The sequence below is a fragment of the Novosphingobium sp. genome, from assembly GCF_965229225.1.
Lineage (GTDB): Bacteria > Pseudomonadota > Alphaproteobacteria > Sphingomonadales > Sphingomonadaceae > Novosphingobium.
Window position 1 is genome coordinate 1,418,568 of record NZ_OZ245867.1, and the last position, 54,027, is coordinate 1,472,594.

At 64.8% G+C, this 54,027-nt stretch carries 63 protein-coding genes (2 of these 63 running past the window's edge); 11 read left to right on the plus strand and 52 right to left on the minus strand.

Annotated features, from left to right (window positions below; translation table 11 throughout):
* A protein-coding gene (locus ACO06X_RS06300; protein ID WP_421839101.1) for a methyl-accepting chemotaxis protein crosses the window boundary here: on the plus strand, positions 1 to 377 show its 3' portion. 1,450 nt of this gene lie to the left of the window's left edge; 377 of the gene's 1,827 nt are visible here — the last part of the coding sequence; its start codon lies off the left edge, out of view; the stop codon is at positions 375 to 377.
* A 55-nt stretch (positions 378 to 432) separates the two neighbouring features.
* On the opposite strand, the gene ACO06X_RS06305 is transcribed toward ACO06X_RS06300, so the two are convergent.
* Positions 433 to 1,188, minus strand: coding sequence for an IclR family transcriptional regulator (locus tag ACO06X_RS06305; RefSeq protein WP_421839102.1), 756 nt, complete (start codon positions 1,186 to 1,188; stop codon positions 433 to 435).
* A gap of 88 nt (positions 1,189 to 1,276) precedes the next feature.
* Here ACO06X_RS06305 and ACO06X_RS06310 point away from each other — a divergent pair, with 88 nt between their 5' ends.
* From ACO06X_RS06310 to ACO06X_RS06330, 5 genes are all read left to right on the plus strand, one after another.
* On the plus strand, positions 1,277 to 2,062 hold the full coding sequence (locus ACO06X_RS06310) for a 2-keto-4-pentenoate hydratase (RefSeq protein ID WP_421839103.1): 786 nt from the start codon (positions 1,277 to 1,279) through the stop codon (positions 2,060 to 2,062).
* A 5-nt stretch (positions 2,063 to 2,067) separates the two neighbouring features.
* Positions 2,068 to 2,997 carry an acetaldehyde dehydrogenase (acetylating) gene (locus ACO06X_RS06315; RefSeq protein WP_421839104.1) on the plus strand — a complete coding sequence of 310 codons (930 nt, stop codon included), beginning with the start codon at positions 2,068 to 2,070 and terminating at the stop codon, positions 2,995 to 2,997.
* On the plus strand, positions 2,994 to 4,028 hold the full coding sequence (gene dmpG / locus ACO06X_RS06320; RefSeq protein WP_421839105.1) for a 4-hydroxy-2-oxovalerate aldolase: 1,035 nt from the start codon (positions 2,994 to 2,996) through the stop codon (positions 4,026 to 4,028). Before ACO06X_RS06315 ends, dmpG begins: the two co-directional genes overlap by 4 nt.
* A 202-nt stretch (positions 4,029 to 4,230) precedes the next feature.
* Positions 4,231 to 6,723, plus strand: a complete 2,493-nt coding sequence (locus ACO06X_RS06325) for a TonB-dependent receptor domain-containing protein (protein WP_421839106.1) — start codon at positions 4,231 to 4,233, stop codon at positions 6,721 to 6,723.
* A 364-nt stretch (positions 6,724 to 7,087) separates the two neighbouring features.
* Positions 7,088 to 7,489, plus strand: a complete 402-nt coding sequence (locus ACO06X_RS06330; RefSeq protein WP_421839107.1) for an OsmC family protein — start codon at positions 7,088 to 7,090, stop codon at positions 7,487 to 7,489.
* On the opposite strand, the gene ACO06X_RS06335 is transcribed toward ACO06X_RS06330, so the two are convergent.
* The 7 genes from ACO06X_RS06335 to ACO06X_RS06365 all read right to left on the minus strand — a co-directional run bounded on the left by ACO06X_RS06335 (position 7,486) and on the right by ACO06X_RS06365 (position 15,325).
* The gene (locus ACO06X_RS06335) at positions 7,486 to 8,496 is read right to left on the minus strand and encodes a hypothetical protein (protein ID WP_421839108.1); all 1,011 of its coding nucleotides are present in this window, start codon (positions 8,494 to 8,496) and stop codon (positions 7,486 to 7,488) included. The genes ACO06X_RS06330 and ACO06X_RS06335 overlap by 4 nt on opposite strands.
* 66 nt (positions 8,497 to 8,562) lie before the next feature.
* Positions 8,563 to 9,144 (minus strand): GbsR/MarR family transcriptional regulator, encoded by a 582-nt coding sequence (locus ACO06X_RS06340; protein WP_421839109.1) that lies wholly within the window; start codon positions 9,142 to 9,144, stop codon positions 8,563 to 8,565.
* A gap of 58 nt (positions 9,145 to 9,202) precedes the next feature.
* The gene (locus tag ACO06X_RS06345) at positions 9,203 to 11,218 is read right to left on the minus strand and encodes a TonB-dependent receptor (protein ID WP_421839110.1); all 2,016 of its coding nucleotides are present in this window, start codon (positions 11,216 to 11,218) and stop codon (positions 9,203 to 9,205) included.
* Positions 11,219 to 11,248: 30 nt separating this feature from the next.
* The gene (locus tag ACO06X_RS06350; protein ID WP_421839111.1) at positions 11,249 to 11,830 is read right to left on the minus strand and encodes a twin-arginine translocation pathway signal protein; all 582 of its coding nucleotides are present in this window, start codon (positions 11,828 to 11,830) and stop codon (positions 11,249 to 11,251) included.
* Positions 11,831 to 11,901: 71 nt separating this feature from the next.
* Complete coding sequence (locus ACO06X_RS06355) at positions 11,902 to 13,380, minus strand: oligosaccharide flippase family protein (protein ID WP_421839112.1); 1,479 nt, start codon at positions 13,378 to 13,380, stop codon at positions 11,902 to 11,904.
* Positions 13,377 to 14,450 carry a glycosyltransferase family 4 protein gene (locus ACO06X_RS06360; protein ID WP_421839113.1) on the minus strand — a complete coding sequence of 358 codons (1,074 nt, stop codon included), beginning with the start codon at positions 14,448 to 14,450 and terminating at the stop codon, positions 13,377 to 13,379. The genes ACO06X_RS06355 and ACO06X_RS06360 overlap by 4 nt, the downstream gene beginning before the upstream one ends.
* Positions 14,451 to 14,455: 5 nt before the next feature.
* Complete coding sequence (locus ACO06X_RS06365) at positions 14,456 to 15,325, minus strand: glycosyltransferase family 2 protein (protein ID WP_421839114.1); 870 nt, start codon at positions 15,323 to 15,325, stop codon at positions 14,456 to 14,458.
* 176 nt (positions 15,326 to 15,501) lie between these two features.
* Here ACO06X_RS06365 and ACO06X_RS06370 point away from each other — a divergent pair, with 176 nt between their 5' ends.
* Positions 15,502 to 16,836, plus strand: coding sequence for a glycosyltransferase family 4 protein (locus ACO06X_RS06370; protein ID WP_421839115.1), 1,335 nt, complete (start codon positions 15,502 to 15,504; stop codon positions 16,834 to 16,836).
* Here the strand turns inward: ACO06X_RS06370 and ACO06X_RS06375 are convergent.
* From ACO06X_RS06375 to rpsM, 11 genes are all read right to left on the minus strand, one after another.
* The gene (locus ACO06X_RS06375; RefSeq protein WP_421839116.1) at positions 16,749 to 17,522 is read right to left on the minus strand and encodes a sugar transferase; all 774 of its coding nucleotides are present in this window, start codon (positions 17,520 to 17,522) and stop codon (positions 16,749 to 16,751) included. The two genes, ACO06X_RS06370 and ACO06X_RS06375, sit on opposite strands and share 88 nt — an antisense overlap.
* A 141-nt stretch (positions 17,523 to 17,663) precedes the next feature.
* Positions 17,664 to 17,864 (minus strand): hypothetical protein, encoded by a 201-nt coding sequence (locus ACO06X_RS06380; protein ID WP_421839117.1) that lies wholly within the window; start codon positions 17,862 to 17,864, stop codon positions 17,664 to 17,666.
* Between the two features lie 240 nt (positions 17,865 to 18,104).
* Complete coding sequence (locus ACO06X_RS06385) at positions 18,105 to 18,911, minus strand: NUDIX hydrolase (protein WP_421839118.1); 807 nt, start codon at positions 18,909 to 18,911, stop codon at positions 18,105 to 18,107.
* 401 nt (positions 18,912 to 19,312) lie between these two features.
* A complete protein-coding gene (gene grxD, locus ACO06X_RS06390; protein WP_421839119.1) occupies positions 19,313 to 19,651 on the minus strand; it encodes a Grx4 family monothiol glutaredoxin in 339 nt (112 codons plus the stop codon).
* Between the two features lie 37 nt (positions 19,652 to 19,688).
* Positions 19,689 to 19,922, minus strand: a complete 234-nt coding sequence (locus ACO06X_RS06395; protein ID WP_421839120.1) for a BolA/IbaG family iron-sulfur metabolism protein — start codon at positions 19,920 to 19,922, stop codon at positions 19,689 to 19,691.
* Positions 19,922 to 20,245 carry a DUF1476 domain-containing protein gene (locus ACO06X_RS06400; RefSeq protein WP_298164081.1) on the minus strand — a complete coding sequence of 108 codons (324 nt, stop codon included), beginning with the start codon at positions 20,243 to 20,245 and terminating at the stop codon, positions 19,922 to 19,924. Before ACO06X_RS06400 ends, ACO06X_RS06395 begins: the two co-directional genes overlap by 1 nt.
* Positions 20,246 to 20,355: 110 nt before the next feature.
* On the minus strand, positions 20,356 to 22,581 hold the full coding sequence (locus ACO06X_RS06405) for a prolyl oligopeptidase family serine peptidase (protein WP_421839121.1): 2,226 nt from the start codon (positions 22,579 to 22,581) through the stop codon (positions 20,356 to 20,358).
* A gap of 314 nt (positions 22,582 to 22,895) precedes the next feature.
* The gene (gene rplQ, locus ACO06X_RS06410; RefSeq protein ID WP_298164085.1) at positions 22,896 to 23,321 is read right to left on the minus strand and encodes a 50S ribosomal protein L17; all 426 of its coding nucleotides are present in this window, start codon (positions 23,319 to 23,321) and stop codon (positions 22,896 to 22,898) included.
* A gap of 116 nt (positions 23,322 to 23,437) precedes the next feature.
* Positions 23,438 to 24,502 (minus strand): DNA-directed RNA polymerase subunit alpha, encoded by a 1,065-nt coding sequence (locus ACO06X_RS06415; protein WP_421839122.1) that lies wholly within the window; start codon positions 24,500 to 24,502, stop codon positions 23,438 to 23,440.
* Between the two features lie 121 nt (positions 24,503 to 24,623).
* Positions 24,624 to 25,013 (minus strand): 30S ribosomal protein S11, encoded by a 390-nt coding sequence (gene rpsK, locus ACO06X_RS06420; protein ID WP_008065643.1) that lies wholly within the window; start codon positions 25,011 to 25,013, stop codon positions 24,624 to 24,626.
* Positions 25,014 to 25,067: 54 nt separating this feature from the next.
* A complete protein-coding gene (gene rpsM / locus ACO06X_RS06425) occupies positions 25,068 to 25,436 on the minus strand; it encodes a 30S ribosomal protein S13 (RefSeq protein WP_421839123.1) in 369 nt (122 codons plus the stop codon).
* A 394-nt stretch (positions 25,437 to 25,830) separates the two neighbouring features.
* On the opposite strand from rpsM, the gene ACO06X_RS06430 reads away from it, so the two are divergent.
* Positions 25,831 to 27,114, plus strand: a complete 1,284-nt coding sequence (locus ACO06X_RS06430) for an MFS transporter (RefSeq protein ID WP_421839124.1) — start codon at positions 25,831 to 25,833, stop codon at positions 27,112 to 27,114.
* A 28-nt stretch (positions 27,115 to 27,142) separates the two neighbouring features.
* On the opposite strand, the gene ACO06X_RS06435 is transcribed toward ACO06X_RS06430, so the two are convergent.
* The 4 genes from ACO06X_RS06435 to rplO all read right to left on the minus strand — a co-directional run bounded on the left by ACO06X_RS06435 (position 27,143) and on the right by rplO (position 31,007).
* Positions 27,143 to 28,165: an SRPBCC family protein gene (locus tag ACO06X_RS06435; RefSeq protein WP_421839125.1), complete on the minus strand. Its 1,023-nt coding sequence runs from the start codon at positions 28,163 to 28,165 to the stop codon at positions 27,143 to 27,145.
* A gap of 49 nt (positions 28,166 to 28,214) precedes the next feature.
* Entirely contained in the window at positions 28,215 to 28,859 is a 645-nt protein-coding gene (locus ACO06X_RS06440; protein WP_421839126.1) for an adenylate kinase, read from the minus strand.
* Positions 28,860 to 28,929: 70 nt separating this feature from the next.
* Entirely contained in the window at positions 28,930 to 30,297 is a 1,368-nt protein-coding gene (gene secY, locus ACO06X_RS06445) for a preprotein translocase subunit SecY (protein WP_421839127.1), read from the minus strand.
* Positions 30,298 to 30,476: 179 nt separating this feature from the next.
* A complete protein-coding gene (rplO, locus tag ACO06X_RS06450) occupies positions 30,477 to 31,007 on the minus strand; it encodes a 50S ribosomal protein L15 (RefSeq protein ID WP_421839128.1) in 531 nt (176 codons plus the stop codon).
* Between the two features lie 167 nt (positions 31,008 to 31,174).
* Here rplO and ACO06X_RS06455 point away from each other — a divergent pair, with 167 nt between their 5' ends.
* Together ACO06X_RS06455 and ACO06X_RS06460 are read left to right on the plus strand one after the other, a co-directional pair.
* A complete protein-coding gene (locus ACO06X_RS06455; protein ID WP_421839129.1) occupies positions 31,175 to 32,695 on the plus strand; it encodes a DUF4139 domain-containing protein in 1,521 nt (506 codons plus the stop codon).
* 71 nt (positions 32,696 to 32,766) lie between these two features.
* The gene (locus ACO06X_RS06460; RefSeq protein WP_421839130.1) at positions 32,767 to 34,260 is read left to right on the plus strand and encodes a DUF4139 domain-containing protein; all 1,494 of its coding nucleotides are present in this window, start codon (positions 32,767 to 32,769) and stop codon (positions 34,258 to 34,260) included.
* Between the two features lie 60 nt (positions 34,261 to 34,320).
* On the opposite strand, the gene ACO06X_RS06465 is transcribed toward ACO06X_RS06460, so the two are convergent.
* From ACO06X_RS06465 to ACO06X_RS06605, 29 genes are all read right to left on the minus strand, one after another.
* Complete coding sequence (locus tag ACO06X_RS06465; protein ID WP_421839131.1) at positions 34,321 to 36,837, minus strand: TonB-dependent receptor; 2,517 nt, start codon at positions 36,835 to 36,837, stop codon at positions 34,321 to 34,323.
* A gap of 291 nt (positions 36,838 to 37,128) precedes the next feature.
* Positions 37,129 to 37,305, minus strand: coding sequence for a 50S ribosomal protein L30 (gene rpmD, locus ACO06X_RS06470; RefSeq protein ID WP_298164281.1), 177 nt, complete (start codon positions 37,303 to 37,305; stop codon positions 37,129 to 37,131).
* A gap of 5 nt (positions 37,306 to 37,310) precedes the next feature.
* Complete coding sequence (gene rpsE, locus ACO06X_RS06475; protein WP_298164279.1) at positions 37,311 to 38,042, minus strand: 30S ribosomal protein S5; 732 nt, start codon at positions 38,040 to 38,042, stop codon at positions 37,311 to 37,313.
* A gap of 1 nt (position 38,043) precedes the next feature.
* Complete coding sequence (rplR, locus tag ACO06X_RS06480) at positions 38,044 to 38,394, minus strand: 50S ribosomal protein L18 (RefSeq protein ID WP_421839132.1); 351 nt, start codon at positions 38,392 to 38,394, stop codon at positions 38,044 to 38,046.
* Positions 38,394 to 38,927, minus strand: a complete 534-nt coding sequence (rplF, locus tag ACO06X_RS06485; RefSeq protein ID WP_421839133.1) for a 50S ribosomal protein L6 — start codon at positions 38,925 to 38,927, stop codon at positions 38,394 to 38,396. Before rplF ends, rplR begins: the two co-directional genes overlap by 1 nt.
* Complete coding sequence (rpsH, locus tag ACO06X_RS06490; protein WP_421839134.1) at positions 38,927 to 39,322, minus strand: 30S ribosomal protein S8; 396 nt, start codon at positions 39,320 to 39,322, stop codon at positions 38,927 to 38,929. The genes rplF and rpsH overlap by 1 nt, the downstream gene beginning before the upstream one ends.
* Positions 39,323 to 39,332: 10 nt before the next feature.
* Positions 39,333 to 39,638 (minus strand): 30S ribosomal protein S14, encoded by a 306-nt coding sequence (gene rpsN, locus ACO06X_RS06495; RefSeq protein ID WP_421839135.1) that lies wholly within the window; start codon positions 39,636 to 39,638, stop codon positions 39,333 to 39,335.
* Positions 39,639 to 39,711: 73 nt separating this feature from the next.
* A complete protein-coding gene (gene rplE, locus ACO06X_RS06500) occupies positions 39,712 to 40,293 on the minus strand; it encodes a 50S ribosomal protein L5 (protein ID WP_421839136.1) in 582 nt (193 codons plus the stop codon).
* On the minus strand, positions 40,286 to 40,603 hold the full coding sequence (rplX, locus tag ACO06X_RS06505) for a 50S ribosomal protein L24 (protein ID WP_421839137.1): 318 nt from the start codon (positions 40,601 to 40,603) through the stop codon (positions 40,286 to 40,288). The genes rplE and rplX overlap by 8 nt, the downstream gene beginning before the upstream one ends.
* Positions 40,603 to 40,971: a 50S ribosomal protein L14 gene (gene rplN / locus ACO06X_RS06510; protein WP_054121079.1), complete on the minus strand. Its 369-nt coding sequence runs from the start codon at positions 40,969 to 40,971 to the stop codon at positions 40,603 to 40,605. Before rplN ends, rplX begins: the two co-directional genes overlap by 1 nt.
* A gap of 63 nt (positions 40,972 to 41,034) precedes the next feature.
* On the minus strand, positions 41,035 to 41,304 hold the full coding sequence (gene rpsQ, locus ACO06X_RS06515; protein WP_072379290.1) for a 30S ribosomal protein S17: 270 nt from the start codon (positions 41,302 to 41,304) through the stop codon (positions 41,035 to 41,037).
* Positions 41,305 to 41,314: 10 nt separating this feature from the next.
* On the minus strand, positions 41,315 to 41,530 hold the full coding sequence (gene rpmC, locus ACO06X_RS06520) for a 50S ribosomal protein L29 (RefSeq protein ID WP_421839138.1): 216 nt from the start codon (positions 41,528 to 41,530) through the stop codon (positions 41,315 to 41,317).
* Positions 41,530 to 41,964 carry a 50S ribosomal protein L16 gene (rplP, locus tag ACO06X_RS06525; protein ID WP_421839139.1) on the minus strand — a complete coding sequence of 145 codons (435 nt, stop codon included), beginning with the start codon at positions 41,962 to 41,964 and terminating at the stop codon, positions 41,530 to 41,532. The genes rpmC and rplP overlap by 1 nt, the downstream gene beginning before the upstream one ends.
* A 15-nt stretch (positions 41,965 to 41,979) precedes the next feature.
* Positions 41,980 to 42,675 carry a 30S ribosomal protein S3 gene (gene rpsC, locus ACO06X_RS06530; protein WP_067913290.1) on the minus strand — a complete coding sequence of 232 codons (696 nt, stop codon included), beginning with the start codon at positions 42,673 to 42,675 and terminating at the stop codon, positions 41,980 to 41,982.
* A 2-nt stretch (positions 42,676 to 42,677) separates the two neighbouring features.
* Positions 42,678 to 43,067: a 50S ribosomal protein L22 gene (gene rplV / locus ACO06X_RS06535; protein WP_421839140.1), complete on the minus strand. Its 390-nt coding sequence runs from the start codon at positions 43,065 to 43,067 to the stop codon at positions 42,678 to 42,680.
* Positions 43,067 to 43,345, minus strand: a complete 279-nt coding sequence (gene rpsS / locus ACO06X_RS06540) for a 30S ribosomal protein S19 (RefSeq protein ID WP_067913284.1) — start codon at positions 43,343 to 43,345, stop codon at positions 43,067 to 43,069. The genes rplV and rpsS overlap by 1 nt, the downstream gene beginning before the upstream one ends.
* A 6-nt stretch (positions 43,346 to 43,351) precedes the next feature.
* Positions 43,352 to 44,188, minus strand: a complete 837-nt coding sequence (rplB, locus tag ACO06X_RS06545; RefSeq protein ID WP_421839141.1) for a 50S ribosomal protein L2 — start codon at positions 44,186 to 44,188, stop codon at positions 43,352 to 43,354.
* A gap of 10 nt (positions 44,189 to 44,198) precedes the next feature.
* Positions 44,199 to 44,504, minus strand: coding sequence for a 50S ribosomal protein L23 (locus ACO06X_RS06550; protein ID WP_336896647.1), 306 nt, complete (start codon positions 44,502 to 44,504; stop codon positions 44,199 to 44,201).
* Positions 44,497 to 45,126 (minus strand): 50S ribosomal protein L4, encoded by a 630-nt coding sequence (rplD, locus tag ACO06X_RS06555; RefSeq protein WP_421839142.1) that lies wholly within the window; start codon positions 45,124 to 45,126, stop codon positions 44,497 to 44,499. Before rplD ends, ACO06X_RS06550 begins: the two co-directional genes overlap by 8 nt.
* A gap of 3 nt (positions 45,127 to 45,129) precedes the next feature.
* Positions 45,130 to 45,891, minus strand: coding sequence for a 50S ribosomal protein L3 (rplC, locus tag ACO06X_RS06560; protein ID WP_421839143.1), 762 nt, complete (start codon positions 45,889 to 45,891; stop codon positions 45,130 to 45,132).
* Positions 45,892 to 46,122: 231 nt separating this feature from the next.
* A complete protein-coding gene (gene rpsJ, locus ACO06X_RS06565; protein WP_028639306.1) occupies positions 46,123 to 46,434 on the minus strand; it encodes a 30S ribosomal protein S10 in 312 nt (103 codons plus the stop codon).
* Positions 46,435 to 46,587: 153 nt separating this feature from the next.
* The gene (gene tuf / locus ACO06X_RS06570) at positions 46,588 to 47,778 is read right to left on the minus strand and encodes an elongation factor Tu (RefSeq protein WP_421839144.1); all 1,191 of its coding nucleotides are present in this window, start codon (positions 47,776 to 47,778) and stop codon (positions 46,588 to 46,590) included.
* 152 nt (positions 47,779 to 47,930) lie between these two features.
* Entirely contained in the window at positions 47,931 to 50,003 is a 2,073-nt protein-coding gene (gene fusA / locus ACO06X_RS06575) for an elongation factor G (protein ID WP_421839145.1), read from the minus strand.
* A gap of 142 nt (positions 50,004 to 50,145) precedes the next feature.
* Complete coding sequence (gene rpsG / locus ACO06X_RS06580; protein ID WP_292929480.1) at positions 50,146 to 50,616, minus strand: 30S ribosomal protein S7; 471 nt, start codon at positions 50,614 to 50,616, stop codon at positions 50,146 to 50,148.
* 69 nt (positions 50,617 to 50,685) lie between these two features.
* A complete protein-coding gene (gene rpsL, locus ACO06X_RS06585) occupies positions 50,686 to 51,057 on the minus strand; it encodes a 30S ribosomal protein S12 (RefSeq protein WP_054121067.1) in 372 nt (123 codons plus the stop codon).
* 387 nt (positions 51,058 to 51,444) lie between these two features.
* Positions 51,445 to 52,029, minus strand: a complete 585-nt coding sequence (locus ACO06X_RS06590) for a winged helix DNA-binding protein (RefSeq protein WP_421839146.1) — start codon at positions 52,027 to 52,029, stop codon at positions 51,445 to 51,447.
* Positions 52,026 to 52,472 carry a hypothetical protein gene (locus ACO06X_RS06595; RefSeq protein ID WP_421839147.1) on the minus strand — a complete coding sequence of 149 codons (447 nt, stop codon included), beginning with the start codon at positions 52,470 to 52,472 and terminating at the stop codon, positions 52,026 to 52,028. The genes ACO06X_RS06590 and ACO06X_RS06595 overlap by 4 nt, the downstream gene beginning before the upstream one ends.
* Positions 52,473 to 52,511: 39 nt before the next feature.
* The gene (locus ACO06X_RS06600; protein ID WP_421839148.1) at positions 52,512 to 52,877 is read right to left on the minus strand and encodes a hypothetical protein; all 366 of its coding nucleotides are present in this window, start codon (positions 52,875 to 52,877) and stop codon (positions 52,512 to 52,514) included.
* 72 nt (positions 52,878 to 52,949) lie between these two features.
* Complete coding sequence (locus tag ACO06X_RS06605; protein WP_421839149.1) at positions 52,950 to 53,618, minus strand: helix-turn-helix domain-containing protein; 669 nt, start codon at positions 53,616 to 53,618, stop codon at positions 52,950 to 52,952.
* Positions 53,619 to 53,874: 256 nt separating this feature from the next.
* Between ACO06X_RS06605 and ACO06X_RS06610 the strand changes: the two genes are divergently transcribed.
* Positions 53,875 to 54,027, plus strand: partial view of a sensor histidine kinase gene (locus ACO06X_RS06610; RefSeq protein WP_421839150.1) — the 5' end (the start) only. The gene runs 1,428 nt beyond the window's last position; the window shows 153 of its 1,581 coding nt (coding positions 1–153); the start codon lies at positions 53,875 to 53,877; its stop codon lies off the right edge, out of view.

Sequence of the window (54,027 nt, forward strand, 5' to 3'; positions counted from 1 at the left end):
AAACGGGCACCGCACTTCAGACGATCATCGACCGCGTGAGCACGGTCACCGCCTCGGTCTCGACAATCGCCGAAACAGCGGGCGAGCAGAGCCTGGCGCTGCGCAAGATCAGCAAGGCGATCGGCGCGATGGACCAGATGACCCAGCAGAACGCGGCGATGGTCGAGGAAACCAATGCCGCGACCAAGAACCTCACGCAGGAGGCAACCCAGCTCAGCACGGCTTTTGCCAGCTTCCGGATCGGAAACGAGCCCAAGCGCCAGTTCGCGCCCGCCCCGATGAAGCGAGCACCGATGGGGGCACCCACCCGGCCGGTGCATGCGGTGCCAGCCATCAGCGGGAACCTTGCCATCGAGACCGACTGGGCCGAGTTCTAGCGGTCGAAGCCTGCGAAGAAGCCCTTGCGTGGGCTCGGTCCTATCGAGAATGCGATCACCCGCCAAATGCGGTGCGCTCGATGTCCCTGGCCGCCGCGCGCAGGGCGGGCAGGAGTTCTTCGGGCGGCCGCACCTGCTCGCCGAATTGCGAGCTTGAAATCGCCGCCAGCACGCGGCCATCGGGCCAACTCACAGGCACCGCAGCGCAGACCAGCCCGTCCGCCACTTCCTGCGCGTCAAAGGCAAAGCCTTGCGCGCGCACGCGCTCAAGCTCGTCGGCAATCGCGGCTGGATCCGTGATCGTGCGCGCGGTGAGCGCCGGAAACGGTCCGGTTGCGAGATAGGCGCGCCGGTGATCGTCAGGCAGGTTGGCCAGCAGCACCTTGCCGATGCCCGAGCAATAGGCTTCGAGCTGCATGCCGACCCGGCTGAACAGCGCCCCTGCCCCCTGCCCGGTCTTTACGCGGTAGGTCACCATATCGTTTTCGAACGTGCCGAGCTGGACGACAGTGCCGCTTTCCGCCGCCAGCCGGTGCAGCACCGGCGCAGCGCAAGCGGCAACAATCTGCTTCTCGTCAAGCCGGTGGAGCATGCCGATCAGGCGCGGCCCGGCGATATGCCGCCGCGCCTGATCGCGCGCGAGATAGCCCTCTTCCACCAGCGTCGCGACTTGCCGGTGCGCGGTCGCCACCGGCATGCCGATCCCCCGCGCGATCGCGGCGATGCCTGATTGTCCGCCATCCGCCAGCACGGCATCGAGCATCGCCAGCATGCGGCGGAAGGCCGCGACCTTGGGAGTCCCGTTTCTCATATGGTGAGATACTAGGCCTGCCCCGCTCTAGGCACAACCACGCGCGGCCCCTATCGAAGGGGCATCGAACCGCAGCAGAGGACCCGCCATGAAGTGCCCGACCCATGCCGCGCTCGCAGAGCGTCTGCGCGGCGCCTACACCACCGGCACCGTACCGCCCTTGCGCGACGGGCTGGCCCCTACAGATGCCGTCGGGGCCTATGCCGTGCAGGAAACCAACACGCGGTTCTGGGAAGCACAGGGCCGCCGCATCGTCGGCCGCAAGGCGGGGCTGACCGCCAAGGCAGTGCAGGCCCAGCTCGGCGTCGATCAGCCCGATTTCGGCGTGCTGTTCGATGACATGCGCATAGCCGATGGCGCCACGCTCGATCCAGCCCGCTGCATCCAGCCCAAGGCCGAGGCGGAGATTGCCTTCGTCCTGGCTGCGGATCTGCCGGACGTGGACACGAGCGCCGAGCAGGTCGCCGCCGCCGTCGCCACGGTCCACGCCGCGATCGAGATCGTCGACAGCCGCATCGCCGACTGGAAGATCACCTTCGCCGATACCGTGGCCGACAATGGCTCCTCCGCCTTCTTCGTGCTGGCAGAGCAAGGCCTTCCGCTCGCCGGGCTCGATCTGGAGGGCGCCGCGATGGAAATGACCATCGATGGCGCGGTGGCCTCCACCGGCATCGGCGCTGCCGCGCTCGGCAATCCGCTGAATGCCGCCGCTTGGCTCGCGCAGACGCTGGCTGCGCGCGGCGAGCCGCTGCGGGCTGGTGACGTGCTGCTGGCAGGCGCGCTCGGCCCGATGGTCGCGCTCGTGCCCGGCAACCGCGTCGAGGCCAAGGTCGCCGGCATCGGCACTTGTTCCTTCACTTACGCAAAGGCTTGATCCTCATGGCGAAAACCAAAGTCGCGATCATCGGCTCGGGCAATATCGGCACCGATCTGATGATCAAGGTGATGCGCCTCTCCAAAGTGCTGGAAATGGGCGTGATGGTCGGCATCGACCCCGCGTCCGACGGCCTCGCCCGCGCCGCGCGGATGGGGGTTGCCACCACTGCCGAAGGGATCGACGGCCTCCTCGCCATGCCCGAATTCGCCGATGTCGGCATCGTCTTCGATGCAACCAGCGCCGGCGCGCACCAGCGCAACAGCGAACTGGTGCTCGCCGCGGGCAAGCGCATGATCGACCTCACCCCTGCCGCCATCGGGCCCTACACCGTCCCGCCGGTCAACGGCGAGGCGAACCTCGATGCGCTTAACGTCAACATGGTGACCTGCGGCGGGCAGGCGACAATCCCCATCGTCGCGGCGGTGAACCGCGTCGCCAAGGTCCATTACGGCGAGATCGTCGCCTCGATCTCCTCGAAGAGCGCAGGCCCCGGCACGCGCGCCAATATCGACGAGTTCACCGAAACCACCAGTCAGGCGATCATGGATGTCGGCGGGGCAACACGCGGCAAGGCGATCATCGTGCTCAACCCCGCCGAACCGCCGCTGATCATGCGCGATACGGTCTATTGCCTGTGCGAGGACGCCGACCGCGAGGCGATCCGCCAATCGGTGCATGATATGGTCGCCGAAGTGCAGAGTTACGTGCCAGGCTACCGGCTCAAACAGGCGGTGCAGTTTGAAAGCATCGGCGGCAACAAGCCGCTGCGGATCCCGGAGATGGGCGGCAGCTTCACCGGCCTCAAGGTTTCCGTCTTCCTCGAAGTGGAAGGCGCGGCACACTATCTGCCCGCCTACGCCGGCAATCTCGACATCATGACCTCGGCGGCGATGAAAACAGCCGAGAAAATCGCGACAAGGATGGCAGCATGAGCTTCGACCCCACCACAACCAAGCTCTACATCCAGGACGTAACCCTGCGCGACGGGATGCACGCGATCCGCCACCAGTACGGGCTGGATCACGTCCAGAGGATCGCCCGCGCGCTCGATCTCGCCAAGGTGGACGCCATCGAGGTAGCGCACGGCGACGGGCTGCAAGGCTCCAGTTTCAACTACGGCTTCGGCGCCTACACCGATTGGGACTGGATCGGCGCAGTGGCCGAAGTGCTCGAACACAGCGTGCTCACCACGCTGCTCCTCCCCGGCATCGGCACGGTGCATGATCTCAAGCACGCCTGCGAAATGGGCGTCAAATCCGTCCGCATCGCCACGCATTGCACCGAGGCGGACGTCTCGAAGCAACACATCGAAGCCGCCCGCAATCTCGGCATGGACGTCTCGGGCTTTCTGATGATGAGCCATATGACGAGCCCCGAAGCGCTAGCGCAGCAGGCTCTGCTCATGGAAAGCTACGGTGCGCATTGCGTCTACGTAACGGACAGCGGCGGCGCGATGAACATGGACGAATATGCCGCGCGCCTTCAGGCTTACGACCGCGTGCTGAAGCCCGAAACCCAGCGCGGCGTCCACGCCCACCACAACCTCAGCCTCGGCGTGGCGAACTCCATCGTCGCGGTGCAGAACGGCGCAGTGCGGGTCGATGCCAGCCTTGCCGGCATGGGTGCGGGCGCAGGCAACGCCCCGCTCGAGGTCTTCATCGCCGCCGCAGACCGCATGGGCTGGAACCACGGCTGCGATCTCTACGCGCTGATGGACGCCGCCGAAGACCTCGTGCGCCCCCTGCAGGACCGCCCTGTGCGCGTGGACCGCGAAACGCTGACTCTGGGCTACGCCGGCGTCTACTCCAGCTTCTTGCGCCACGCGGAAAAGGCCAGCGCGGACTACGGCGTCGACACCCGCGCGATCCTCGCCGAAGCGGGCCGCCGCAAGATGGTCGGCGGTCAGGAGGACATGATCGTCGATATCGCGCTCGATCTGGCTGGGGGCCTGCTGGATAACTGAGTTGCGCCCGAGCTTGCAGGGGATAAATTCTACACTAAGTGAAAGCCGAATAGTCGGCTTATTGTCCTGTAAATCAGGATGAAAAATTCATCTCATTTTGAACGATAGCATTAAGGGCACCCCTTAATGCTCCAGGCCGACTGTCTAAAATAATTCTTTCTATTGATCCCGCGATCCATTTGGTCACTGCGGGAGATATTGAATGAAGTTTCTGAGTTCGACGGCGCTCTCAAGCCTCGCTTTGACGGCATGTCTGCTGGCCGCTCCGGCATGTGCAGAGGAGAGCAAGCCGCCGCTGACGGCATGGGAAGCAAGCCGGACCGCCACCAACGATGATGTGATCGCCACCGGCGTCGCCCGCGCCCGTGACCGCCTCGACAGCGCCACCTCGACCAGCTCGCTCGGCGACAGCACCATTGCGAAGATTGGCGCCACGTCGATGGCCGACCTGTTCCGCAACATTCCGGGCATCCGCGCCGAGGCCGGAAACGGTGAAGTAAACGGCAATTACACGATCCGCGGCCTCCCGATGGTCGCCACCGGCGCCAAGTACCTCCAGATCCAGGAAGACGGCCTGCCCGTGCTGGAATTCGGCGATCTGCTGGCCCTGATCCCCGACATGTTCATCCGTGCGGATTTCAACGTGGCCCAGGTTGAATCGATCCGCGGCGGTTCGGCTTCGACTTTCGCATCGAATGCGCCCGGCGGCGTGATCAACCTCATCTCGCACACCGGCGAAGTGGAGGGCGGCTCGATCCAGGCTTCGACGGGGCTCGACTATCGCAACCACCGCACCGATTTCGACTACGGCGGCCACCTCAGCGATAGCCTGCGTTTCCACGTGGGCGGCTTTTACCGCGAAGGAGAAGGCCCGCGTCGCACCGGCTTCACCGGCAATCGCGGCGGCCAGTTCAAGTTCAACGTCACCAAGGAGTTCGCCGGCGGCTTCGTGCGGCTGGAAGGCAAGTTCCTCGACGATACCACGACGCAGTTCTTCAACACGCCGCTCGGCGTGACCGGCAGCGATGCCGATCCCAAATATGCCGTGCTGCCAAACTTTGCGGCAAACAAGGATTCGCTCACGTCGCGCTACACCACCACCTTCCCCAAGTTCTCCGGTGATGGTTCGCCGTCCCAGATCAACATCCACGATGGCAACCACGCCGTGGTCAAGTCGATCGGCTTCCATGCCAAGTTCAACATCGGCGATTGGACCGTATCCGAGCACGGCCGCTATGCTGCGCAGTCCGGCAGCGTGACGGTGGACTACCCGCTTGTGGTGCTTCCCGCGCAGGTCGCCACGTTCGCCTTTGGCTCGCCGTTTGGCAGCCTCGTCTACGCGAACGGGCCGAACAAGGGGCAGACGATCACCTCGCCCGGCACGCTCAACGGCAATGGGCTGGTGACCTATTCGGCGATGTACAACAGCCAGGTCCGCAAATTGGACAACTTCACCAACGATCTCCGCGTCAGCCGGGTCTGGCAGCTGGGTACTGCCAATCTCACCTCGACCGCAGGCGTCTACAACTCGCGCCAGGATCTGGCCTACGAACGCTATCTGCTCGATTTCATCCAGGATGTGGTCGGTGGCGGCAATTCAGCCCTTATCGACCTCGTGAATGCAGACGGCACGCCCAATTCGCTCGGCGGCGCGCTTGATTTCACCGGGCCGACGACCGGAACCCTGCACAACGTGGACCTGCGCTACCGGGTGCTGGCCCCTTATGGCTCGCTCAATCTGCAAATGGGCAATCTCTCGCTCGGCGGGTCGCTGCGGTATGATTCCGGCAAGGTCGAAGGAACCCTGCGCAACAACCGGCCCAGCGACGTGAGGACCATCGATGCCAACAACGATGGTGTCATTGCCACGGCGGAAACGAAGTTCGGCTTCTCGCCCGTCACCAATGCGGCCCCGGTCAACTACAGCTATCACTACACCTCCTATTCGGTGAGCGCGAACTACCGGCCTTCCCGCTCGATGTCGTTCTTTGCCCGCTACAGCCGGGGCGCCCGGGCTGCGGCTGACAAGATCCTCTTCACCCCCGCGATCAGCGCAACCGATGGCGGACTGGTAGACCGCAGTGTCGGCTATGATCCGGTCAAGCAGGCCGAAGTGGGCGTGAAGTTCCGCTCGGGTCCGTTCTTTGCCAACCTGACCGGCTTTTCGGCCAAGGTTGCCGAAACCAACAGCCAGATCCGCCCCGATGCCAATGGGGTAATCGGGCTCTCGCTCGTGACGCGGCGCTACAGCGCCAAGGGCATCGAGTTCGAAGGGGGCGTGCGCAAGGGCGGTTTCAGTCTGACTGCCGGGGCGACCGTGACCGATGCGAAGATCGTCGCGGCCGAAGACCCCACGCTGGTCGGCAACACACCGCGCCATCAGGCCAAGCTGATCTTCCAGATCATGCCGCAGTACGAGACCGACCTGTTCACGATCGGCGCGAACGCGATCGGCACGACCGGCAGCTTCAGCCAGGACGAAAACAAGCTGCGCATGCCGGGCTACACCACGGTCAATGCCTTCATCCAGGTGCGCCCGGTCGACCGGGTGGTGCTCTCGTTCAACGTCAACAATCTGTTCGACACGCTGGCGCTGACCGACGTCTCCGCGCCCTCGCTGCCGGCAGGCGGTGTCACGCTGGCGCAGACGCTGTTCGACCGCAACATGACCGCCTCGGTCCGCTTCTACTTCTGAGCATCGCGCCCCCCCCGGTGCGGCTCTGGTGAAGGCAACCTGCCTGATCCAGGGCCGCACTGCGCCGAAGCTTATGGACAACGCGGCGGCGCGCGGGCGTACGCTTTTGTCTGTCCTACACGGCCCGTTCCAGTCAACAAACAGGGCATGCGCAGCAAACCCGCCATGCCCTGTGTCGAGTCGGTCCGGCCGGCCCGATTGATCGCTTCTGCCGATCAAAAGCGCGCTACTGATCGAATGCAATTATTCCTCAGGACAGTGTCAACTGTGTCAACTTCTCCCGATCTGGCACAGGCGGGTGTGGCTTGACCCCCGGCAGGCGCGGTGCTGCACTGCCCCCGGCAGCAATCCGGCAGGAGGCATCATGATTTCGGTTACACGCATCGATCCGGCGGGCACCGCGCACCGCATTGCCGTGCGCGGGCACGAATTCGTGACGGACATGACGCCCGCTGCGGGCGAGGACAACGAAGGGCCCGATCCGCACGAGATCTACGATGCAGCGCTGGGGGCGTGCAAGGCGCTGACGGTGCTGTGGCTGGCGCAGCGCAAGGGGATGGCGCTGGAGGATATCGAAGTGGTGGTAACGCGCGATGATTCTGACGAACGGAAGGGCATCTACCGCCTGCGCACCGCGCTGATGCTGTCCGGCGATCTTTCCCCTGAAGAGCGCGAGACGCTGCTGGCGGCGGCGAAAAAGTGCCCGGTGCACAAGCTGATGAGCGAAGTGACAACCGAGATCGAGACGGTGCTGGTCGAACTTTAGCGCAGGTTTGCATCGAGATGCCGCGCTTCGGCGCGCTGCCTGATGATCGCGAGGACATTGTTCTGAATGTCGCCAAGGAGGATCTCACCCCACAGCGCGGCGTAGGGATTGACGTGGGTCTTGGCGATGTAGTTCGTGCGCAGGGTGAGGCGGGTGGTGCCATCGGCAAGCGGGGTGAGGACGTAGTCCCCCGTGTCGATCTTGAGGAATTCGCCATCGGGCGAGATGTGTTTGTCGGTATAGTCCTGCAGCGTGGTGTTGCGGAACGCGAAGGCCCAGCCGAGGCGGCGGCCCGGCTCCCAGTGGGTGATCCGTTCCTCGAAATTGATCCTGTCCCCCCACCAGGCGGTGCGAACCCCGCCCTTGCGTCTTGCGGTGATCGTCGTCGCACGCGGGCGGGGCAGGCCGAGCACGTTCTGCGTGAAGGTCCAGCGGCCCTCGCTCGCCGCGATATGCGGGATGGAGACAGCATAGGGCCAGATCTCATCCGGCCGCGCCCGGATGACGATTTCGCGGGTCAACGTAACCTGATCGTGCGTGACGGGAAGCTGGCTTTCGAGGCCGGCGCTGAACAGCGGGAGGAATATCAGGGTCGAACGGAAGGTGTTGGGATCAACCGGCTGATTGCGCATGCGGCGCATCACGATGGCGCCGAGCCAGCCGAACAGCAGCCAGAGCGGGGCGAGCATGATCAGGCAGATCACCCCTTCGCGCAAAATTGCGATCGATCCGACGATGACGATCGCACCGAAGATGAGCGGAACGCTGCCATAGAACCGGGCAGGCTTGGTGCCATCCGGATCGCCGACATAGCAGATCAAGGCGCAGAGATAGGCCGGGAGGAAGGCGAGGAACCAGACGCTGCCGAAGACCACGCCAGCGGAGCTGAAAGCACTGATGAGGACGAAAGCGCCGAACGAAATCGCGAGGGCCAGCGTAAAGCCGGCAATGACGCGGCCGCGAGTGCGGCGGTCTTGCGTGGCGGGTTCCGGGTGCGGGCTGTCCATGGTTTCTCCTGTGTGAACGTTCCGATATTTCTGTATTCCGAGAAATGGAGAATCAAAAAAAGGGGATCAGTCCCCCTCGTCCTGCGGTCGGCTGCGGCGAGTGACGAACTTGAGCAGGCCAACCACCCGCGATCCCATGCGGATCAGCGTCATGATCTGCGCCGGGGGCACATCGAGCATCTGCTGGTACCAGCGATCGACCGTGCCGACGAAATCGTTCATCGCAACAAGGCGGCCGCGCACCTTGGCGCTGATGCGCGGATCATCGATGCCTTCCATCGCCGCGTGGATCGCGGCCACCATCGGATCGATCTCACGCGCCTTGCGGCCCTGCGCGACCTTGGTAGCCATCTGCCAGAGATCGGTCTCGGCCTCGAAGTGATCGCGCCGGTCGCCCAGCACGGGCACGCGATGGATGAGCTTCCACGCGAGCAGTTCCTTGAGGCTGTTCGAAACGTTGGAGCGCGCCATGCCGAGCTTGTCGGCAATGTCTTCCGCCGTGAGCGGGCGTTCCGACAGGAACAGCAGCGCCTGAATCTGGGCGACCGAGCGGTTGACGCCCCACTGCGTACCCATATCGCCCCAGCGCAGGACGAACTGCTCGACGGCATCAGGAAGCTTGCTCGACTCGGCAGTTGTATCTGTCATGACAGAAATATCTGATGCTTTTGCGGTGGAGTCAAGGAGGGGCCTCCTCCCCCGCCCTTCAGAGATCGACTGTCAGGTACCCGCCAAAGCGGCGGCCGGGGAGGAGATCGTAGGCGCCGGCACCTTTGAGCTCGAAGCTCTGGACATCGGTGAGGTTTTCGATCTGGAGCCGCAAGGTGGCGGAGCGACGGCTGATGGTGAACTGGTAGCGGGTGCCGAGATCGACGAGCGTGCGCGCGGGGATCGTGGTGAGGCCGGAGACCGTGGCGGTTTCGGCGCTGCGGTGCGAGGCGCTGACATCGAACGAGAGGCCCGGAGTCCAGACGGGGCGCCAATCGGCGTTGAACTCAAGGCGGCGGCTGATCGCACCAACAGGCTGCGTGCCGACACCGGTATCGGGCCCGACACTGGGCCCGACACTGGGCCCGACACTGGGCCCGACACTGGGGCCGCGCACGCGCGGGCGCAGGAGAACAGCGCCCGCGACCACGCTGAGGCGCGGCGTGACGGGGCCAGCGATAGAGGTTTCGATGCCTTGGTTGATCACATCGCCGAGCGCGTCGAAGCGGCCACCCGCATCAAGATTGAAGTAGGGTTTGCGCAGATCGAACAGGCCGGCGACGAACTTGATCTCGTCGGTGAGGGCAAAGCGCAGCCCCGCATCGCGCTGGCTGGTGCGGATCGCGGGCAGCGCCTCGTTGCGGTTGGCGGCGTTTTCGGGCGCGATGCCGCTTTCCTCAAGTCCGGTGACATAGCCGCCATAAAGCGCGAGGCGGGCCGAAAGCTCTGCGGCAACGGTGAGGTTGAACAGGAAGGGGGAGGCATTGGTCGAGCGGGGCGGTTCGCCCGGTAGGCCGATACGCTTGCGGTAATGCGTCTTCTGGAGACCGAGGCTGAGCTCGCCAAGGCCCTCCCAGCGGCCTTCGTAGGCAAGCCCGGCGGTCCACTGGCGGACGCGGTCCTGCTGCTGGGCGGTGAAGGCATAGGCGGGGCGCGGCGCGGCGGTCGGCTCGTAGAGGCTGGTGGTGCCGAGATCGATCTCCGCCGCACCGCCGAAACGGCGATCTCCCGCGCGGGCGCGCAGGCTGGCGTGGATACGGTGGACGCGCGGACCATCCGATATGGTGCGAGTGAGGCGCAGTTCTCCGCTGGTCGAGCCGAGCTTGAGCGGAGGATCGGCGAGGATCAGCTGGGTGCCGGTGCCTGCAGCATCAAGATCGACGAGGAGGTTGGTAAAGTTGCGGTTGTCATCGAAGCGGGAGTGGAACAGGCCGCCTTTGAGCTCCCACCCCGCAGCGGGGCGCCAGGTGGTAAGGAGGCCGCCGTTGAATGCGGTGCCATCATAGCGCGCCCAGGCTGGGCCCTTGAAGAAACGGCGCGGGAGGCGCGGCGGCAGGCCCTCACCCGCCGGAAGGAAGAGCGGGGCCTTGAGCTCGTTGCCCTGCGCGCGGGTGGCGAAAGGCACAAACTCGAGATCGGGCGAGGGTTGCCAGCGGGCGGTGACGGAATACTCGAGGAACTGGGCGCGCGAGGCGTTGCCGTTGCGATCATTGTAGAGCGCAGCGCCGAGACCGAGGCTAAATGCGGAACTGACGGGCAGATTGGCATCGGCCTCGACCGAATGGTTGCCCCAGTGGTTGAGCGCGGCGAGCAGGCTGAGTGCGGTCTCATCACCCGGGGTGCGGAATCCATAGTCGATGATGCCGGTCGGTGCAGGAAACGGGCTGCCGAATGCGGAAAGGCCGACGCGGATCTGCGTGGTACGCTGGAGCCGGGCACCGAGCTCCCAGACCTGATCGAAATAGAGTCCATCGATGCGGACATTGCCCGCAGCGGTGGGGGAAAAACCGCGCACGCCTTCCGGATCATAGAGGCCGATGGATTCGCGGCCGACCGAAGTGCCGAAGGCATCGGCTGCGCTGCGCACGGCGTTTTCGGCTGCGCGGGCGCCGGTGGCGGCTGTGGTGGGGGCGTCGATCGCGGGGGCGGCAGACTGCGCCTGCGCGGCGGGTGCGAATGCCAGTGCGGCTGCGATGGCGCAGCAGGACGTGATGGGACGCAGTTTGACCGGCATGATCCCTCCGGCAGGCCGCGGGGCGGCGCGCTATTTCGCCTTGGTCAGCTCATCCCACGTCGCCCAATCGATGTCGCGGCCGGGCCAGGCGACTTTCTTGAACGGCCACTTGGAGGCGATCCAGGCGTGGGCCCAGGTTTCGAGCTGCTTGTCGAAGCCGGCGTCATACTCGGCCTTGGTGACCCAGATGCGCACGACCGCGTCGTAGCCGGGGACGGGGCTCGGCGCGACGTAGATGCAGCCGCGCTCGCGCTTGCCATCAGGCGTGAGGACCGAATAGGCGAAGCTTTCGCGGCGCTGGAAGCGGCCGGCTTCGGTCTGCATATCGAGCAGAGCATCCGCATCGCTGATCCCGGCGTGAGGCCAGTCCTTGCTGCGCGTGAAGGTCTGCTGGAGATGCTCGACCGAGGACATGTAGGCATCGAAATCGATCTTCACGAGATCGGGGCCGAGCGGCTGCAGGCGGAAGCCGGGGCCTGTGGCGCTGGTGGGGACGGCAAAGGCAGGCGCGACGAGCGCGGGCACTGGCGGCTCAGCGGCCATGGCAGCGCAGGGCATGGCGCAAAGAATGGCTGCCGGGAGCAGCACTGCGGCGAATAGGATGCGCTTCATGCGTGGTGGTCCCTTGTGTTGCAGGTGCGAAGGTTCCACGCACGAGCGCCGAGGGCAAGCAGGATTTGGGGCTAGGCCGGTCTTGGCGCTTCGGTGAGGAGCGCAGCGGCGCGGCGCAGTGCAGGGATGACCGGCCAGGCCGCGAGCAGCCAGCCGGCAGCGGCACAGGCAAGCGGCAGGGTCAGCGCGACGAGCGGGGCCGAGGTGCCGAACGCGCGGTCTGCCGCGAAGCCTGCAGCGAACGCGCCGACAAGGGGGAAGATCACGAGGCGGGTGGCTTCAGCCAGCGCGGGACGATCGCGGCGCTGGAGCGCGGTGAGCGCCATGGCGACGGCGGCGAAAAGGGCAACGAAGGTGGCGGCAACTGCCGCGCCGAGCGCGCCATAGGGGGCGGCCAGCACGGTAAGCCCGGCAGTGGCAGCAGCGGCGAGGGTCTGAATGGCGAGCACCCTGCCCTGCCGGTCCGTCACGATCAGTTCTGCCGTGGCGACCGCGGTGACGAGCCCGGCCATGCGCGCCACGCAGAACACCGCGACGACGGGCGCGGCAGCGGTCCATGCAGGGCCGAGCGCGAGAGGGACCACGCGGGGCGCGAAGAGCGCCAGCAGCGCGAGCGCTGGCCAGCCGAGCACCGCGAACAGCGCGGCAAGGCGGGGCCAGGCGCCGGGAAGGCCCTCCCCCTCGCCGCGAGCGCGTCCTAACGCGAGTGTGGTCAGCGCGAGCATGCCGGCGGGCTGGACAAACATGTCAGCCAGCGCGGTGACCATGCGGTTCGCCGCGCGGTATAGCCCGGAGGCTGCGGGAGAGAAGACCATGCCGAGCACGAGATCGCCGCTATAGTTGGCAAGGAAACTGACAAGGACCGAACCGAAGCGGCTGGCCGACCAGCGCAGCACTTCAGCCACCAGCGCGCGCGGCGGGGCAGCGAGCGCCAGTGGCGGGCCGAGCGCACCAAGCGCGAGGGCCATGAGCAGAGTACGCGCGTAGATCTGGAGGATGAGCGCCCAGAGGCCCCAGCCACTGGCGAGCAAGGCGATCGCGGCAAGACCCGCGCCGACTTCGGTAAGGACGGTGATGGCATAGTAGCGCCGCACCGTCCCACTGCGCAGCATGAGCGATTCGGCAAAGGCCGCGAGCGCGCCAAGGAGGACCGAAGGGGCCAGCGCGAGGATGACGGGTGCGACACCGCCGCCCTTGAACACGAAGGGTGCGGCAAGCCCGAGCATGACGAGCAGCGCGATCCACACCAGCGCAACCAGCACCGTCGCGGCAAGGCAGGCACCCGCGCCCCGGCGCTGATCGGCATCATGCGAAAGCTTGAGCAGGTACTCGAACGGGCCTGTGTAGAGCATCGTGCGCGCAAGCATGACCAGCGCACCGGCGATGGCGAACACGCCGAAATCGGCAGGCGCGAGGTGGCGGGTGGCGACCAACGTGACCGCAACCATGGCGAATTGCCCGCTGACGCGCGCGGCCATGGCGATCACCGCAGTGCCGCCCCCGGCGCTGGCAAAGCGGAGCAGGCGCGCCTTCATGCCCGATCCGCTCATGCCCTGCGCGCCAGTTCGCGCAGGGAGGACAGCAAGGTCCGGCCCGCGCGGGCCCAGGTGTAGCGCGCGGCGCGGGCGTGGCCCGCAGCGGCCAGTACATCGCGCGGGAGATCTGCGAGCGCGGCGCGCCAGGCGGCGGGATCATCGGGATCGGCATAGCGCGCAGCATCGCCGCACACTTCGGGCACCGCGCCGCAGGGGGCCGCAATGACCGGGCAGCCGCAGAACATGGCCTCCACCGGCGGCAAGCCGAAACCTTCGGTGCGCGAGGGGAACAGCAGGGCCTCAGCCCCTTCATAAAGCGCACGCAGGCCGACATCGTCGCACGGTCCCGCAAACACGGCATCGGGCGGCAGGGCGAGGCCAGCTGCCTCGAGCGCGGCGCGCGGGGGGCCGATGACGACAAGGCGCAAGGGGGCGAGCGCGCCATCCGCGAAGGCAGCGAACACGACCGCGTTGTTCTTGTAGGCCTTGGGGCTGCCAAACATCAGCGCATAGCTGCGCGGTGCGAGGCCAAGGCGGGCGAGCGCGGCGGGATCGGCCTGCGCCTCAAGGATATGATCGGCGCCGTTGTGGAGCACTTCGGCTTCGACCCGTCCCGTGACGCCGCCGCGCGCGAGCTCATCCGCCGAGAACGCCGAGACCGTAAGCACCCGCTCGCTCGACCGCGCCATCAGCGGGGTGAGCAGGCGGTAGCCCATGCGCTGGCGCCAGGGGTAGGAACTGTCTGCCCGGAGGAACTGCGCATCGTGCAGCATGGTAAGCTTGGGGCGGTGCGCGAGCGGCGCGAGATTGGCGAGATTGACGAGGAGCCCGCCCGCCGCGAGCCGGGGCAAGCGCAACTGTTCCCACGCCTGGGAGGCGGGGCGATCATCCTCGATCAGCTGGATGGCGGCGAGCGGCGGCCCTTCGGCGCAGCCCCTGGGCACGATCAGCGCGCATGGAGGATCATCGGGCGCGGGCGCATTGGCGAGGAGATCATCCACTTCGGCGATCAGCCTTGCAGCGACGCGGTGGACGCCGTTGAGCCCCCCGGCGCGGAACTTCCCGTTGAAGACGACGCGGCGCATGCCCCTCACATCCGCTCGATCTTGCGCGGATCGATCCGCCCGCGCACGAGATCGGCCAGCGCGCGCAGGTTTCCGGCGAGACGGCCGGCGCGATCGATATGCGGTTCGGGGAACGGGGCGCGCAGCAGATTGGCGGCAAGGTTGCGCCAGAACAGGCGCTTGGCGAGCCAGCGGGGAATCGTGCCCTTGCGCAGCAGATAGACGATGTTGGCGACCTGCGAATAGCCGAGCCGCCGCCCCGAAGTGCGCCCACCGCGCACGCCGAGATGGACGCCGGTGACGAGGCCGCTGGAAATCAGCCGCCCGCGCCGGGCGAGCTGCATGGTGAGATCGATATCCTCCTGCCAGCCATAAAGCGGCAGCGCCTCGTCAAAGCGCAGGCCGCGCATCAGCGACATGCGCAGCGCCATGTTGCAGCCATAGAGCGCCTCACGCGGGACAATGGCAGGATCGAGCCCCGGGGCATCGCGGGCGATCAGCGTGAGCGCCTGATCGGCGGAGAAGCCGCCGTGGCGCACACCATCCGCCACAAGATTGCCGGTGATCCCGGCTATCCCCGGATCGGAGGCAAACAGCGCTTCGATGGCCGCGCAGTAATCCGGTGCCATGACGAAATCGTCGTCGAGGAAGAGGACGATATCCGCCCGACCCCCAAGCAGATCGAGCGCGCGGTTGCGCTGGCGGCACAGGCCCTTGGGCGAGAGGGCAAGTTCGGGGCAGACATCGCTTGCACCCGCCGTGCCGAAATCATCTTGCGCGGGGGCGACGATCAGCACGCCATCGGGCCGCCGCGTCTGCCGCGCGATGAGACCGACGGTTTCGCGCAGGAGCGCGGGCCGACCGACCGTGGCAATGACGATATGGATACGCAGCATATGCCGCCTGCCCCCAGCCTTGCGCCGCTCCCTGTCGAGTGGCCAGACCGGTCTAGCGGGCGCGCCGCCCCGCGCCCACGAAGGTTGTCTCCGAACCCGACCCGTTAGCGGGCGCGGAAGACGCGGGGGCGGTGGTAGAACAGCCCCATTCCAACAGCAGGATAACGGGCGCGCGCATGAACCAGCCGACCAACAGCCATCCCGAAATCGTCATCAACGGCCGCTTCCTGATGCAGCCGGTGACGGGCGTGCAGCGCGTGGCGCGCGAACTTACCCGCGCGCTTGACCGGCTGGTGGCCGAGGAAGGCTTGCCGGTGAAGCTGCGGCTGGTGTGTGAACCGGCAGCGCAGCTCGACGATCTGGCGCTGCGCGTCACCACGGTGGAGCGCGCGGCGGGCCGATGGAGCGGGCGACTGGGCTGGCATCTGGGCGGGCATGCCTGGGAGCAGCTGGTACTGCCGGGCCGGGTACGCGGCGGGCAACTGCTCTGCCTTGGCAATACCGCGCCCGTTGCCGCGCTGCACATGCGGCAGGGAGTGACGGTGATGATCCACGACCTTTCCTATCGGCAATTCCCCGGCGCCTATCGGCTGCACTACCGGCTGGGGCACCGCTTCATGCTGCCTTCGCTGCTGCGCCGGGCGAGGACGATCCTCACCGTTTCGGAGCGGGAGAAGGCCATGCTGGCGGCGCTGCGGCCCGAAGCGCGCGTGCGCATCCGCGTGGCGCAGAACGGCGGCTGGGGCGCCGCAGCCCCGGTAGAGCAAGCCATGGCAGCGCAAGGAACGCTGCCGGGGGGTCAGGAGCCGGAGCCGGGCTACCTGCTGTTCGTGGGCTCCCTCTCGCGGCGCAAGAATATCCACGGCGTGCTGGAAGTGGCCGTGCGGCTCGCGCGTGAGGATGGTATGCGCACGCTGATCGTGGGCGCGGGCAGCGATATTCTCTCGCCGATCACGGAGGACATCCCGGCAGACGTGGCGCATCTGGTGCGCTTTACCGGGCCGGTGACGGAGCTCGATGCGCTGGGGCGGCTCTATCGCGATGCAGGCTGCCTGCTGTTCCCCTCGTTCTATGAGGCGAGCCCACTGCCACCGATCGAGGCGATGCATTTCGGCTGCCCCGTGGTCGTCTCCGCCATTCCGGCGATGACCGAGCGTTGCGGGACGGCAGCGGTCTACTGCGATCCCGATGATGTGGACGACATGGCGGCGGCAGTGCGGCGGGTGCTGGCAGATCCGGCGCCGTATGCCGCCCGGGGCCGGATCCATGCCGCGCACTGGACCTGGCGCGATCAGGCCACTCGCGTACTGGAAGCGGTGCTGGGCAAAGCCGCGATGAAGGCCAACGAAAATGCCCACCGGGACGCGGCAGGCGATCCGGCGGGCGAAGTTTCAGGTAACGGCATCGTCCTTGCAGAGGCCGCTCAGCAGGCTCCCTGGCCGCGCAGCACCGAAGGCACAGTGAGCAGGAGGATGGCAAGGTTGAGCGCCAGCGAGCGCGAGCGGGCGTAAGTGAGGTCGAAGGCGACGCGGCGGCGGTAGGTCGTCTGGTCCTGCCGCTTGACCTGCCATAAGCCGGTGATGCCGGGCTTCATGCTGCAATAGACCGGGAAGTGGCGGCCATAGCGCGCCGCCTCCGCCGCGACGATCGGACGCGGGCCGACGAGGCTCATTTCCCCGCGCAGGACGTTGACGAGCTGCGGCAGCTCATCAAGGCAGCTGCGACGCAGGAAGTGGCCCACGGCCGTAATGCGCGGATCGCTGCGCAGCTTCTGCGTTTCGGTCCACTCGGCGCGCGCGGCGGGATCCACCTCAAGCAGGCGAGCGAGGCGCGCATCGGCATCGACCGTCATCGAGCGGAACTTGAAGCAGTGGAACGGACGACCGCCCTGCCCCAGCCGCTTGTGCGCGAAGAGAAGCGGCCCGGGATCGAAAAGCTTGATCGCCAGCGCGACGGCCAGCAGCGCCGGCACCAGCAAGGTGAGCGCCGTGACCGCGACGACAATGTCGAACAGGCGGATGGCTGTGGCATGGCGCGTGGGCGGCTCTACACGGCGCGGCGGCAGCAAGGGCTGCGCCGGCAGCGGCACAGAGGTGAGTACACGCGGAGGCGGAACAGGACGTGCAGCAGGAGCAAACGCGGGGGCGGCAAGTTCGGATGCCCAGGGCTCTGCCTGGGCTGGCATGAGGCTGTTCACTGCTCAGGTCTCCATCGAGGCCCGCACGCCGGAAAGTGGCGGCTGTCGGGTCATGATGCAGTGCAGCGGGGTGCCGGTCAGGCGAGGATGCCCCCGGGACGGTTGGATAAGGATGCAGCGAAGTGGTTGACGCGAATGCCCTCAGGCGAGGTGGCTGGCGCCCCACAGGATGGCCGCCCAGAGCAGCAACGAGCTCGCCAGCGGAAAGGCGAGGCGGAACCAGCCGGGGTAAAGCTGATCGGCTTCGGCCTCCGGTGAGACAGTGAGCTGCACCAGTTCGGCTTGCAACTGGTGCACCGGCGAAGGCGCAGGAACCGCCAGTTCATCGGCAAGTCGGGCCACCGAAGATGATGATGCAGGCGCGTCATGTGCCTGTGGCGCAATTGCGGACGGCACGACCGAACGGGCAGAAGCAGGGCTTTCGGGGCGCGGCTGGACAGCAGGCATGAGGGTTCCTCCGCGCTCCAGACTAGCGCTGCGGAGTGAAGCGAGACTTGCCCGAATCTATGTATTTTTACTTAAGTATATGCAGTGCAATGAAAAATTTATTGCGCCGCACAATCGCCTCCAACTTGGAGCAGTCTAGGCTCGATCTGCCTGAGCGAGCGGTTCGCCATCGACCGGGTAGCCCGCATCGGGGGGAATCAAGAGCCACCGTTCGCCATCGCGCAGTTCGATCCGCGGCGTGACGGTCACGATGGGCGTGGCCAGCGCGTGATCCCGCGCGGCGGCGAAGTGGCTGAATTGTGCCAGCCGTTCGAGATTGCGGCGGGTGGGGAAGATGATCTTGATCGCCTTCTCGTCGGCAAGGCGCAGCGCCTCGGCCGCGCTGGCCCAGAACAGGTGGCGATTCTCGGTAGTATCGGCGGTGACTTCGACTGCGCCGGTGCCGAGATCCGCCAGATAGAAGCGCGTATCGAACACGCGCATGTTGCGATGGCGCGGCCACCAGCGCGCGAAGGGCACGAGCGCTTCGAAATCCAGTTCCCAATCAAACGCTTCGAGCACATCGGCAAGGCGGCCAGTATCGAGCAGCAGGCGCCGCGCGGCGGCGGCGCGCCCCGCATCGATTGCGCCGGCCAGACCAACCGCCAGGCCGGTTTCCTCGAGCGTTTCGCGCACCGCCGTGATGCGGCCAGCGGCATCGGCGGGATCGAGCGAGAGACCGGTGCGGGCCATGAAGGCTGCGGCGAGTTCGAGATCGGCGGGATCGACCTTGCCGCCGGGGAAAACAGTCGCCCCGCCGGCAAAAACGAGGCTGCCCGAACGTTCGACCATCAGGATCTGGGCTGGGCCACCAGCGGAATCGTGGCGGAACACCACCAGCGTGGCAGCCGGAGTGGCGGGGGCAGCGTCGGCGTGTTCGCCCATGTCATCGAGTTCGTCCATATCGCGACCATGCTACAGGGTGCACGGGCTTGCCAAGCTCTGCGGCACCGGTTTGCCGCATTCTCCCCCAAAGTGAGAGGCCCCTGTCGGCAGACTTTACAAATTGCGGACCAGCCTGCGCCTCACCTTCGCGAGATCACTTAGTTTTTGGGCCATTTTGCAGTTTGGCACGCCCCATGCATAGTCTCCTATGTCCTGAGAGTGTCTTCCCAGAGGCGGAACCGTCCCCCCGGTCTCCCGGTTCCGCCTCTCCAGGCCCCACCGCCTGACAAGCCCCGCGCGCGGATCCACCCCCCACCTGCGCGCGGGGCCGGACGGCCCTCCCCCACCAGTTCCTGAAACGCAAAACGCGGCCCCGCTTGTGGCGGAGCCGCGCTTTGCATTGCGCCAGAGTGGAAGTTTCAGGCCTGCACGACCTGAGCATCTACCATGAGCTGGTGGAGCTCGCCGGCCTGATACATTTCCATCATGATGTCCGAACCGCCGACGAATTCGCCCTTCACGTAAAGCTGCGGGATCGTCGGCCAATCGGAGAAGGACTTGATCCCCTGACGGATTTCCATGTCCTGCAGCACATCGACCGAGGCATATTCGACGCCAAGGTGATCGAGGATGGCGATCGCCTTGCTCGAGAAGCCGCACTGCGGGAACAGCGGCGTACCCTTCATGAACAGGACGACGTCGTTGGTGCCGACGATTTCAGCGATGCGTTCGCCAGTGGAGTCTTTGGGGGTGGACATGGGCTTTTTCCGGGTCTTTCGTGGCTTTGCGTGAAGTTCAGGTGGGGACGCCGGTGGTCACTTGCAAGGCGTGGAGTACCCCGCCCATGCGCTCACCCAGCGCGCCGTAGACAGCCTTGTGCCGGGCAACGCGGCTGAGACCGGCAAACGAGGACGCAACGACATGGGCGGCATAGTGATCGCCATCACCGGCGAGATCGGTGATCGTGACCTCTGCATCGGGAATCGCGGCGCGGATCAGCGCCTCGATCTCGGCCGCTGGCATCGGCATCAGGCGTCGCCCGTGATCTGGCGGCGCGCTTCGATTGCCTGTTCGGCGAGCGCGGCGCGGATCTCGGCCTCGTCGATCTCGACCTTGGCCATCGTGAGATCGCCCAGCAGCTTGCGCACGACGTCCTCGTCGCCGGCTTCCTCGAATTCGGCCTGAACGACGGCGCGGGCATAGGCCTCCGTTTCGGCGGCATCGAGGCCCATACGCTGCGCCGCCCAGTGGCCGAGCAGCTTGTTGCGGCGGGCCTGGATACGGAACAGGGTATCTTCATCGTGCGCGAACTTGGCTTCCTCGGCGCGTTCACGGTCCTGGAACGAGGTCATGGCTGGTCTTTCCTGTGGCTCGCGCCCGCCTTGGCGGCGGGCTGCTTCAATCCCGAGGGATAGTGGCGCGCGCGCACGGCTGCAAGGGCGCGTGGCGCGAAATCAGCACGCTATTCAAGAGCAAGCCCCGTCCACCTGGCGAGGAATGCCAGCACGTCGGCGCCATTGGCGATGACCTTGTCGACCGGCTTGCCGGGGCCATGGCCGGCCTGCGCCTCGACCCGCAGCAGATGCGGGCGCGCGCCGAGATCGGCCGCCTGCAGCGCGGCGACATATTTGAAGCTGTGCGCCGGCACCACGCGGTCATCAGTGTCGGCAGTGGTGACGAGAATCGCAGGGTAATCCGCGCGGGGGCGGATGTTATGATAGGGCGAATAGGCGCGCAGCACGCGCCAGTCCGCTTCGCGCGAGGGGCTTCCGTAGTCATCCACCCAGAACCGGCCCGAGGTAAACCGGTCGAACCGCAGCATGTCCATCACGCCGACATCGGGATTGGCCGCGGCAAAGAGATCGGGGCGCTGGTTGATCACCGCAGCGACGAGCATCCCGCCGTTCGATCCGCCCTGAATGGCAAGCCCGCCCTTGGCAGCGATGCCCTCCTTGAGGAGGTATTCTCCGGCGGCAATGAAATCGTCGAAGCTGTTCTGCTTGTTGGCGAGGCGGCCGGCATCGTACCACGCGCGGCCAAACTCGCCGCCGCCGCGGATATTGGCGAGCGCGAAGACGCCGCCCGCTTCGAGCCAGGCCATGCGCACCGCCGAATATCCCGGCGTGAGCGCGACATCGAAGCCGCCATAGCCATAAAGCAGCGCGGGCGCGGCGCGGTTTGCGGCAGCCAGGCTGCGCTTGCGCACGACATACATCGGCACCTTGGTCCCATCCCTCGAGGGGAAGCTGCGCTGCTCGACGATGTAGTCATCGGGGTTGAAGGACAAGTGCGGGACGGCGAACGGTGTCGCCGCGCCGGTGCGCGTATCGAGCCGGAAAATCGCGGACGGCTGGTTGAAGCTGGAGAACTGGTAGAACGTCTCCGGATCGCCAGGGCGACCACCGAAGCCGCTCGCCGCGCCGATCGCGCCAACGGTGATGGCCCGCTTGGGCCTGCCCTTGAGATCGGTGACGACGGCATAGCTGGAGCCGTGCTGGAGATAGGAGAGGATCAGCCGATTGCCGACAATGCGGCCGGCATCGAGCGTATCATCCTTCTCACCGATCACGTCGCTGATTGCGAAGCCGCCCTTCCCGCTGCGACCGAGATCGACGCGCACGAGGCGGTAGTGCGGCGCGCGGGCATTGGTGATGAACCAGAGGCGGTCGCCGACACCTTCGACGAACTTCCAGTCGTCGGTCATTTCTGGCGCGATGGGAACCGGGGTCCAATCCTGCGCCTTCCCGCGCGCAAGGGAGATCACCTGCACGGTACGACGCGGGAGCGTGCTGGCAGAGGACAGGATCACCGCCCAGCGGCCATCCGACGAGACCGAAACGCGGTGGTTCCAATCGCGGTGTTCGGGCGTTGCATAGACCCGCACATCAGCGCTCTGCGGTGTGCCGACGCGGTGGAACCAGATCGCCTTGTCGAACACTTGCGCGCGGTAGGCCTCACCCGCTGGCGGCTCCGGATAGCGCGCATAGAGGAAGCCGGCATCACCGACCCAGCCGATCGCGGTATCGTTGGCCCATTCGAGCCGGTCTTCGAGCATCCTGCCCGACGCCACCTCGACGACGCGGACCGTGCGCCAATCGCTGCCATCGCGCTGCTGGGTGAGCGCGAGGAGATGGCCGTTCGGTGAGGGCACCCAGGCATCGAGCGTGCGCAGGCCGCCATCAGCACCGGCTTCCCAGGCATTGGGATCGACAAGAACGCGGCCCTCGCCGGCAAGCCCCTCGCGCACCTGCAGCACGGCCTGGTTCTGGAGGCCGCTGTTGCGCGTGTAGAAGTAGCGCCCCCCCGCCTTGCGAGGCAGGCTGAAGCGTTCGTAGGCGAAGAGGCTGCGGATCTTCTCGCGCAGCGCATCGCGGCCCGGGAGCTGGGCGAGATAGGCCGAACTGGCGGCGTTCTGCTGCGCCACCCATGCAGCCACTTCGGGGCTGGAGCGCACATCGGCCTCGAGCCAGCGATAGGGATCGGCCAAATCCTCGCCGAACTGGTGCTCGATCAGGGAATCGCGGCGTGTTGGCGGGTAGTGCGGGGCCGAGAAAGCGGTGATGCCGACCTTGTCCCAGGCCCGCTCCGGGTTGCGCTCGGTGGTGGAGGGCTGCACGCCGTCGGTCCCGGTATAGGTCGACGGGCCGCGAACGGGCGCAGCCAGCGCCTCGGCCTCTTCACGGGCCATGGCCCCCGGCACCGGCAACAGGGCTGCCAGAACCAGGACCGCCCTTCCGATCCTTCCCACGATTTTCATGCTTTTCTGGGAACAGGTTAGCACCACCGGGGGGAGTGGGCGAGAGCGAATTTTTACGTGGCGCAGCGGAAGGAATGGGCAGGGAATCGGGGTGTTCCGCCCGGCCGGTCGGCGTTGTGCGGTGCGGTTCTGGTTCCCCGCCTTTGGGGGAAAACGGGGATGTGGGCGCGGCGGTCAGGATCCAAATGAAAAGGGCGGAGCCTTGCGGCTCCGCCCCAGTTTTTCCCTTGCGGGATCCGGCGGCCTTAAGCCGCTTCGTATTCGTCTTCGTCCGCGGTCAGCACCGGGCCGGAATCGAGGCCCTTTGCGCTGGTGTCACGGTCGACCAGCTCGATCACGGCCATCGGAGCAGCGTCCGAGGCGCGGTAACCGGCCTTGATGATGCGGGTGTAGCCACCGGCGCGGGCGGCATAGCGCTCGGCTAGGGTGGTGAAGAGCTTGCCGAGCTGCGCGTCGTCCAGCAGGCGGGCGTGCGCGAGGCGGCGGTTCGAAAGTCCGCCATGCTTGCCGAGCGTGATCAGCTTTTCGATGTAGGGGCGCAGTTCACGCGCCTTGGGCAGCGTGGTGGTGATCTGCTCGTGCTTGATGAGCGCGGCCGCCATGTTGCGCATCAGCGCGCGGCGGTGCGAGGATGTACGACCCAGCTTGCGCTGGCCCAGCTTGTGACGCATCGGTCTTCTCCGTTCGTTAGGGGCCCGTATCAGGTAGCCCGTACCAGGCGGCTGTCAGGGTCGCCGCCAAGAACCCGTTGGGGCACGCCCTTGCGGAACGCGCCCCCAATTTCGAGTTAGCCGAGCAGTTCCTGCTCAAGCTTCTTGGCCATCTCTTCGATGTTCTCAGGCGGCCAGCCGGGGATGTCCATGCCGAGGCGCAGACCCATCGAAGAAAGCACTTCCTTGATTTCGTTGAGCGACTTGCGGCCGAAGTTCGGCGTGCGCAGCATCTCCGCTTCGGTCTTCTGCACGAGATCGCCGATGTAAATGATGTTGTCGTTCTTGAGGCAGTTGGCCGAGCGGACCGAAAGCTCGAGTTCGTCCACCTTCTTGAGCAGGTAGCGATTGAGCTGGTTCGCGTCGCTTTCCTCGGGCGTGTGGACGGCCATCCCTCCACCCATCGCCGGCACATGGCCGGTGGGCAGCTGATCGTCGAAGTGCACGAAGAGCGAGAGCTGGTCCTGCAGGATGCGCGCGGCATAAGCGACCGCGTCTTCCGGCGTGACGGTGCCGTCGGTTTCGACCATCAGGCTCAGCTTGTCGTAGTCAAGCTCCTGGCCGATGCGGGCGTTGTCGATCTTGTAGGAGACCTGGCGGACCGGCGAGTAGAGCGAGTCGACCGGGATCAGCCCGATCGGCGCATCGATCGGACGGTTCGACACGGCGGGGACGTAGCCCTTGCCGGTGTCCGCCGTCAGTTCCATGTTGAACGTCGCGCCCTCGTCGAGGTTGCAGATCACGAGGTCTTTGTTCATGACCTCGATGTCGCCGCTCACCGCGATGTCGCCCGCCTTCACTTCGCCCGGGCCGGTGGCCGAAAGCTGAAGCCGCTTCGGGCCTTCGCCCTGCATGCGGATGGCGATCTGCTTCACGTTGAGCACGATGTCGGTCACGTCCTCGCGCACGCCGGCGAGCGAGGAGAATTCATGGAGCACGTTCTCGATCTTGATCGAGGTAACCGCCGCCCCCTGAAGCGACGAGAGCAGCACGCGACGCAGCGCGTTGCCGAGAGTGAGACCGAAGCCACGCTCAAGCGGCTCGGCGACGAAAGTCGCGCGGCGCTTCGAATCGTTGCCGGGCTTGATCTCGAGGGAGTTGGGCTTCTTCAGTTCCTGCCAGTTCTTGATGTTGACAGTCATGGAATTCCCCTAGGGTTATCGGAGGAGACCGGCGATTGGCGACGAGGCCAATGCCGGTCAGAATATCGGGCGGGCGTGAAACGCGGGACGCGCCCCGCGCTTTCGCCCGCCAAAAGCAGGATCAGACGCGGCGACGCTTGGAAGGACGCACGCCGTTGTGCGGGATTGGCGTCACGTCGCGGATCGCGGTGATCGTGAAGCCAACCGCCTGCAGCGCGCGCAGCGCGCTTTCGCGGCCCGAACCGGGGCCCTTAACTTCGACTTCGAGCGTACGAACGCCGTGTTCGGCGGCCTTCTTGCCCGCGTCGTCAGCCGCGACCTGCGCGGCATAGGGCGTCGACTTGCGGCTGCCCTTGAAGCCCATCATGCCAGCCGACGACCACGAGATGGCGTTGCCCTGCGCGTCGGTGATGGTGATCATGGTGTTATTGAAGCTGGCATTGACGTGCGCGACACCACTGGTGATGTTCTTGCGCTCCCGCCGCTTGATACGCTGAGGTTCGCGAGCCATTTTCTGAAATCCTGTCGAAATAAGTTGCTGCGAAGTCGGGGCCTGGAGGCCGCCTTACTTCTTCTTGCCGGCGATCGCCTTAGCCTTGCCCTTGCGGGTGCGGGCGTTGGTGTGGGTGCGCTGACCGCGAACGGGCAGACCCTTGCGGTGACGCAGGCCGCGGTAGCAGGCCAGGTCCATCAGGCGCTTGATGTTCATCGCGGTTTCCCGGCGAAGATCGCCTTCCACGGTATGATCGGCGTCAATCGCCTCACGGATCTGAAGCACTTCGGCGTCCGACAGATCCTGCACACGGCGGGCGTGATCGATACCGAGCTTGTCGGCGATCTGCTTGGCCTTGTGCGCACCGATTCCGTGAATGTAGGTCAGCGCAATGATCACGCGCTTGTTGGTGGGGATATTGACCCCGGCAATACGAGCCACTTGTTTCTCCATGCTCCACAGGGCGAAGGCGGCAGCGCTGGAAGCGCCGGGCCAAACCCCATCTCATCGCGATTCACCCGGTTGAACTAAAGCAGCCTCGCCAGAAGGAACCCAAGAAAATCAAGGATTCCCAACCGACGCCAAAGCCCTTGCCGTATCGAGTGAATGGCGCGCTTAGGACGATTCGAATTAAGCGTCAACCACTAAGACGCGCCAAAGCGTGGCCCGCGCGCCTCTGGGGCACGGCCGTGCAATGATGATGGAGGATTATACCGTATTGGCCGGACAAGGTCAAAGGGCTCTGCTGGATCGGATCAATCTGACCGGCCCGTCTGCTTGTTGTTTCGACCTGCCCTGCTAGCGTTGCGGCGGGGCAAGGCGGGGGCGATCATGCATGGCGGCTGAAGTAAACGAGCGTACGCTGTTCCGAAGGATTGCCTGGCGCACGCTGCCGCTGATCCTGCTGAGCTACTTCGTGGCGGTGGTCGACCGTTCGAACATCAGTTTTGCCGCCAAGACGATGAATGCCGACCTCGGCTTCAGCGAGACGATCTACGGGATTGGCGCCTCGGCCTTCTTCCTCGGCTATTCGCTGCTCGAAGTGCCGTCCAACCTGCTGCTTGCGCGGTTCGGAGCCCGGGTCTGGCTCGCGCGGATCATGCTCACCTGGGGGCTGATCTCGATACTCACCGCCTTCGTCCACACGCCCTGGCAGTTCTATGCGATGCGCTTTGCGCTGGGCGTCGCAGAGGCGGGCTTTTATCCGGGCGTGATCCTCTACCTTTCCACCTGGTTTCCGGGCGAACACCGCGCCTGGGCGATCAGCCGGTTCTACATTGCGCTGCCGCTTTCCTACGTGGTGATGGGCAGCATTGCCGCGCCGCTTCTCGCGCTCGACGGGGCGATGGGCGTTCAGGGCTGGCAGTGGCTGCTGATCGTGGAAGGGATACCATCGGTGCTGCTCGCGCTGGTGCTGATCGCCGCGCTGCCCGACCGACCGGAAACCGCGCCATGGCTGAGCGATGCGGAACGCGCCTGGCTGAACGGCGTACTGCGGCGCGAGGCGGCCGCTGCGGGTGCGCCTTCGCACAACCTCCTGCGCGCGCTGACCAATCCGTTTGTGCTGCTGCTGGGCGGGGCCAATGCGCTCAACTACGTCGCGATCAACGCGATCGTGTTTTCCGCCCCCAAACTGCTGGCACAAGGCACCGGGCTCGATACGGCAGGCGTGGGTCGGGTGGTCGCAGTTGGCGGTGTCGCGATCGCGCTGGGGCTGCTGTCGGTGAGCGCGCTGGCGGGGCGGACCACGGCGCGCACGCTGGTGACGTATGCAGGTTTCATGGCGTTGGCGGCGGCGGGGCTCGCACTGCTGTGGCTGGGCGGATCAGGCGCGAGCACGATCGGCGGCTACGTGGTGTTCATCGCGGCCGCGCAGACAGCCGGGATGCTGCCGCTGGCAGTAATCAGCCGCCTGATCCCCGAGGGCGACCGGCCGGCGGGCCTCGCCATGGGCAACACGATCTCGCAAGGGGGCGCTTTTTTCGGTCCGATCACCTGGGGCGTGCTGGCCGATGCGACGGGGAGCTATGCCACGGGTGTGGCGCTGCTGATCCCGATTTCCCTCGCGGCGGCGTGCGCTGCGCTGGTGGCGCGGGCGCGGAGCATGCGGCTGGGGTGATCCGCTCCAGCGCCGTGTTTGCCCGCGATCAAGGAGCGGGTGCTGCCCCCAGCGCCGCATCGAAGGCGGCATTGGCATCGCGGTGGGCATCGACCTCCGGATCAGGCGCCTTGGCGGCAGGCTTGGTCGAAGGTTTGGTCCCCGGCCTGGCAGCAGCCTTTGCCGGCGTCTTGGCAGGGGTTTTTGCAGGCGCAGCAGCAACAGACTTCGCAGGCGGCAGATAGCCCGCCTTGACCGGTGCTTTCGCGGCAGGCGCGGGAGTTGCAGCGGTTTTGGTTGCGGCGGTGGCGGGTGCGGGAGCAGGTGCTGCGTCAGGCTTGGGGGCCGGCTTTGCCTCAGGCTTGGCCCCGCCCTTTGGCGCAGGCTTGCCGCCTTTGGGCGGCAGGCTGAAGGTTTCCGCGCCCTTGAGCGGTTCGACTGATGGCGCGGGTTCGCCCTTGGCTGCGGCATCGCCTTCCGGCGCGGGCTTCGGTGCCGGATCGGCAATCGGTCCAAGCTTGCCGGCAAGGCTGGCGAGCTGCGCTGTCAGCATGCGGTCAACCGCAGGCGCGATCTCGTCGACCTTGTAGCGCATGAAGCCGCCAACGACATATTCGAACAGGATGCGCGAGCCCTTTTCGGTAGGCTTGACCGTGATCGTCATCGTCGCGGAAAGCGCCTCGCTCTGCAGGGGGCCGAGCGCGCCGACGAGGCGCATCGCGCGAGGCGGCTCAATATAGATCACGCGCATGTGCTGCACGCCGCCGGGCTTCTGGGTGGCTGGAGCGCCATCGGGGCGCGGCAGGACTTCGCAGAAGCAGCCGCCGACTTGCGGATCGAGGCTGAGGTTCGCCGCGTCGCCCGAAAAGGTGTGCTGGCTTTGCCACCATTGCGCGGGGGTGAGGATGGTTTTCCACGCTTCGGCGGGCGTTGCGGAGACCTCGCTGGCGAGGCGAACGACGAAGCCCGTCTCGGTGCGGGAGACTACCTCGGCATGGGCGGCAGGGGCAGCAAGGGCGAGCCCAGCCACGATGAGGCCCATGCCCCATAGCCCACGCCCGATGTACCGCATGTCCAAAACCCCCGCCTTTGCACCTGTATAGGTGCCCCGACGTAAGTCTTTATACGAGAATGGCCTCGATGGCACCCGTCACGGCATCCATATCCGCCATTCCGTCGACGCGGGCAACGATGCCGCGCGTTTCGTAGATGGGGAGGATCGGCGCGGTCTTGGCGCGGTATTCCGCCAAGCGCGTGCGCACGGTTTCCTCGTTGTCGTCCGGGCGGCGCTTGAACTCATGGCCACCGCACTTGTCGCAAGTGCCTTCAACGGCGGGCTTCTCGAACGTGTCGTGATAGCCCTTGCCGCAAGTGGCGCAGGTATAGCGTCCGGTGATGCGTTCGACGAGCGCGTCTTCGTTCACCTCGAGCTCGATCACGTGATCGAGCGTGCGGCCACGCGAGGCGAGGATGGCATCGAGCGATTCCGCCTGCGGCGCGGTGCGCGGGTAGCCATCGAAGATGGCGCCCATGCCGGCGGGCATGGCATCGAGTTCATCGCCGATTAGAGCCGAAACGATCTCGTCCGAGACGAGCTCGCCCGCTTCCATGACGGCCTTGGCCTTGAGGCCGACCGGCGTGCCCGCCTTGACAGCGGCCCGCAGCATGTCGCCCGTCGAGAGCTGCTTCATGCCATGCCGCTCGACAAGCCGCTGCGCCTGGGTACCCTTGCCGGCTCCCGGCGGCCCCAACAGGATGATGTTCACGCCTGCAATCCCCTCTTAACCGCCCGCCTCACCGTCCGACCCTGCTCAAGACAGAGGTGCGGACCGTCGTTCAGCGCGTGCGCCCCTTAAGCTTGGCCTTCTTGATGAGGTCGCCATACTGGTGCGCCAGCAGATGCGACTGGATCTGGGTGATCGTATCCACGGTCACGTTGACCACGATGAGCAGGCTGGTGCCCCCGAAGAACAGCGAGCCCATGCCGGTTTCCGCCATGATCGCCTCGGGCACCACGCAGACCGTGGTGATATAGGCCGCGCCCAGCACGGTGATGCGGGTCAGCACGTAATCGAGATACTTCTCGGTGTTCTTGCCGGGACGGATGCCGGGAATGAACCCGCCATTGCGCTTGAGGTTGTCCGCCGTCTCTTCCGGATTGAACACGATCGCGGTGTAGAAGAAGCTGAAGAACAGGATCCCGAGCGCATAGAGGATCATGTACACGGGCTTGCCGTGGCCGAGGTACTGGTTCAGCCCGACGATGACCTGGCCCATGGTGCTATCGGGCGAGACCGAGCGGCCGGCGAACTGCGTGATCGTCAGCGGCAGCAGCAGCAGCGAGCTGGCAAAGATCGGCGGGATCACGCCTGCGGTGTTGAGCTTCAGCGGCAGGTGGCTGCGGTCCGCCGCCATCATCCCGCGCTGGGTAACGCGCTTGGGATACTGGATCAGCAGGCGGCGCGAGGCGCGCTCGAAGAAGCAGATGAAGATCACGACGCCAACGAGCAACAGGACGATGCCGGCGATGAAGATCGGGCTCGTCGCGCCGGTGCGGCCCTGCTCGAAGAGGTTGCCGAAGAACGTGGGCATCTGCGCCACGATCCCGGCCATGATGATCAGCGAAGTGCCGTTGCCGATGCCGCGGCTGGTGATCTGCTCGCCCAGCCAGAGCAGGAACATGGTGCCGCCGATGAGGCTGATAACCGCACCGACGCGGAACAGGTAGCCGGGATCAACCACCGCCTGCAGGCCGCTCGAGGCGCTGAATGCCTCAAGCCCGACGGCGAGGAACCAGCCCTGGATCGCGGTGAGGAACACCGCGCCGTAGCGGGTGTACTGGTTGAGCTTCTTGCGCCCGCTTTCGCCTTCCTTCTTGAGCGCGGCGAGCGCGGGATGGAGCGAGGACGCGAGCTGCACGACGATCGAGGCGGTGATGTAGGGCATCACGCCGAGCGCGATGAGGCTCATGCGCTGGAGCGAACCGCCCGAGAAGGCGTTGAAGATATCGAGAACACCGCCCTGCGTGCGCTTGTAAAGCTCTTCCAGGATCATCGGGTTGACGCCGGGCAGCGGCACAAAGCTCATGAAGCGGAACACGACGAGCGCGCCCACGGTGAACCAGATGCGCGACTTGAGTTCGGTCGCCTTCGAGAAATTGGCCAGGTTTAGCGTGCTGGCGATGTTGTCGGCGCGGGATGCCATGTTCGGGTTTCAAGCCTTGCTGCTGGGCTGACTGCAAGCGGTGCCGCAGTGCCTATGTGGCTAGCCCATATAGGGAGGGTTCGGCAATGTCGAACCCCCGTTCAGCGATTTATCGGCGCGGGAGAGCCGAGACGCAAACGGGGGCCAGGTTTCCCCGGCCCCCGCATGCGCTGCATGCCTTACTTGGCGGCCTTCGCCACCTTGTTGGCTTCGCGGCGAACCGTCTTCTTCTCGTGCTCGCTGGGTGCTGCCTCGGGCAGGGTCACCGCGCCGCCGAGCGCTTCGACCGCAGCGCGGGCGCCCTTGCTGACGCCTTCGACGTGGAAGCTGGCCTTGGTGGTGAGTTCACCCTTGGCGAGGAGGCGCACGCCGTCCTTGCCGCCACGCGCGAGGCCGGCGGCCTTGAGCGCGGCATGGTCGATCACGCCATCGGCGCTGAGCTTGCCGGCGTCGATCGCCTTCTGGATCATGCCGAGGTTCACTTCGGCGAAGTCCTTGGCGAAGATGTTGTTGAAGCCGCGCTTCGGGATGCGCATGTGGAGCGGCATCTGGCCGCCTTCGAACCCGTTGACCGAGACGCCCGAGCGTGCCTTGGCACCCTTCTGGCCGCGCCCTGCGGTCTTGCCCTTGCCGGAGCCGATGCCGCGGCCCACGCGCATGCGGCTCTTGCGGGCGCCATAATTGTCGGAGAGTTCGTTAAGCTTGGTCATGTCGTAGCACTCGCTTTCGCTTTGAGTCGCGCTGATGGGAGGTGGGCCCTTAGGCGAAGCGGGCAGGAATGTCACGCACGTATCGGGACAATCGGCTGCTTTCCAAGGATCGGCGCCTCGGATAGACCTGTTGCGCAGGAAAAGAAAACACGCGCGAGAGGAACCCGATGGCCAAAAGCAAGCATGTCCGCCTCATGGTGCTGAGCCTTGCAGCTACACTGCCCTTCCCCCTCGCCACCCCCCTCGCCGCGCAAAGCGTCGCGCCGTCCGGCTCGGCGCCCCTGGGTTCAAGCCAGGGCGACGTCTCGCTCACCATCTACAACAACGATCTCGCGCTGGTGCAGGACAAGCGGCAGATCACCCTGACGAGGGGGACGAGCCGACAGGAATTTCCCGATGTCTCGGCGATGATCCGGCCCGAGACGGTGACGCTGGGCAGCGGCGATGCCGGGATCGTCGAGCAGAACTTCGATTATGACCTGCTCTCACCCGATAAACTGCTCGACAAGGCGGTGGGTCAAACGGTGACGTTGGTGCGCACCAATCCGGCCACGGGCGTGGAAACGCGTGAGCAGGCGACGGTGCTGGCCAACAACGGCGGAACGATCGTGCGGATCGGGGACCGCATCGAAGTGCTCGAAAGCTATGGCGCGCGGATCCTGTTTTCCGGCTTGCCGCCCAGCTTGCGCGCGCGGCCGACGCTATCGATCACGCTCAATGCCGCGAATGCCGGTCCGCGCCCGGTCATGCTGAGCTATCTCTCCTCCGGCTTCGGCTGGAAGGCCGATTATGTCGCGCTGTTCGACGAAGCGGCGGGCAAGATGGACCTGCAGGGCTGGATCACGCTGACGAACAACACCGGCACCAGCTTCCCCAATGCCCGCGTGCTGCTGGTGGCGGGAAGCCCGGGGCAGGACAACAACCAGTACGGCGGCGGGCGGCGGCCCATCCAGCGGCAGGTCGACTTCGTGCCTGGCACCCAGAGCGCCAACCGCGAGCGACTGGGCGATTACTATGTCTATCCCATCTCCGCGCGCACCACCGTGGCCAATGCCCAGCAGAAGCAGGTGAGTTTCCTCGATGTTGCGGGGGCTCCTGCAAGCAAGGGATACTATTTCCGCAACGGCTGGCTGGGCGCATCGGATGAGGCGCAGAGCTTCGCAACCGTTCTCAAGCTTTCGACCGCCAAGGAAAGCGGCGTGGGCGATGCGCTGCCGGCGGGCACAGTGCGCGTCTATATGCGCGATGCGCGCGGGGCGCCGCAGTTCATCGGCGAAAAATCGATCGACCACACGCCGATGGGATCGACGCTTTCGCTGCGGACCGGCGAGGCGTTCGACGTGAAAGTCCAGCCCACGGTGCAGAAGCGTGAGACGATCACGGCGGACGAATGGGAGAGAACCGGTCGCTGGCGGATCACCGTGAACGGCAAGACCGATGACGTGACGGTCGAGCGGCAGAAAGTCTACTGGCGCACCACGATGACCTACAAGGTGACCAATGCGCGGCCCGCGCCGGTGAAAGTGGAGCTGGTACAGGCCGGGCTCGACAACTGGTGGAGCGACACGCGAGTGCCTTCGGAAACCGTCAAGGGTACGCAGCGCACGCTCGACGAGCGGACATGGACGCTCGACGTGCCGGCCAATGGCGAGACCACCCTCACCGTCCAGTTCGACACGCGGTATTGAGCGCGGCGGCGGTGCGGCGCGCGTACTCTCTTGCAGCCCTGGCGCTGTATCTTGCTGCGCCCGCTGCTGCGGTGGCAGGCGAACCGACCGTGCTCTCCGCCGGGCCGGATGCGGTGGGCGTCACGATCTACCGTGCGCCCGACCGTGATGCCGATACCGCGATGAATCTGAACTGGCTCGAAGGCTATGCGCTGATCACCGAGACCCGCACCGTGGACATTCCCGCAGGCGGTGCGACGATCCGCTTCGAAGGCGTAGCCGGCGGCATCCTGCCCGAATCCGCGCTGGTCGCGGGCCTGCCTTCGGGCGTGCGGGAAAAGAACCTCGATGCCGAACTGCTTTCGGCGCGCAATCTCTATGCCCGCGCCTATGGCCGCCCGGTGATCCTGCGCCGCCAGCGCGGAAAGGATGGCAAGGGTACGCTGACCGAGGAGCGCGCGGTGATCCGCTCCGCCCCCGACGGCGCGGCGATCGTGCAGACGAGGGACGGCTTCGAGATCGCCGATTGCGGGCGCGGGATATCCGACGCGCTCGTCTATACCGAGGTGCCCGAGGGGCTTTCCGCCAAGCCGACGCTATCGGTGCGCACCGAAAGCACGGCGGCGCGGCGTGCGACGATCACGCTCTCCTACCTTGCATGGGGCTTTGACTGGCAGACGAATTACGTCGTGCGGCTGAACCCGGCAACCGGCAAGGCGGACGTGATGGCATGGGTGACGCTGGCCAGCAGCGATCCCACCAGCTTTGTCGATGCCGGCACGGCAGTTGTCGGCGGCAAGCTGGACCGCGAAGATGCGCGCGAAGACCAGCAGGAGCAGGACGACGACCTGGTACTGCATTGCTACCTGCGCCCGCAAGTTCCGGCGCCAATGGTGGCGCCACCACCGCCACCGCCAGCGCCGGCACCGGTCATGATGATGGAGGCGGCCGACATTGTCGTAACGGCGCAGCGGCGGGCGGACATCATGCAGGCCGCGCCGATCAAGGTGACAGAGGAAGGGCTTGGCGATCTCAAGCTCTACCGCGTGCCGATCCCGACCACGGTGGCCGCCAATGCGCAGAAGCAGGTGGCGATGCACGAGCTCAAGGCCGTGAAGTTCAAGACCTGGCACACCGCCGATCTCTGGCCCTCTATGGATGGCAATGCCGTGATCAAACTGCGCACCCGCAACCGCAAGGAAGACGGGCTGGGCGTGGCGCTACCGGGCGGACCGGTCGCGGTGTTCGAGCCGCATGGCGGCGATCTGCTGCTCGTCGGCCAGGGCGGCATGCGCGACTATGCCGTGGACGAGGATGTCGAGGTGACGCTCGGCACCTCCCCGCAAGTCCATGTCGCCGTGACGGAAACCGGCTCTGGCAAGAACTGGACCGACTATGAGGCCAAGGTGAGCAATGCCAATCCCTGGTCATTGACGTTTGAGGGAAATGTACGCCTCGGTGACGGGGAAAAGCTCGAGCGCCCGTCCACGCGCCTCACGCGCAAGTTCGGCCGGCCGACCTGGACGGTGAGCGTACCGGCCGAAGGCAAGGCCACCTTGCGCTACCGGGTGACCGACCCGAACTGAGCATGGCGCTCTCGTCCGGGCCGGTTCCGATGGGAGGTCGCAGCCCTCCCCTGCCCCCGGTCAGAAGCCGACGACGAGCGTCCCGCTGATCGTGCGCGGAGCGCCGATCTGCGCGAAGTAGGTAGCGGTGTGGAGCAATGTGCCGCCCACGCCGCCGACCGAGAACGAGTCGAACAGGTTGTAGACGTTGAGCTGCAGGTAGCTCCCGCGGCCGATGCCCTTGAGATTGAAGCGCGCATCGAGATTGACGAAGGTATAGGCCGGGATCTGCGCCGGATAGACTTCGTTCCCGCCCGAAACCACGGGAAGGTTCTCATCGTTGTAATAGCGCGGACCAGTGCGCTTCGCCGTCACGCCAAGATCGAACGGCCCGACCGAGCCACGGATCGCGCCGCCATACGAATACGTCGGGATGCCGGATTCGCGCTTGCCTGCAGTCGCCGCAAACGTGGTCGCATTGACCTGCACATCGTTCTGGATCTCGGACTTGATCGCGCTGGCGAAGGCGTAGAGGCTGATCGCCGGGATCGGCTGGTACGACACATACCCGTCGAAGCCGTACTTCTTCACGTTGCCGAGGTTGCGGTGGACGGTGGTATCGAGTTCGGGATCGTAGGCGCTGGCGAGACGGTCCTTGAACTTGTTGTAGAAGCCCGAGATCTCACCCTGAACCTTGCCGGTGCGATAGCGCACGCCGGCATCGAAGTTGTCGGTCGTCTCGGGTCGCGGCTGCGCCTGTTCGGTGCCAAGCGGAAACACGAAGGCGTTGTAGAGGCTGTCCGTGCCGGGAACCGAGAGGCCCTTCGAGTAGTTGGCAAAAAGGCTCACGCCGCTGCCAAGCCGGTAAACGAAGCCGACGTTCGGCAGGACCCGGTTGAAGTTGAACACGCGCTGCTGCGGTGGCGCAACGCCGGTGATCTTGTTCGTGGTGCTGTTGAAGGAATAGGGATTGGCAGCGGCATAGGCCGCATTGAGTGTGGCATCCTGCCCGAAGCAATCGACGTTGCCGCTGGCCGAGGTGGCGAAGCAGTAGTTCGTCAGGTTGCGCTTGAAGAAGGGCGCCCGCACCCCGGCGTTGACCACGAGATTGCCGCCGAAGAACTCGCCGCGGTATTCGCCCGCGACTTGCTGGAGGATGGCGAATGAGAGGCGGTCGCGCTTTTCGACGACCACGCCGTTGGCTCCGGTCAGCGGCTTGTTGATGGGGAATACGTCCGTCGGCTCACCGTCGAACTGCAGGGTGCCCACCTCGCCGGTCTGGCGGTGGCGCGCGCGGTCATAGGTATAGGCGATGCGCACCGTGTTGGTCGGATCGATATCCCACCTGAGGCTGGCAATGAGGCCGATGCGCCCGGTCTGGGTGTGGCTGGGCGCGAGGAGCGTGACCGAATCCAGCGAATCGCCATCGCCGTTAAGATCCTTGCCGAAGTAGTACCGCCCGCCAAGGAAGCCGGTGTAGCTCGTTCCGGCAATGGTGCGGGTGCTTTCAAGGCCGGTCACGGTGCCGCCGCCATTGGCCTTGACCCACTGGTAGCTCGGATCGACCGTGAGGACGAGGTGATCGGCCAGCGTGAAGCGCGAGGAAATGCGCACGTTGCCGGTGTTGGAGGGGTTATAGCGGCGATCGAATTCGGTGCCGCAAGTGCTGGTGGCGTCCGCCTTGCCCGTCACGCCGAGGGCAACGGTGCAAGGATAATTGACCGCATAGCCGCGCTCGTCGGAATTGCTTGGGAAGCGATTGCCCGAGCCCGAACCGACAGTGCGGTTGGCATCGTTACGCAGCGGTAGCGAGCCGAAGAAGTTGTTGCGGTTCTGGTTGTAGTGCGCGGCAATCGCGATGAAATCGTCCCCGGCAAGCGGCTGATAGAGCTTGGCGTTGTACTGCTGCTTGTTGACCTTGCCGTAGTTGTTGAAGGGATTGTCGTTCTTGGCGGAGCTGGCGGAAAACCACGCGCGAGTGCCGCTCGCAGTCAGGTCGCCGGTTTCCACCTTCACAAAACCACGGCGGAAATTGTACTCGCCCACCGAACCTGAAACGAGCAGGCCGAGGTCGTGGTCAGGGGTCTTGCTGCGATAGTTGACCGTGCCGCCAACGGCCGACGCAGTGGGGCTGTCCACGTCGGTCGTGCCGAGGTTGACGTTGACCTCCGAAATGATCTCCGGATCGAGCTGCTGGTTCGAATAGATCGCATAGTTGCCCGAATCGTTGAGCGGCACGCCGTCGAAAGTCAGGCTGATGCGGCTCGAATCAAAACCGCGGATGCTCAGCGTGCCGCCGGCCGAACCATACGCGTCGTTGTTCTGGAAGCTGACGCCGGGGATCAAATTGATCGTATCAAGAATGGTCTGACCAGGGTTCTGGCGCTGGATGGTTTCCTGCGTCAGAACGGCCTTTGCCTTGGGCGTATCGGGAGAGGCAATGCCGGCGACCTGCTGAGTACCGCGCGTGCCGGTGACTACGATCGCATTGTCGAAATCAACCGAGCCGGTCGATTGCGCCAGCGCCGGCGAACACAGCGCGGTTACGCCGATCGCAATCGGGCTGGCCGCAGCAAGAAGGGAGGGGTGGAAGCGCATCTCGTTTTCTCCGATTGGGGATCGATTGATCCGGCGCGGAGAACGGCACCCATCGAGGGCCACCAGCCTGGTAACGAGAGTAGATCGCCCGCCTCCGCATGGCCCCGCTCAGAGCACGCGAAAGTGACAGGATTACTACGAACGACATGACCCAAAGAGCCATATTCGCAGCATATCGAGTAACTTATGATAAAGTTATAGATCAGTATCGGCGAGCACGAAAAAGGCCCCGGTATCACTACCGAGGCCTTGTTTCCTGTTTGTGACCCATCCAACCGGACGGGAACTAGGTCAGTCGACCACGGCCACCATGTGCGGCAGCTTGGCAATCGCACCACGGACTTCAGCGGTGTCTTCCAACTCCACCACGCGGTGCATCTTGCCCAAGCCCAGACCGATGAGGATCTGCTTCTGGCTTTCCGGACGACGGATCGGCGAACCGATCTGCTTCAGCTTGATCTTTGCCATATCGATTACTCCACGATGGCCGCGGCTTCGGCCTCGGCCTCAACCGGAGCCGCACCGCCACGACCGAGCAGGTCGGCAATCTTCTTGCCGCGACGCTGCGCAACCGACTTGGGGCTGGTCTGATCGGTGAGCGCGTCGAACGTTGCGCGGATCATGTTGTACGGGTTCGAAGTGCCGACCGACTTGGTGACAACGTCATGAACGCCGAGGCTCTCGAACACGGCGCGCATCGGGCCACCAGCGATGATGCCGGTACCGGCAGGCGCCGAGCGGAGGTTGACCTTGCCGGCACCGAAACGGCCCTTGCCGTCGTGATGCAGTGTGCGGCCTTCCTTCAGCGGGATGCGGACCATGGTCTTCTTGGCCGAAGCCGTCGCCTTGGTGATCGCTTCCGGCACTTCGCGCGCCTTGCCATGGCCGAAGCCGACACGGCCCTTGCCATCGCCGACCACAACGAGCGCGGCGAAACCAAAGCGCTTGCCGCCCTTGACGGTCTTGGACACGCGGTTGATGTGGACGAGCTTTTCGATCAGCTCTTCACCGCCGTCATCGTCACGGCCGCCACGGCCATTACGATCATCACGGCGACCACGGCCACCGCGTTCACCGCCACGGTCGTTGCCACCACGACCACGGCCGGGGCCACGATCATTGCGGGGACCACGGCCCTCGCGGGGAGCCTCGGCAGCAGCTGCTTCGGGGGCGACAACGCCATCCAGGTTGGTTTCGTCAGCCATCTTAGAACTCCAGCCCGTTTTCGCGGGCAGCGTCGGCCAGCGCCTTGACGCGACCGTGGAACAGGAAGCCGCCGCGATCAAACACGACAGTGGTGATGCCGGCAGCCTTGGCGCGTTCGGCAATGTCCTTGCCAACCTGCGCGGCGGCATCAACCGTTGCGCCGACCGACTTCTGGCCCTTGACGAGGCTGGAGGCGGCAGCGAGCGTCGTGCCCGCGGCGTCGTCGATGATCTGCGCGTAGATGTGACGGCCGGAACGGTGCACCGACAGCCGCGGACGGCCACCGGAACGAGCCTTGAGCGCGGTACGGACGCGCTGGCGGCGGCGATCGAAGAGCGAGAGCTTGGCCATTACTTCTTCTTCCCTTCCTTGCGGAAGATGAACTCGCCAGCGTACTTGATACCCTTGCCCTTGTAGGGTTCGGGCTTGCGCCAGCGACGGATCTCGGCGGCCACCTGGCCGACCTTCTGCTTGTCGATACCCGAGATCAGCACCGTGGTGTTGTCAGGGGTCTTGATCTCGATACCCTCGGGGATCGTGAAATCGACATCGTGGCTGTAGCCGAGCTGCAGCTTCAGGTTGGAACCCTGAGCCGCTGCGCGGTAACCGACACCGGTGATGTTGAGGGTCTTGGTGTAGCCCTCGGTCACGCCGGTCACCAGGTTGTCCACGAGCGTGCGCTGCATGCCCCAGAACGCCCGAGCGGCCTTGGTGTCATTCGCCGGCTTCACGATGATGGCATCGCCATCGACCGTGTAGCTGATCTCTTCACGCATGCTCAGGGTGAGAGTGCCCTTGGGGCCCTTCACGGTGATCACGCCGTTCGCGATATCCGCGGTGACGCCGCTGGGGATCGTCACCGGCTTCTTGCCGATGCGGCTCATCAGAACACCTCCGCCAGCACTTCGCCGCCAACGTTCGCAGCGCGTGCTTCGGCATCCGAAAGCACGCCCTTCGGCGTCGAGACGATGGTGATGCCAAGGCCGTTGCGGACCACCGGGAGTTCCTTGGAACCCGAGTAGACGCGGCGGCCCGGCTTCGAGACACGGGCAACGTGCTTGATCGCAGGCTGGCCTTCGAAATACTTCAGCTCGATGCGCAGCTGCGGGTGGGCGCCAATGGCGTCCTCCGTGAAACCGCGGATGTAGCCCTCGCGCTGGAGAACCTCGAGCACATGGAGACGCAGCTTGGAAGCGGGCGAAAGGACCGAGTCCTTCTTCGCCTGCTGGCCGTTGCGGATACGGGTGAGCATATCACCCAGGGGATCGGTCAATGCCATTTCGTGATCCTTACCAGCTCGACTTGGTCACGCCGGGGATCATCCCCTTGTTGGCGAGATCGCGCAGTTCGATGCGGCAGAGGCCGAACTTGCGGTAGTAGCCGCGCGGACGACCGGTGGTGTTGCAGCGGTTGCGCACGCGGGTCGGGTTCGCGTTGCGCGGCAGCTCGGCCATCTTGAGGCGAGCGATCAGGCGCTCGGTCTCGTCCAGCTTCTCGTCGCCTGCAACGGCCTTCAGCGCAGCATACTTCGCCGCGAACTTCTGAACGAGCTTCTTGCGACGCTCATTCTTGTTGATGGAACTCAGTTTCGCCATGGACTTAAGCTCTCTTCTTCAAAACCTTGGCGAGCCAGTTGGCTCGAGCCGGGACATCCGGGTTGTTCAGTTCTCAGGCAGCCTGCTGCTCTTCAGCAGCTTCGCGCGGGAACGGGAAACCGAAGAGACGGAGCAGCTCGCGCGCTTCCTCGTCGGTCTTGGCGGTGGTGGTGACGATGATATCCATCCCGCGCACCTTCTCGATCTGGTCGTAGCTGATCTCCGGGAAGATGATCTGCTCTTTCAGACCCATCGCGTAGTTGCCGCGTCCGTCGAACGACTTGGGGTTGAGGCCCCGGAAGTCGCGGATGCGGGGCATGGCGATGGTGATGAGACGGTCGAGGAATTCGTACATCCGTTCACGGCGCAGGGTAACCTTGCAACCGATCGGCATGCCTTCACGCAGCTTGAACTGCGCGATCGACTTCTTCGCCTTGGTGATCACCGGCTTCTGGCCCGCGATGAGTTCCATCTCGGCGGCAGCAGTGGTGACCTTCTTCTTGTCCTGGCTCGCCTCGCCCACACCCATGTTGAGCGTGATCTTCTCGATCCGGGGGATCTCCATGTGGTTCGCATAACCGAACTTGGCCTGCATCGCAGCAGCGACTTCGGCCTCGTACTTCGCCTTCATGCGCGGCACGTACTTATCAGCCATCGATCGTCTCCCCGGTCTTGACGGCCACGCGGACCTTCTTGCCGTCCTTCACTTCGAAGCGCACGCGGGTCGCCTTGCCGTCCTTGCCGGCGAGGCCCACCTTCGAGATGTGCAGCGGAGCCTCGCGGCGGTCGATGCCACCCTGCGGGTTCTCCTGGGTGGGCTTGCGGTGGCGCGCAGCAATGTTGATGCCGGCCACGACAACCTTCTCGTCCTTGGGCATGACCTGCAGCACCGTGCCGGTGCGGCCCTTGTCCTTGCCCGAACGGACGACGACAGCGTCACCCTTCTTGATCTTGGCAGCCGACATCACAGCACCTCCGGCGCAAGGCTGATGATCTTCATGAAGCCGCGGGCGCGCAGTTCACGCACCACAGGGCCGAAGATGCGGGTGCCGATCGGCTCTTCGTTCTTGCCGACGAGCACGGCGGCATTGGTGTCGAAGCGGATCACGCTGCCATCGGCACGACGTACGTCCTTGCGGGTACGCACGATCACCGCACGGTGCACGTCGCCCTTCTTGACGCGGGCGCGGGGCTGAGCTTCCTTGATCGACACGACGATCACGTCGCCGACGCTGGCAAAACGACGCTTCGACCCGCCCAGCACCTTGATGCACTGGACGCGCTTCGCGCCGCTGTTGTCAGCGACTTCGAGATTGGACTGCATCTGGATCATTGATCCGGTTCCTTCTCACTGGCTTGCCGGAACCAGTCCGGCAGTTCCAAAATGGTTTGCGACTTAGACGTCGGCTTCGATCGCGGCGGCCTTGCCGGCTTGCACGCGGTCAACAACCTTCCACGTCTTCAGCTTCGAAATCGGCGCGGTCTCTTCGATGCGCACGGTCTCACCGGCCTTGAACGAGTTGGTCTCGTCGTGGGCGTGGTACTTCTTCGAACGGCGGATGATCTTCCCGTAGAGCGGGTGCTTCACCTTGCGCTCGACCTTGACCACGACGGTCTTGTCGGTCTTGTCGGAGACGATCGTCCCGATCAGGATACGCTTGGGCATAGTCTGTTCCTTACGCCTTGGCGGCCGAGCTGCGCTCGGTCTGCAGCGTCTTGATGCGGGCGATGTCGCGGCGGACTTCGCGGATGCGGGCCGGCCGTTCGAGCTGGTTGGTTGCCGCCTGGAAACGCAGGTTGAACGCCTCACGCTTCAGCTCGGCGAGGTCAGCCTGAAGCTGATCGTCGGACTTGACGCGCATGTCTTCAAACTTTGCTTTGCTCTGGGCCATCATTCGCCTCCGAGGTGCGAGGTGTCGCCGAGGCGGGCAACGACCTTGGTCTTGATCGGCAGCTTCATAGCAGCGCGGCTGAAGGCCTCGGCCGCGAGCGGACCGGCGACGCCGTCGAGCTCGAACAGGATACGACCCGGCTTCACGCGGGCTGCCCAGTATTCGATCGAACCCTTGCCCTTGCCCTGACGGACTTCGGCAGGCTTCTTCGACACCGGCACGTCCGGGAAGATGCGGATCCAAAGGCGACCCTGGCGCTTGATGTGGCGCGTGATCGCACGGCGCGCGGCTTCGATCTGGCGAGCGGTAACCCGCTCCGGCTCGAGCGCCTTAAGGCCATAGGTACCGAAGTTCAGGTCGGTGCCACCCTTGGCATCACCCTTGATCCGGCCCTTGAAGGCCTTGCGGAACTTGGTCTTTTTCGGTTGCAGCATGGTTCTGTACCTACCTTAGCGCGCCGGACGGACGCCGGAGGTTTGAGCCTCCATCATCAGCCGGTCCTGCGCCATGGGATCGTGACCAAGGATTTCACCCTTGAAGATCCAGGTCTTGATGCCGATCACGCCGTAGGCGGTGTGCGCCACAGCTTCGGCATAATCAATGTTGGCGCGCAGCGTATGGAGCGGCACGCGGCCTTCACGGTACCACTCGACCCGGGCGATTTCCGCACCGCCGAGACGGCCGCCGCAGGTGATCTTAATGCCTTCGGCACCGAGACGGAGAGCCGACTGCACCGCACGCTTCATCGCACGGCGGAAGGCCACGCGGCGAACGAGCTGATCGGCAATGCCCTGCGCAACGAGCTTGGAGTCGATCTCGGGCTTGCGGATCTCCACGATGTTCAGCTTCACGTCGCTGGCAGTCATCTTGGCGAGCTGGCTACGCAGCTTCTCGATGTCCGCGCCCTTCTTGCCGATGATGACACCCGGACGGGCAGCATAGATCGAAACGCGGCACAGCTTGGCCGGACGCTCGATCACCACCTTCGAGATGGCAGCCTGCGGCAGGTGCTCCATGATGAACTTGCGCATGGCAAGGTCTTCACGAAGCAGGTTCTGGTAGTTGCGGCCTTCCGCGTACCAGCGGCTGTCCCAGGTGCGGTTGATCTGCAGGCGCAGACCGATGGGGTTCGACTTGTGACCCATGATCAGGCCTCCTCACCGTTGGCCGCAGCCTCACGCACCACGATCCGAAGACGCGAGATGGGCTTGAGAATGCGGGTGGACTTGCCGCGACCACGGGTGTGGAAGCGCTTCATCGTGATCGACTTGCCGACCGACGCCTCGGCGACGACGAGCGCGTCGACATCGAGGTTGTGGTTGTTCTCGGCGTTGGCGATTGCCGAGGCGAGCACCTTGCGTGCATCAACCGCCATCGCCTTCTTCGAGAAGCTGAGGATGTTCATCGCATCTTCAGCGCGCTTGCCGCGGATCAGAGCAGCCACGAGGTTCAGCTTCTGGGCCGAGCCACGGATCTGCGTGCCCACCGAAAGCGCTTCGTTGTCAGCAACGCGGCGCGGGGATTTAGGCTTGCCCATCAGCGCTTGCCCTTCTTGTCAGCGGCGTGGCCCGGGAACGTGCGCGTGGGCGCGAACTCACCGAGCTTGTGGCCGACCATCTCCTCGTTGACGGAGACGGGAATGAACTTGTGCCCGTTGTAGACGTTGAACGTCAGGCCAACGAACTGCGGCAAAATGGTCGAACGCCGCGACCAGGTCTTGATCGGACCTGCACGCGAACCGACGTCCTGGGCCACTTCGGCCTTCTTCAGGAGGTGCAGGTCGACGAAGGGTCCCTTCCAGACGGAACGTGCCATGGGGTGTTACCTCTTCTTCTTCGCGTGACGCGAACGGATGATCATCTTGTCCGTCTGCTTGTTGTGACGGGTACGGGCGCCCTTGGTCGGCTTGCCCCACGGCGTGACCGGATGACGGCCACCCGAGGTGCGGCCTTCACCACCACCATGCGGGTGATCGACCGGGTTCTTGGCGACACCGCGGGTGAGCGGGCGACGACCAAGCCAGCGGCCGCGACCGGCCTTGGCAAGGTTTTGGTTCGAGTTGTCGGGGTTCGAAACCGCGCCAACCGTGCCCATGCAATCGCCGCGCAGGTAGCGCTGTTCGCCCGAGTTCAGACGAACGATGACCATACCCCGGTCACGACCGACGAGCTGGACATAGGTGCCTGCCGAACGGGCGATCTGACCACCCTTGCCCGGCTTCATCTCCACGTTGTGGATGATCGTGCCGACCGGCATCTGGCTGAGCAGCATCGCGTTGCCCGGCTTCACGTCGGTCTTTTCGCCAGCGACAATGGTGTCGCCCACGGCCAGACGCTGCGGCGCGATGATGTAGGTCTGTTCGCCGTCCTCGTACTTGACGAGCGCGATGAACGCGGTGCGGTTGGGGTCGTACTCCAGACGCTCGACAGTCGCGGGCATGTCCCACTTGCGGCGCTTGAAGTCGATGAACCGGTAGCTCTGCTTGTGGCCGCCCGCGATACCGCGGCTGGTCACATGGCCCTTGTTGTTGCGGCCACCGGTCTTGCTCTTGCCCTCGGTCAGCGCCTTGAGCGGCTTGCCCTTCCACAGCGACGACTTGTCGACGAGGATCAGGCCGCGCCGGGCGGGGCTGGTCGGGTTGTAATTCTTGAGTGCCATCGTTCTGCCCTCAGATCCCGCTGGTGACGTCGATCGACTGGCCAGCAGCCAGCGTGACGACAGCCTTCTTGAAGTCCGAACGCTTGTAGGGCTTGCCCTTCCAGCGCTTGGTCTTGCCGTCCTGGTTCAAGGTGTTCACCTTGGTCACCTTGACGCCGAACAGGGCTTCCACGGCCGCCTTGATCTGCGGCTTGGTGGCCTTGTCGGCGACCTTGAACACAACGGCGTTGTGCTCGCTGAGCAGCGTCGCCTTCTCCGTGATGTGGGGAGCCACGATCACGTCGTAGTGACGCGTGTCGATGCCTTCCTTAGCCATTGAAACGCGCCTCCAGCTTTTCGATCGCAGCGCGCGTCAGCACCAGCGTATCATGCTTCAGGATGTCGTAAACGTTCGCGCCGACCGCCGGGAGCACGTTGACCCCGATGATGTTGCGCGCGGCGCGGGCGAAGTTGTCGTTCACCGCTTCGCCGTCGATCACCAGCACCTTCTTGCCGAAGCCCGCCTTGGCGAGCGTGGCGGCCAGCGTGGCGGTCTTGCCGTCGGTGTCGAGCGTGTCGACCACGACGAGACCACGACCTTCGGACTGCGCCTTGGTCGAGAGCGCCATCTTCAGGCCGAGCGCACGGATCTTCTTGTTGAGCGAGGGGTTGAAGTCACGGACACGCGGACCGTGAGCCTTGCCGCCGCCGATGAAGATCGGAGCTGCACGATCACCGTGACGGGCCCCGCCGCCACCCTTCTGGTTGCCCAGCTTCTTGCCGGTGCGCGCCACGTCCGAACGCTCACGCGCTCCGCGGGCAGTGCCACGGCGCTTTTCGAGCTGCCAGGTGACGATGCGGTGGAGGATGTCGGCGCGCGGAGCGAGCCCGAACACGGCATCCGAGAGCTCGGCTTCGCCAGCTGCGGTGCCATCGAGATTGAGGACCTGAACCTTCACGACTTAGCCCTCCTGACCATCGACAGTGGTCTCGACAGCAGCGGTGTCTTCCGCCGGCGTGTCGGCCGCAGCCGTGTCATTCATGTTGGCAGCCTGCTTGATGCCGGCGGGATAGGGAGCCTCGGCGTGGCGATCGATCTTCACCGCGTCGCGCATGAGCAGCCAGCCGTTCTTCGATCCGGGCACAGAGCCCTTGACGAAGATAAGGCCGCGCTCGTCATCCGTGCGGACGACTTCGAGGTTCTGCTGGGTGCGCTGACGGTCGCCCATGTGGCCGGCCATCTTCTTGTTCTTGAACACGCGGCCCGGATCCTGGCGGTTACCCGTCGAACCGTGGGCACGGTGCGAGATCGACACGCCGTGGGTGGCACGCATACCGCCGAAGCCCCAACGCTTCATGGCGCCGGCGAAGCCCTTGCCCTGGGTGTGACCGGTGATGTCGACATATTGGCCAGGCACGAAGTGCGAGGCGGCGATGGTCGAGCCGACTTCGAGCAGCGCGTCATCGGCGACGCGGAACTCGGCGACTTCCATCTTCAGTTCGACTTCAGCCTTGGCGAAGTGCTCGCGCTGCGGCTTGGCGACATTCTTTTGCTTGGCCTGACCAGCGCCGAGCTGAACAGCGACGTAACCGTCGCGCTCTTCGGTGCGGACCGAAACCACCTGGCAATTTTCAAGCGCCAGAACGGTAACCGGCACGTGCCGTCCGTCGTCTTGGAACACTCGGGTCATCCCGAGCTTTTTAACGATCACGCCGGTGCGCATGACCATACTCCTTACAGAGGCCTTGCGAGGACCATCCCCGCGAGGCGTGTTCAGCCCGTATGTGAAACGCGCCCCGTCCGGGCTGAGTGCCCCCGCCGGTGCGGCAGGAGCGAACGGGGGACGCTTGCCCGACTGTGGCCCATTTGGGCCGGCGCCGGAGGTATCCCATTGTCCGAGAGGTCAACGACCTCTAAAACTCTGGTACTTCTGCCCGAAGGCAGAAGCGAATTCTTACGCGAGCTTGATCTCGACGTTCACGCCAGCAGCGAGGTCGAGCTTCATCAGCGCGTCCACCGTGGCGGCGTTGGGCTGCACGATATCGAGCAGCCGCTTGTAGGTGCGAACCTCGAACTGCTCGCGCGACTTCTTGTCGACGTGCGGACCGCGGTTGACGCAGAACTTCTCGATGCGCGTCGGCAGCGGAATGGGGCCCCGGATCAGCGCGCCGGTGCGGCGAGCGGTGTCAGCGATTTCGCCAGTGGCCTGATCGAGCACGCGGTGATCGAAGGCTTTGAGGCGAATGCGGATATTCTGGGCGTCCATGTCCGTTTACCGATGCGAAAGAGCTAAAACAAAAAGACCAGCCGCTCCGCCCTCTCACCCTGCCCCAGCTGTTGAAGCGAGGAGAAAGCGGGCCACTGATCCGTAAAAACCGGCCGGCGGGAGAGCGAATCTCCCGCCGGAGCGCGGCCTATATTACTTCGTGATCGTGCTGACAACCCCCGAACCGACGGTACGGCCACCTTCGCGAATTGCGAAGCGCAGACCCGGATCCATCGCGATCGGAGCGATCAGCTTGACCGACAGCGACAGGTTGTCGCCGGGCATGACCATCTCGGTGCCCTCGGGAAGGATCACTTCGCCGGTCACGTCGGTGGTGCGGAAGTAGAACTGCGGGCGGTAGTTGGCGAAGAACGGCGTGTGACGGCCACCTTCGTCCTTCGACAGCACGTAGACTTCAGCCGTGAACTCGGTGTGCGGCGTGACCGAACCGGGCTTGCAGAGCACCTGGCCGCGCTCGACGTCTTCACGCTTCACGCCGCGAACCAGCGCACCGATGTTGTCGCCGGCTTCGCCCTGATCGAGCAGCTTGCGGAACATTTCGACGCCAGTGACGACGGTCTTCTGGGTGTTCTTGAGGCCAACGATCTCGACTTCCTCGCCAACCTTGACGATGCCCGTCTCGACACGGCCGGTCACGACGGTGCCGCGACCCGAGATCGAGAACACGTCTTCCACCGGCATCAGGAACGGCTTGTCGGTCGGACGCGGGGGCTGCGGGATCCACGAGTCAACGGCGGCCATCAGCGCGTTGATCGAATCGCGGCCGATAGCATCGTCGCGGCCTTCAAGCGCGGCAAGAGCCGAACCCTTGACGAACGGAATGTCATCGCCTTCGAAGCCGTACGAGCTCAGCAGCTCGCGCATTTCCAGTTCGACGAGCTCGAGGATTTCCTCGTCGTCAACCTGGTCGACCTTGTTCATGTACACGACCAGCGCGGGGACGCCGACCTGACGCGCAAGCAGGATGTGCTCACGGGTCTGCGGCATCGGGCCGTCCGCCGAGTTCACGACCAGGATCGCGCCGTCCATCTGGGCAGCACCGGTGATCATGTTCTTCACATAGTCGGCGTGACCCGGGCAATCGACGTGCGCGTAGTGACGGTTGGCGGTCTCGTACTCGACGTGTGCAGTCGAGATGGTGATGCCGCGCTCACGCTCTTCCGGAGCCTTGTCGATGTTCGCGTAGTCGGTGAACGTCGCGCCGCCGGTCTCGGCGAGCACCTTGGTGATCGCCGCCGTCAGGGTGGTCTTGCCATGGTCGACGTGACCGATGGTGCCGATGTTGCAGTGCGGCTTGGTCCGCTCAAACTTAGCCTTGGCCATTGCTCAAACCTTCTTCTCTAAAAAATTGCAGATACTGCGGGTTCGAGACGGCGCCCGCTGAATCAGGCGCCGCCCCTAGATTGATCCGCTTGCTTATGCAAGCCTGCCATCACCCGGATTCCGCCCGAGGGGCGAATTGCCGGGAAAATGGGTTACGCCATCTTCGCCTTGATCTCGGTCGCGACGTTCGCAGGAACCTCGTCATAGTGATCGAAGAACATCGAGTAGTTCGCACGACCCTGCGTGAACGAGCGCAGCTGGTTCACGTAGCCGAACATGTTCGCGAGCGGGACCATGGCGACAACCGCCTGGGCATTGCCCCGGCTGTCGGTGCCCTGGATCTGGCCGCGCCGCGAGTTGATGTCGCCGATCACATCGCCGAGATATTCCTCCGGCGTGATCACTTCGACCTTCATGATCGGCTCGAGCAGCTTGATCCCCGACTTCTGGGCCACTTCGCGCATCGCAGCGCGGGCACAGATTTCGAAGGCCAGCGCCGACGAGTCGACGTCGTGGTAGGCGCCGTCGTAGAGCAGGACTTCGAAGTCGATGATCGGGAAGCCGATCAGCGAGCCGGTCAGTGCGGTTTCGCGGAAGCCCTTCTCGATCGCGGGGATGTATTCCTTCGGAATGTTACCGCCCTTGATCTCGTCCTTGAAGACGAAGCCCGAACCGCGTTCACCCGGCGTGACCTTGACCTTCACGCGGCCGAACTGGCCCGTGCCGCCGGACTGCTTCTTGTGGGTGTAGTCCACGTCCACCGGCTTCCCGAGATACTCACGGTAAGCCACCTGCGGCGCGCCGACGTTCGCCTCGACCTTGAACTCGCGCTTCATGCGGTCGACAAGGATTTCGAGGTGAAGTTCGCCCATGCCCTTGATGATGGTCTGGCCGGATTCGTGATCTGTCGAGACGCGGAAGCTGGGATCCTCAGCCGAGAGACGGTTGAGCGCGATGCCCATCTTCTCCTGGTCGGCCTTGGTCTTCGGCTCCACCGAAAGCTCGATCACCGGCTCGGGGAATTCCATCCGTTCGAGAATGATCGGCTGCCGTTCCGAGCACAGCGTATCGCCGGTGGTGGTCTCCTTCAGACCTGCCAACGCCACGATGTCGCCCGCATAGGCCACATCGATGTCTTCGCGGTTGTTGGAGTGCATCAGCAGCATGCGGCCGACCTTCTCCTTCTTGTTCTTCACCGAGTTCAGGTAGCTGCCCTTGGTCAGCGTGCCCGAATAGATGCGGGTGAAGGTCAGCGAACCGACGAAGGGGTCGTTCATGATCTTGAACGCGAGCGCCGAGAACGGAGCATCGTCAGAGGTCGCGCGGCTGTCCGGCTCGTCGGTGTCGGGATTGATGCCCTGCACGTCTTCGATGTCGAGCGGCGAAGGCAGGTAGTCCACAACCGCATCGAGCAGGGGCTGCACGCCCTTGTTCTTGAACGCCGAGCCGCACAGCACGGGAACGAACGACTGGTTGAGCGTACCCTTGCGGATCAGCGCCTTGAGAGTCGCCACGTCGGGCTCATTGCCATCGAGGTAGGCTTCCATCGCGTCGTCATCCTGTTCGACGGCAAGCTCGATCAGCGTGTTGCGGTACTCGGCAGCCTCGTCAGCGAGATCGGCCGGGATTTCCTCATAAGAGAACTCGGCGCCGAGGCTTTCGTCCTTCCAGATGATCGCACGCTGCTCGACGAGGTCGACCAGGCCACGGAAATCGCTTTCCGCGCCGATCGGCAGATACAGCACCGCCGGCTTCGCGCCGAGGCGATCGATGATCGTCTGCACGCAGTACTTGAAGTTCGCACCGGTGCGGTCAAGCTTGTTGATGAAGCACATGCGCGGCACGCCGTACTTGTCGGCCTGACGCCACACGGTTTCCGACTGCGGCTCGACGCCCGCGACGCCGTCGAACGCGGCAACCGCGCCGTCCAGCACGCGCAGCGAACGCTCGACTTCAATGGTGAAGTCGACGTGGCCGGGGGTGTCGATGATGTTCAGGCGGTGGTCGTTCCAGAAGCAGGTCGTCGCGGCCGACGTGATCGTGATGCCGCGCTCCTGCTCCTGCTCCATCCAGTCCATGGTCGCAGCGCCGTCGTGGACTTCGCCGATCTTGTAGGACTTGCCGGTGTAGTAAAGGATACGCTCGGTCGTCGTGGTCTTGCCGGCGTCGATGTGCGCCATGATGCCAAAGTTGCGATAGCGCTCGAGCGGATGGCTGCGGGCCATGGGAGGTTCCTTGGGTTCGGGAGGGGCCGAATGGTTGCGGCCCGCCCCATAGTGTCTTTAGCGTGTCCGTTTCAAGACGGCCGCTTGGTCAGCCTGTGACCAACCAGCGGCCCTCTTGGGCAGTGCCCTTACCAGCGCCGGATTACCAACGATAGTGGCTGAAGGCGCGGTTGGCGTCAGCCATGCGGTGGGTGTCTTCACGCTTCTTGACCGCGTTGCCGCGGTTGTTGGCGGCATCGAGCAGCTCAGCCGAGAGGCGCGCAGCCATCGTCGTTTCGCTGCGATTGCGCGCGGCCGTGATCAGCCAGCGGATGGCCAGTGCCTGCGCACGCTCGACGCGCACTTCGACGGGGACCTGGTAGGTCGCACCGCCGACGCGGCGGCTGCGGACTTCGATCTGCGGCTTCACGTTGTTGAGCGCATCGTGGAACAGCTGCAGCGGATCGGCCTTGGCGCGGGTCTGCATGGTTTCCATGGCACCATAGACGATGCTTTCGGCGACCGACTTCTTACCATCGAGCATGAGGTTGTTCATGAACTTCGACAGGATCTGATCGTTGAACTTCGGATCCGGCAGGATCTCCCGCTTTTCGGGACGACGACGACGAGACATATTCCGTACTCCTTCGGAACGCAGCGGGCCCGGCCGGGCCTGCCTTGCGGTTCCGATCCCAGTTGAAACTTACTTCGGACGCTTGGCGCCGTACTTCGAACGCGACTGCTTGCGGTCCTTGACACCCTGGGTATCGAGAACGCCGCGCAGCACGTGGTAGCGCACGCCCGGAAGGTCGCGCACACGGCCGCCGCGGATAAGCACGACCGAGTGCTCCTGCAGGTTGTGGCCTTCGCCCGGGATGTACGAAATCACTTCGCGGCTGTTGGTCAGGCGGATCTTGGCCACCTTGCGCAGCGCCGAGTTCGGCTTCTTCGGGGTCGTCGTGTAGACGCGGGTGCATACGCCGCGCTTCTGCGGGTTCTGCTCCATCGCAGGGACCTTGGACTTGGTCTTCTGCGGTTCGCGGCCCTTGCGGACCAGCTGGTTGATCGTAGGCATGAAGGACTCTTCACCTTGGTTGCGGGCGCGGCGGGCACCAGGTGAAGCTTTGCGGAATATCTCATCCAGCGCCGCGCAAGGCTGATGAAGCCTCGCGCCGGGGCGCTGCATGAGCCGAAAACGCTCCACCCGGGGCAAGTCGCCACCGGGTTACTTTGACGGCTGACGGCATGGACTGGCCTATACCCCCGATTCGGGAGAACGGACCAAACACAAGAGGGACCCGCGAATGGCGGAAAACACCGCCTTCGAGGCCCCACTTGCCGCGCACCGGCAATGTTCAGCTCTGTTGAACCGATAGGCCAAAGGCCGTTCGGGACGGCGGGCCATTAGGCCGGAACCGCCCACCGGTCAAGCAGCAAGCCACCGGCGGGCGGGAAACGGGACCTATTCGGCAGCCTCTGCGAGCGGCATGGACCGGCGCAGGATCGTTCCGACTGCGTGATCGAGCGTGGCAAGCGCCACATGCAGCCAGTTGTCCATCGCGGCAAGCCCCCGTGCCGAGAGCCGCACGAAGGTCCGCCGTCCGTCGCGCCCGTCATCCTCGCGTTCGACCAGCCCGCGCGCCTCCAGGATGCGAAGCCAGCGCAGCGCGGTCGTCGGCGGGACATTGGCCCCGATGCAGGCGCTGGTGGTCGGCACTGGCCTGCCTTCCCGTGTGGCGACGTAGAGATCGAGCAGGATGTCCCACGTCGGCTCGCCGAACAGATCGCCGGGCAGGTGACGATCGCGCCGGCGCCGGATCGCGTAAGTCTCCCGCGCAAAGGCCAGCAGCGCTTCGGATGTGATCCGCGTCGACGATTCGTGCAAGGTCGCAGCGGCTGATGCCGTCGCGTAAGGCACGGCAACGCGGTCGGCGTCGCCCAGCGGATCCTGTGTGGCCATGGCCTCCGCAAGGGCGGCAGGACTGGCGCGGCGCAGAGCCGCGCGGCGGCGGCCGCGATCATGGCGGCGAATGATGCGCCCGCTCATACGAGCCGCCACGAATGATAGCGGCCAATGCGGCGCTGGCGCTCCACATGCGCCCCCGTGCCGATTGCCAGCACGATCAGCTGGAACAGGAAAGGCATTTGCGTCATCGTCCAGTAGGCTCGGCGGACCATGTCCACTTCCCAAAGCTTCGCGACATGGCCGAGCACGACGAGGACCTGTGAGGCAGAGACCCACAGCGGCCAGCCGCGATTGGCATGAAGCGCAACCCAGAGCAGGGTGAAGAAAGCCCAGGTATCGATCACCAGGTGTCCCGGATTGACCGTGTACCAGGCCGGATCGCCGAACAGCATATGATTGCCCACATCCAGTGCGAATGTGGAGAGCAGAACCGTCGCCACCAGTTTTTCGGGTTCATCTCCCTTGCGGGCCGCGAACAACACGGCGGCGATCAGCGCTATGCGAAGAATCCAAAGCCAGAGCATTGTGGTGCAAGACCTTCAATGTGCAGACCGGCCTAACATTCAGGCAGCGCGGACCGCGGCTGAGGAAGGTTCATTCTCGTCAAGCTGGGCTCTGGGAGGGCAGGCATCGTTGCCGCCGCAGGTTTCTGCCGAAATCGTGCTCAGGCGGCCGTGGACACGAGCGAGTTCGCCGCCAGCATCAAGCATGGCCTGCTGGCTCTTGACCAGCCGCATCAGGGCCTCCTGGCCGAGGAAGGGGGCAACACCGGTGCTGCGGCGGGCGCCGACCATTGTCTGCAGCAGTTGGGCCTGCCGCGCGAGCGCTTCATCCAGCGCGGCTTCGGCCTGATGCAGATCGCGGGCAATCCGCAGCTTTGCCACCGAGAGCGGCATCTCGGGCATGGTTTGGGTAGCAAAAGCGGTCATAATCACTCTCCGAAGCTGGAGCCCTCCCTTGGGCCCACGTGCGCTAACAAGATGGAGAGGTTCGCGGCGGGATCAGCTTGCGAGGATCTGCGACAACTGCGCATACATCGCCAAACCACCCATAACGATCAAGATCAGGAACATGGCCAGGATCGCAATGGTCCCGAGCCGGATATAGGTCCCGTGAGGCCCGTCGAACATCTCCGGGAGGACATGATGGTAGGGCTCGGCCGATGCCTCACCGCTTTGGAACGCGACCTGTGCCAGGACATCCCTGCGGATCGGCGAGCTTTGGACCCTGTCCGTCCTGTCTTCCCGCATCGGAACGTGCAGGCCATCGACCGGCGGCGCGACGCCGGAAGAGTCATATACGGATCGTTCGCATATGGTTGCAACATTGGCAGACTGGGCGACAAGGCGGCGATAGGCCTGCGCCACCTCGCCGCGCGTCGCAACACCCAGCTTGGCACGCGCCAGCATGATGCGCTGGTCGACGGTGTGGTGCGAGATCCCGAGGATGCGCGAAATCTCCTTCGAGGTCTTGTGCTCGATCAGGAGATCGAGAACGGCGCGCTGCTTGTCGGTCAGCGATGCCAGAATCGCTTCGTCATCGCCCGAGTCGGCGGGCTCGGAAAGCACTGCGCCATCCCGGTCCGCGAGGGCGCGAAAAGCAGGCACATCTACCGGTTCGCGCGCCCCCGGCGAAGGCTGCGCAGCAACGCTATGATCGGACTTGCCCATGTTTTCTTGTTACGACCCTGAAATCGCCAATCCGGCGGTAAAAATGGATGAATACCGGCTTGACCGCAAGAACAACTCAACCGCACCACCAAGCTCCAGCCCAATCACGAGAACCTGACATTGCGAACACATCCAAAACACCATAGCTTGCCCTAACATAGGATAAATTTGTTATTAACCCTAGGGAAAGCAAATAATGAGGCCGAGGATGTTTGCGCGGCGAACCGGGAAGGTTCTGGCGACGAGCCGTGCTGCCATGGCGCTCGTTTTCCTGGTCGCGCTTGCCCTGGATCCCTCCTCGTCCGGCCGGAACGGCGCTTCCATATATTTCATGCTGGCCGCCTACCTCGCCGGCGCCGCCGGGATGATTTTGATCGCCTGGCGTAGCTGGTGGTGGGAATTCCGCCTC

Bases quoted from the DNA above. Each gene is read 5' to 3' on its own strand.
- rpmD (WP_298164281.1), bottom strand. From the start codon at position 37,305: ATGGCAAAGATCAAGCTGAAGCAGATCGGTTCGCCGATCCGTCGTCCG.
- rpsC (WP_067913290.1), bottom strand. From the start codon at position 42,675: ATGGGTCACAAGTCGAACCCCATCGGTCTGCGCCTGCAGATCAACCGC.
- tuf (WP_421839144.1), bottom strand. From the start codon at position 47,778: ATGGCCAAGGCTAAGTTTGAGCGGACCAAGCCGCACTGCAACATCGGC.
- rpsN (WP_421839135.1), bottom strand. From the start codon at position 39,638: ATGGCGAAACTGAGTTCCATCAACAAGAATGAGCGTCGCAAGAAGCTC.
- ACO06X_RS06325 (WP_421839106.1), top strand. From the start codon at position 4,231: ATGAAGTTTCTGAGTTCGACGGCGCTCTCAAGCCTCGCTTTGACGGCA.
- rplQ (WP_298164085.1), bottom strand. From the start codon at position 23,321: ATGCGTCACAAGCTGGGCCAGCGCAAGCTGGGTCGTACATCCTCGCAC.
- rplR (WP_421839132.1), bottom strand. From the start codon at position 38,394: ATGGCCAAGCTCTCGCTCTTCGATCGCCGCCGCCAGCGCGTCCGTACC.
- ACO06X_RS06370 (WP_421839115.1), top strand. From the start codon at position 15,502: ATGAACCAGCCGACCAACAGCCATCCCGAAATCGTCATCAACGGCCGC.
- ACO06X_RS06405 (WP_421839121.1), bottom strand. From the start codon at position 22,581: ATGGCCCGTGAAGAGGCCGAGGCGCTGGCTGCGCCCGTTCGCGGCCCG.
- ACO06X_RS06600 (WP_421839148.1), bottom strand. From the start codon at position 52,877: ATGACCGCTTTTGCTACCCAAACCATGCCCGAGATGCCGCTCTCGGTG.
- ACO06X_RS06355 (WP_421839112.1), bottom strand. From the start codon at position 13,380: ATGAGCGGATCGGGCATGAAGGCGCGCCTGCTCCGCTTTGCCAGCGCC.
- ACO06X_RS06330 (WP_421839107.1), top strand. From the start codon at position 7,088: ATGATTTCGGTTACACGCATCGATCCGGCGGGCACCGCGCACCGCATT.
- ACO06X_RS06345 (WP_421839110.1), bottom strand. From the start codon at position 11,218: ATGCCGGTCAAACTGCGTCCCATCACGTCCTGCTGCGCCATCGCAGCC.
- dmpG (WP_421839105.1), top strand. From the start codon at position 2,994: ATGAGCTTCGACCCCACCACAACCAAGCTCTACATCCAGGACGTAACC.
- ACO06X_RS06365 (WP_421839114.1), bottom strand. From the start codon at position 15,325: ATGCTGCGTATCCATATCGTCATTGCCACGGTCGGTCGGCCCGCGCTC.
- ACO06X_RS06465 (WP_421839131.1), bottom strand. From the start codon at position 36,837: ATGCGCTTCCACCCCTCCCTTCTTGCTGCGGCCAGCCCGATTGCGATC.
- rplO (WP_421839128.1), bottom strand. From the start codon at position 31,007: ATGACCAAGCTTAACGAACTCTCCGACAATTATGGCGCCCGCAAGAGC.
- rpsQ (WP_072379290.1), bottom strand. From the start codon at position 41,304: ATGCCCAAGCGTATCCTGATCGGGACGATCGTCTCCGACAAGACCGAC.
- ACO06X_RS06455 (WP_421839129.1), top strand. From the start codon at position 31,175: ATGGCCAAAAGCAAGCATGTCCGCCTCATGGTGCTGAGCCTTGCAGCT.
- ACO06X_RS06400 (WP_298164081.1), bottom strand. From the start codon at position 20,245: ATGACCTCGTTCCAGGACCGTGAACGCGCCGAGGAAGCCAAGTTCGCG.
- ACO06X_RS06305 (WP_421839102.1), bottom strand. From the start codon at position 1,188: ATGAGAAACGGGACTCCCAAGGTCGCGGCCTTCCGCCGCATGCTGGCG.
- rplX (WP_421839137.1), bottom strand. From the start codon at position 40,603: ATGTCGGCTGCCAAGATCAAGAAGGGTGACGCTGTCGTCGTCCGTTCG.
- ACO06X_RS06415 (WP_421839122.1), bottom strand. From the start codon at position 24,502: ATGACTGTCAACATCAAGAACTGGCAGGAACTGAAGAAGCCCAACTCC.
- rpsH (WP_421839134.1), bottom strand. From the start codon at position 39,322: ATGGCATTGACCGATCCCCTGGGTGATATGCTCACCCGTATCCGCAAC.
- ACO06X_RS06315 (WP_421839104.1), top strand. From the start codon at position 2,068: ATGGCGAAAACCAAAGTCGCGATCATCGGCTCGGGCAATATCGGCACC.
- rpmC (WP_421839138.1), bottom strand. From the start codon at position 41,530: ATGGCCCAGAGCAAAGCAAAGTTTGAAGACATGCGCGTCAAGTCCGAC.
- rplE (WP_421839136.1), bottom strand. From the start codon at position 40,293: ATGGCTGATAAGTACGTGCCGCGCATGAAGGCGAAGTACGAGGCCGAA.
- ACO06X_RS06605 (WP_421839149.1), bottom strand. From the start codon at position 53,618: ATGGGCAAGTCCGATCATAGCGTTGCTGCGCAGCCTTCGCCGGGGGCG.
- rplV (WP_421839140.1), bottom strand. From the start codon at position 43,067: ATGGGCAAGCCTAAATCCCCGCGCCGCGTTGCTGACAACGAAGCGCTT.
- rplB (WP_421839141.1), bottom strand. From the start codon at position 44,188: ATGGCACTCAAGAATTACAACCCGACCAGCCCCGCCCGGCGCGGCCTG.
- ACO06X_RS06385 (WP_421839118.1), bottom strand. From the start codon at position 18,911: ATGGACGAACTCGATGACATGGGCGAACACGCCGACGCTGCCCCCGCC.
- rpsJ (WP_028639306.1), bottom strand. From the start codon at position 46,434: ATGGACGCCCAGAATATCCGCATTCGCCTCAAAGCCTTCGATCACCGC.
- ACO06X_RS06430 (WP_421839124.1), top strand. From the start codon at position 25,831: ATGGCGGCTGAAGTAAACGAGCGTACGCTGTTCCGAAGGATTGCCTGG.
- ACO06X_RS06310 (WP_421839103.1), top strand. From the start codon at position 1,277: ATGAAGTGCCCGACCCATGCCGCGCTCGCAGAGCGTCTGCGCGGCGCC.
- rpsG (WP_292929480.1), bottom strand. From the start codon at position 50,616: ATGTCTCGTCGTCGTCGTCCCGAAAAGCGGGAGATCCTGCCGGATCCG.
- ACO06X_RS06335 (WP_421839108.1), bottom strand. From the start codon at position 8,496: ATGGACAGCCCGCACCCGGAACCCGCCACGCAAGACCGCCGCACTCGC.
- ACO06X_RS06595 (WP_421839147.1), bottom strand. From the start codon at position 52,472: ATGCTCTGGCTTTGGATTCTTCGCATAGCGCTGATCGCCGCCGTGTTG.
- rplN (WP_054121079.1), bottom strand. From the start codon at position 40,971: ATGATCCAGATGCAGTCCAATCTCGAAGTCGCTGACAACAGCGGCGCG.
- ACO06X_RS06550 (WP_336896647.1), bottom strand. From the start codon at position 44,504: ATGGCTAAGGAAGGCATCGACACGCGTCACTACGACGTGATCGTGGCT.
- rplP (WP_421839139.1), bottom strand. From the start codon at position 41,964: ATGCTGCAACCGAAAAAGACCAAGTTCCGCAAGGCCTTCAAGGGCCGG.
- grxD (WP_421839119.1), bottom strand. From the start codon at position 19,651: ATGTCCACCCCCAAAGACTCCACTGGCGAACGCATCGCTGAAATCGTC.
- rpsS (WP_067913284.1), bottom strand. From the start codon at position 43,345: ATGGCACGTTCCGTCTGGAAGGGACCCTTCGTCGACCTGCACCTCCTG.
- ACO06X_RS06435 (WP_421839125.1), bottom strand. From the start codon at position 28,165: ATGCGGTACATCGGGCGTGGGCTATGGGGCATGGGCCTCATCGTGGCT.
- ACO06X_RS06340 (WP_421839109.1), bottom strand. From the start codon at position 9,144: ATGACAGATACAACTGCCGAGTCGAGCAAGCTTCCTGATGCCGTCGAG.
- rplC (WP_421839143.1), bottom strand. From the start codon at position 45,891: ATGCGCACCGGCGTGATCGTTAAAAAGCTCGGGATGACCCGAGTGTTC.
- ACO06X_RS06350 (WP_421839111.1), bottom strand. From the start codon at position 11,830: ATGAAGCGCATCCTATTCGCCGCAGTGCTGCTCCCGGCAGCCATTCTT.
- rpsE (WP_298164279.1), bottom strand. From the start codon at position 38,042: ATGGCTGACGAAACCAACCTGGATGGCGTTGTCGCCCCCGAAGCAGCT.
- ACO06X_RS06590 (WP_421839146.1), bottom strand. From the start codon at position 52,029: ATGAGCGGGCGCATCATTCGCCGCCATGATCGCGGCCGCCGCCGCGCG.
- ACO06X_RS06360 (WP_421839113.1), bottom strand. From the start codon at position 14,450: ATGCGCCGCGTCGTCTTCAACGGGAAGTTCCGCGCCGGGGGGCTCAAC.
- rplF (WP_421839133.1), bottom strand. From the start codon at position 38,927: ATGAGCCGCATCGGCAAGAAGCCGGTGACGATCCCCAGCGGCGTCACC.
- secY (WP_421839127.1), bottom strand. From the start codon at position 30,297: ATGGCATCCCGCGCCGACAACATCGCCAGCACGCTAAACCTGGCCAAT.
- fusA (WP_421839145.1), bottom strand. From the start codon at position 50,003: ATGGCCCGCAGCCATCCGCTCGAGCGCTATCGCAACTTTGGCATCATG.
- rpsK (WP_008065643.1), bottom strand. From the start codon at position 25,013: ATGGCTCGCGAACCTCAGCGTATCAAGCGGCGGGAGCGCAAGAACATC.
- ACO06X_RS06395 (WP_421839120.1), bottom strand. From the start codon at position 19,922: ATGCCGATGCCAGCGGCCGAGATCGAGGCGCTGATCCGCGCCGCGATT.
- rpsL (WP_054121067.1), bottom strand. From the start codon at position 51,057: ATGCCTACGATCAACCAGCTGGTCCGCAAGGGCCGCGAACCGCAGAAG.